This is a genomic window from Streptomyces sp. TRM68367, assembly GCF_014495685.1.
GTDB lineage: Bacteria > Actinomycetota > Actinomycetes > Streptomycetales > Streptomycetaceae > Streptomyces.
Window position 1 is genome coordinate 1 of record NZ_JACTVI010000011.1, and the last position, 57,286, is coordinate 57,286.

Annotated in this window: 45 protein-coding genes and 5 pseudogenes; 26 read left to right on the plus strand and 24 right to left on the minus strand. The window is 72.8% G+C overall.

Features of this window, described 5'->3' with window-relative positions; all coding sequences use genetic code 11:
* Positions 1–269, plus strand: a pseudogene (locus tag H8R17_RS10525) (bifunctional methylenetetrahydrofolate dehydrogenase/methenyltetrahydrofolate cyclohydrolase); the annotation flags it as partial.
* Positions 270–498: 229 nt separating this feature from the next.
* Here H8R17_RS10525 and mshA read toward each other — a convergent pair.
* The 4 genes and pseudogenes from mshA to purU form a co-directional block, all read right to left on the minus strand.
* Positions 499–1,762 (minus strand): annotated as a pseudogene (mshA, locus tag H8R17_RS10530) (D-inositol-3-phosphate glycosyltransferase).
* Between the two features lie 145 nt (positions 1,763–1,907).
* A complete protein-coding gene (locus H8R17_RS10535) occupies positions 1,908–3,290 on the minus strand; it encodes an L-serine ammonia-lyase (RefSeq protein ID WP_187822888.1) in 1,383 nt (460 codons plus the stop codon).
* Between the two features lie 26 nt (positions 3,291–3,316).
* Positions 3,317–4,582 carry a serine hydroxymethyltransferase gene (gene glyA / locus H8R17_RS10540; RefSeq protein ID WP_223124871.1) on the minus strand — a complete coding sequence of 422 codons (1,266 nt, stop codon included), beginning with the start codon at positions 4,580–4,582 and terminating at the stop codon, positions 3,317–3,319.
* 74 nt (positions 4,583–4,656) lie between these two features.
* Positions 4,657–5,529, minus strand: a complete 873-nt coding sequence (purU, locus tag H8R17_RS10545; RefSeq protein WP_187822889.1) for a formyltetrahydrofolate deformylase — start codon at positions 5,527–5,529, stop codon at positions 4,657–4,659.
* Between the two features lie 193 nt (positions 5,530–5,722).
* Here purU and H8R17_RS10550 point away from each other — a divergent pair, with 193 nt between their 5' ends.
* Positions 5,723–8,023, plus strand: a complete 2,301-nt coding sequence (locus H8R17_RS10550; RefSeq protein ID WP_187822890.1) for an FdhF/YdeP family oxidoreductase — start codon at positions 5,723–5,725, stop codon at positions 8,021–8,023.
* A gap of 255 nt (positions 8,024–8,278) precedes the next feature.
* Here the strand turns inward: H8R17_RS10550 and H8R17_RS10555 are convergent, their stop codons facing one another.
* Both H8R17_RS10555 and H8R17_RS10560 read right to left on the minus strand, forming a co-directional pair.
* Positions 8,279–9,997: a BCCT family transporter gene (locus H8R17_RS10555; protein WP_262505174.1), complete on the minus strand. Its 1,719-nt coding sequence runs from the start codon at positions 9,995–9,997 to the stop codon at positions 8,279–8,281.
* A gap of 262 nt (positions 9,998–10,259) precedes the next feature.
* A pseudogene (locus H8R17_RS10560) lies at positions 10,260–10,535 on the minus strand (cytosine permease); the annotation flags it as partial.
* Positions 10,536–10,616: 81 nt separating this feature from the next.
* On the opposite strand from H8R17_RS10560, the gene H8R17_RS10565 reads away from it, so the two are divergent.
* From H8R17_RS10565 to H8R17_RS46575, 7 genes are all read left to right on the plus strand, one after another.
* On the plus strand, positions 10,617–10,751 hold the full coding sequence (locus H8R17_RS10565; protein WP_262505175.1) for a hypothetical protein: 135 nt from the start codon (positions 10,617–10,619) through the stop codon (positions 10,749–10,751).
* A 68-nt stretch (positions 10,752–10,819) separates the two neighbouring features.
* Positions 10,820–11,254 carry a hypothetical protein gene (locus H8R17_RS10570; protein WP_262505176.1) on the plus strand — a complete coding sequence of 145 codons (435 nt, stop codon included), beginning with the start codon at positions 10,820–10,822 and terminating at the stop codon, positions 11,252–11,254.
* A 294-nt stretch (positions 11,255–11,548) separates the two neighbouring features.
* Positions 11,549–12,685: an MFS transporter gene (locus H8R17_RS10575; RefSeq protein ID WP_399476562.1), complete on the plus strand. Its 1,137-nt coding sequence runs from the start codon at positions 11,549–11,551 to the stop codon at positions 12,683–12,685.
* A 175-nt stretch (positions 12,686–12,860) separates the two neighbouring features.
* Positions 12,861–14,627: a beta-galactosidase gene (locus H8R17_RS10580; RefSeq protein ID WP_187822891.1), complete on the plus strand. Its 1,767-nt coding sequence runs from the start codon at positions 12,861–12,863 to the stop codon at positions 14,625–14,627.
* Entirely contained in the window at positions 14,627–17,002 is a 2,376-nt protein-coding gene (locus H8R17_RS10585; RefSeq protein ID WP_187822892.1) for a beta-galactosidase, read from the plus strand. The genes H8R17_RS10580 and H8R17_RS10585 overlap by 1 nt, the downstream gene beginning before the upstream one ends.
* A 141-nt stretch (positions 17,003–17,143) precedes the next feature.
* The gene (locus H8R17_RS10590; RefSeq protein WP_187822893.1) at positions 17,144–18,211 is read left to right on the plus strand and encodes a LacI family DNA-binding transcriptional regulator; all 1,068 of its coding nucleotides are present in this window, start codon (positions 17,144–17,146) and stop codon (positions 18,209–18,211) included.
* 68 nt (positions 18,212–18,279) lie between these two features.
* The gene (locus H8R17_RS46575; RefSeq protein WP_262505177.1) at positions 18,280–18,666 is read left to right on the plus strand and encodes a hypothetical protein; all 387 of its coding nucleotides are present in this window, start codon (positions 18,280–18,282) and stop codon (positions 18,664–18,666) included.
* Between the two features lie 108 nt (positions 18,667–18,774).
* Here the strand turns inward: H8R17_RS46575 and H8R17_RS10600 are convergent, their stop codons facing one another.
* A complete protein-coding gene (locus tag H8R17_RS10600; protein WP_187822894.1) occupies positions 18,775–20,487 on the minus strand; it encodes an IlvD/Edd family dehydratase in 1,713 nt (570 codons plus the stop codon).
* A 64-nt stretch (positions 20,488–20,551) separates the two neighbouring features.
* Here H8R17_RS10600 and H8R17_RS10605 point away from each other — a divergent pair, with 64 nt between their 5' ends.
* Positions 20,552–21,358, plus strand: coding sequence for an IclR family transcriptional regulator (locus tag H8R17_RS10605; protein WP_187822895.1), 807 nt, complete (start codon positions 20,552–20,554; stop codon positions 21,356–21,358).
* Positions 21,359–21,539: 181 nt separating this feature from the next.
* Positions 21,540–23,447 carry a serine/threonine-protein kinase gene (locus tag H8R17_RS10610; RefSeq protein ID WP_187822896.1) on the plus strand — a complete coding sequence of 636 codons (1,908 nt, stop codon included), beginning with the start codon at positions 21,540–21,542 and terminating at the stop codon, positions 23,445–23,447.
* A 21-nt stretch (positions 23,448–23,468) separates the two neighbouring features.
* Here H8R17_RS10610 and H8R17_RS10615 read toward each other — a convergent pair whose 3' ends face one another.
* The 4 genes from H8R17_RS10615 to lnt all read right to left on the minus strand — a co-directional run bounded on the left by H8R17_RS10615 (position 23,469) and on the right by lnt (position 27,420).
* Positions 23,469–24,269: an FHA domain-containing protein gene (locus tag H8R17_RS10615; RefSeq protein WP_187822897.1), complete on the minus strand. Its 801-nt coding sequence runs from the start codon at positions 24,267–24,269 to the stop codon at positions 23,469–23,471.
* A gap of 264 nt (positions 24,270–24,533) precedes the next feature.
* The gene (locus H8R17_RS10620) at positions 24,534–25,115 is read right to left on the minus strand and encodes a hypothetical protein (RefSeq protein WP_187822898.1); all 582 of its coding nucleotides are present in this window, start codon (positions 25,113–25,115) and stop codon (positions 24,534–24,536) included.
* A gap of 143 nt (positions 25,116–25,258) precedes the next feature.
* Positions 25,259–25,738: an NUDIX domain-containing protein gene (locus H8R17_RS10625; RefSeq protein ID WP_187822899.1), complete on the minus strand. Its 480-nt coding sequence runs from the start codon at positions 25,736–25,738 to the stop codon at positions 25,259–25,261.
* Positions 25,739–25,806: 68 nt separating this feature from the next.
* Positions 25,807–27,420 (minus strand): apolipoprotein N-acyltransferase, encoded by a 1,614-nt coding sequence (gene lnt / locus H8R17_RS10630; RefSeq protein ID WP_187822900.1) that lies wholly within the window; start codon positions 27,418–27,420, stop codon positions 25,807–25,809.
* Between the two features lie 400 nt (positions 27,421–27,820).
* On the opposite strand from lnt, the gene H8R17_RS10635 reads away from it, so the two are divergent.
* Complete coding sequence (locus tag H8R17_RS10635; protein WP_187822901.1) at positions 27,821–28,888, plus strand: O-antigen ligase; 1,068 nt, start codon at positions 27,821–27,823, stop codon at positions 28,886–28,888.
* 20 nt (positions 28,889–28,908) lie between these two features.
* Here the strand turns inward: H8R17_RS10635 and H8R17_RS10640 are convergent, their stop codons facing one another.
* Positions 28,909–29,454, minus strand: a complete 546-nt coding sequence (locus tag H8R17_RS10640) for a hypothetical protein (RefSeq protein ID WP_187822902.1) — start codon at positions 29,452–29,454, stop codon at positions 28,909–28,911.
* A 106-nt stretch (positions 29,455–29,560) separates the two neighbouring features.
* Entirely contained in the window at positions 29,561–30,352 is a 792-nt protein-coding gene (locus tag H8R17_RS10645; protein ID WP_187822903.1) for a glutamate racemase, read from the minus strand.
* 39 nt (positions 30,353–30,391) lie between these two features.
* Between H8R17_RS10645 and H8R17_RS10650 the strand changes: the two genes are divergently transcribed.
* The gene (locus H8R17_RS10650) at positions 30,392–31,582 is read left to right on the plus strand and encodes a glycosyltransferase (RefSeq protein WP_187822904.1); all 1,191 of its coding nucleotides are present in this window, start codon (positions 30,392–30,394) and stop codon (positions 31,580–31,582) included.
* Positions 31,583–31,601: 19 nt separating this feature from the next.
* Here H8R17_RS10650 and H8R17_RS10655 read toward each other — a convergent pair whose 3' ends face one another.
* Positions 31,602–32,891, minus strand: coding sequence for a TerD family protein (locus H8R17_RS10655; RefSeq protein WP_187822905.1), 1,290 nt, complete (start codon positions 32,889–32,891; stop codon positions 31,602–31,604).
* A gap of 297 nt (positions 32,892–33,188) precedes the next feature.
* Here H8R17_RS10655 and H8R17_RS10660 point away from each other — a divergent pair, with 297 nt between their 5' ends.
* The 4 genes from H8R17_RS10660 (at position 33,189) to H8R17_RS10675 (ending at position 37,829) form a co-directional block, all read left to right on the plus strand.
* The gene (locus H8R17_RS10660) at positions 33,189–33,626 is read left to right on the plus strand and encodes a DUF6643 family protein (RefSeq protein ID WP_187822906.1); all 438 of its coding nucleotides are present in this window, start codon (positions 33,189–33,191) and stop codon (positions 33,624–33,626) included.
* Positions 33,627–33,671: 45 nt separating this feature from the next.
* On the plus strand, positions 33,672–34,514 hold the full coding sequence (locus H8R17_RS10665) for an MOSC domain-containing protein (protein WP_187822907.1): 843 nt from the start codon (positions 33,672–33,674) through the stop codon (positions 34,512–34,514).
* 159 nt (positions 34,515–34,673) lie between these two features.
* Entirely contained in the window at positions 34,674–35,279 is a 606-nt protein-coding gene (locus H8R17_RS10670) for a hypothetical protein (protein ID WP_187822908.1), read from the plus strand.
* A gap of 111 nt (positions 35,280–35,390) precedes the next feature.
* Positions 35,391–37,829 carry a right-handed parallel beta-helix repeat-containing protein gene (locus H8R17_RS10675; protein ID WP_187822909.1) on the plus strand — a complete coding sequence of 813 codons (2,439 nt, stop codon included), beginning with the start codon at positions 35,391–35,393 and terminating at the stop codon, positions 37,827–37,829.
* Here H8R17_RS10675 and H8R17_RS10680 read toward each other — a convergent pair.
* Positions 37,799–40,309 carry a hypothetical protein gene (locus H8R17_RS10680; protein WP_399476544.1) on the minus strand — a complete coding sequence of 837 codons (2,511 nt, stop codon included), beginning with the start codon at positions 40,307–40,309 and terminating at the stop codon, positions 37,799–37,801. The two genes, H8R17_RS10675 and H8R17_RS10680, sit on opposite strands and share 31 nt — an antisense overlap.
* Before the next feature lie 326 nt (positions 40,310–40,635).
* On the opposite strand from H8R17_RS10680, the gene H8R17_RS10685 reads away from it, so the two are divergent.
* Together H8R17_RS10685 and H8R17_RS10690 are read left to right on the plus strand one after the other, a co-directional pair.
* Positions 40,636–41,466, plus strand: a complete 831-nt coding sequence (locus H8R17_RS10685; RefSeq protein WP_187822910.1) for a DeoR/GlpR family DNA-binding transcription regulator — start codon at positions 40,636–40,638, stop codon at positions 41,464–41,466.
* Positions 41,467–41,589: 123 nt separating this feature from the next.
* Positions 41,590–42,060 carry an SRPBCC family protein gene (locus tag H8R17_RS10690; RefSeq protein ID WP_187822911.1) on the plus strand — a complete coding sequence of 157 codons (471 nt, stop codon included), beginning with the start codon at positions 41,590–41,592 and terminating at the stop codon, positions 42,058–42,060.
* Positions 42,061–42,079: 19 nt separating this feature from the next.
* On the opposite strand, the gene H8R17_RS10695 is transcribed toward H8R17_RS10690, so the two are convergent.
* Complete coding sequence (locus H8R17_RS10695) at positions 42,080–43,204, minus strand: PLP-dependent cysteine synthase family protein (protein ID WP_187822912.1); 1,125 nt, start codon at positions 43,202–43,204, stop codon at positions 42,080–42,082.
* A gap of 342 nt (positions 43,205–43,546) precedes the next feature.
* On the opposite strand from H8R17_RS10695, the gene H8R17_RS10700 reads away from it, so the two are divergent.
* Entirely contained in the window at positions 43,547–43,870 is a 324-nt protein-coding gene (locus H8R17_RS10700) for a hypothetical protein (RefSeq protein WP_187822913.1), read from the plus strand.
* A 194-nt stretch (positions 43,871–44,064) separates the two neighbouring features.
* Positions 44,065–44,631, plus strand: coding sequence for an anti-sigma regulatory factor (locus tag H8R17_RS10705; RefSeq protein WP_187822914.1), 567 nt, complete (start codon positions 44,065–44,067; stop codon positions 44,629–44,631).
* A 341-nt stretch (positions 44,632–44,972) separates the two neighbouring features.
* Here the strand turns inward: H8R17_RS10705 and H8R17_RS10710 are convergent, their stop codons facing one another.
* From H8R17_RS10710 to H8R17_RS10720, 3 genes are read right to left on the minus strand one after another with little or no spacing between them, the layout of a single operon-like run.
* Positions 44,973–47,534, minus strand: a complete 2,562-nt coding sequence (locus H8R17_RS10710; protein WP_187822915.1) for an ABC transporter permease — start codon at positions 47,532–47,534, stop codon at positions 44,973–44,975.
* Complete coding sequence (locus H8R17_RS10715) at positions 47,531–48,280, minus strand: ABC transporter ATP-binding protein (protein WP_187822916.1); 750 nt, start codon at positions 48,278–48,280, stop codon at positions 47,531–47,533. Before H8R17_RS10715 ends, H8R17_RS10710 begins: the two co-directional genes overlap by 4 nt.
* Positions 48,277–48,561: an SHOCT domain-containing protein gene (locus H8R17_RS10720; protein WP_187822917.1), complete on the minus strand. Its 285-nt coding sequence runs from the start codon at positions 48,559–48,561 to the stop codon at positions 48,277–48,279. The genes H8R17_RS10715 and H8R17_RS10720 overlap by 4 nt, the downstream gene beginning before the upstream one ends.
* 166 nt (positions 48,562–48,727) lie before the next feature.
* Here H8R17_RS10720 and H8R17_RS10725 point away from each other — a divergent pair, with 166 nt between their 5' ends.
* The 3 genes and pseudogenes from H8R17_RS10725 to H8R17_RS10735 all read left to right on the plus strand — a co-directional run.
* Positions 48,728–49,297, plus strand: a complete 570-nt coding sequence (locus H8R17_RS10725) for a TetR/AcrR family transcriptional regulator (RefSeq protein WP_187822918.1) — start codon at positions 48,728–48,730, stop codon at positions 49,295–49,297.
* A gap of 61 nt (positions 49,298–49,358) precedes the next feature.
* Positions 49,359–49,555: pseudogene (locus H8R17_RS10730) on the plus strand (hypothetical protein); the annotation flags it as partial.
* Positions 49,556–49,641: 86 nt separating this feature from the next.
* Positions 49,642–49,905 (plus strand): annotated as a pseudogene (locus tag H8R17_RS10735) (phosphotriesterase); the annotation flags it as partial.
* A gap of 178 nt (positions 49,906–50,083) precedes the next feature.
* On the opposite strand, the gene H8R17_RS10740 reads toward H8R17_RS10735, so the two are convergent.
* The 3 genes from H8R17_RS10740 to H8R17_RS10750 form a co-directional block, all read right to left on the minus strand.
* Complete coding sequence (locus H8R17_RS10740; RefSeq protein ID WP_262505188.1) at positions 50,084–50,470, minus strand: PPOX class F420-dependent oxidoreductase; 387 nt, start codon at positions 50,468–50,470, stop codon at positions 50,084–50,086.
* Positions 50,471–50,531: 61 nt separating this feature from the next.
* Complete coding sequence (locus H8R17_RS10745; RefSeq protein ID WP_187822920.1) at positions 50,532–51,425, minus strand: NAD(P)-dependent oxidoreductase; 894 nt, start codon at positions 51,423–51,425, stop codon at positions 50,532–50,534.
* Between the two features lie 136 nt (positions 51,426–51,561).
* On the minus strand, positions 51,562–53,034 hold the full coding sequence (locus tag H8R17_RS10750) for a ketol-acid reductoisomerase (RefSeq protein ID WP_187822921.1): 1,473 nt from the start codon (positions 53,032–53,034) through the stop codon (positions 51,562–51,564).
* A gap of 105 nt (positions 53,035–53,139) precedes the next feature.
* On the opposite strand from H8R17_RS10750, the gene ilvY reads away from it, so the two are divergent.
* A complete protein-coding gene (gene ilvY, locus H8R17_RS10755) occupies positions 53,140–54,003 on the plus strand; it encodes an HTH-type transcriptional activator IlvY (protein ID WP_187822922.1) in 864 nt (287 codons plus the stop codon).
* A gap of 128 nt (positions 54,004–54,131) precedes the next feature.
* On the opposite strand, the gene H8R17_RS10760 is transcribed toward ilvY, so the two are convergent.
* Together H8R17_RS10760 and H8R17_RS10765 are read right to left on the minus strand one after the other, a co-directional pair.
* Complete coding sequence (locus H8R17_RS10760) at positions 54,132–55,370, minus strand: ROK family protein (RefSeq protein WP_187822923.1); 1,239 nt, start codon at positions 55,368–55,370, stop codon at positions 54,132–54,134.
* Between the two features lie 36 nt (positions 55,371–55,406).
* Entirely contained in the window at positions 55,407–56,057 is a 651-nt protein-coding gene (locus H8R17_RS10765; RefSeq protein ID WP_187822924.1) for an alpha-ketoglutarate-dependent dioxygenase AlkB, read from the minus strand.
* Between the two features lie 85 nt (positions 56,058–56,142).
* Here H8R17_RS10765 and H8R17_RS10770 point away from each other — a divergent pair, with 85 nt between their 5' ends.
* Positions 56,143–57,276: a methyltransferase gene (locus H8R17_RS10770; RefSeq protein WP_187822981.1), complete on the plus strand. Its 1,134-nt coding sequence runs from the start codon at positions 56,143–56,145 to the stop codon at positions 57,274–57,276.
* Positions 57,277–57,286: the final 10 nt, after the last annotated feature.

Below are 57,286 nucleotides of genomic sequence, written 5' to 3' on the forward strand. Positions count from 1 at the left end.
TGGCCTGGCACGTACGCGAGGCGGACATCGTCGTCGCGGCCGCCGGCTCGCCCGGACTGATCACCAAGGACATGCTGCGCCCCGGCGCCGCGGTCCTGGACGTCGGCATCACCCGCACCGACCAGGGACTGCTCGGTGATGTGCACCCGGAGGCCGCCCAGGTCGCCGGCTGGCTCGCGCCCATGCCCGGAGGCGTGGGCCCCATGACCCGGGCCATGCTGCTCGCCAATGTCGTCGAGGCCGCGGGGAGGAACGCCGACACAGCATGAACGTGCCGGCCCGCGAGGTCGCCCTGTGCTCGGCGGGCCCCACCTCGCTGCCGGCGGCGACGGGTCGCTGACGCCCCTTCCTCGCGCGGAACACGGGAGGAAGGGGCCTTCGCTCCGCCGAGCCGGTCGCCGACTGGCCGCCGCCGATGGGCCGGTTGAGCGAGCAGGTGCCCGTGCCGAAGTCACACAACCCCGGAAAAAACACACAGACACCAGGGCTCAGCAGATCCTAGGAGAACAGCGGGTACAGGCCTGATCGTTGGCGTATCGCCGCTGTGTACACGTCCACGGTCGCGGACGCCGCCGTGTCCCAGCCGAAGGACCGGGCGTGCCGGGCCGCCGCCTCACCCATCCGGGTCGAAAGCGCCGGATCGTCGGCGAAGCGGCCCAGCGCCCGCGCGTACTCGGTCCGGGACGTGCCCCGGCACGAGCACACCGCTCGCCCCGCCCCGAACAGCCACCGGCAGACCGCCCACCTCGGCCGCGATCACCGGCGTGCCGCAGGCCTGAGCCTCCAGGGCCACCAGGCCGAAGGACTCGCTGTAGGACGGCATGACGAGCACCGACGCCGCCCGGTACCAGTCCGCGAGCCGGGCCTGTCCGAGGGCGGGTGGAACAGGACCACGTCGGAGACACCGAGCCGTGCCGCCAGCTTCTGCAGGCCCTCCGGCTCGGTCAGACCGGATCCGCTCGGCCCGCCCACCACCGGCATGACGAGCCGCTCGCGCAGCTGCGGCCGCTCCGCCAGCAGCCGGGCGACCGCGCGCAGCAGAACGTCCGGTGCCTTCAGGTGCTGAATACGCCCCGCGAACAGCGGGACCAGCGCGTCGGGGGCAGCCCGAGGCGCAGACGGGCCGCGGCCCGCCCGGCCAAGACGCCGGCGGCGTCCGGCCGGAAGCAGTCCAGATTCACGCCCGGGTGGACGACGGTGACCCGCTCGGCGTCGGCGTCGTAGTGACGGATCAGCTCGGCCGCCTCGCTGCCGGTGTTGGCGATAAGCCGATCCGCCGCCGCCACGATCTGCGTCTCGCCCGCCACACGGGCCGCGGGCTCGGGTGTGTCGCCCGCAGCGAGGGCGGCGTTCTTGACCTTGGCCATGGTGTGCATGGTGTGCACGAGCGGGACGCCCCAGCGTTCGGCGGCGAGCCGGCCGACGTGGCCGGAGAGCCCGTAGTGCGAGTGGAGCAGGCCGTAGTGCCCGGGACGCCGACCGGCCCACGCCCGCATCAGTCCGTGTGTGAAAGCGCACAGGTGTGTGGGCAGGTCTTCCTTGGCCGAGCCCTCGTAAGGCCCGCCTCCACGTGCCGGACGAGAACACCGGGCGCTAGCTCGACCACGGGCGGGACCGCGGCAGAGGTGTCCCGGGTGAAGATCTCCACCTCGACGCTCGCGGCCGCCAGGCGCCTGGCCAGCTCGACGACGTAGACGTTCATCCCGCCCGCGTCACCGGTGCCGGGCGGCGCGGACGGCGCCGCGTCACCGGGCGTCCGCATGGTGATGGCCAGCGGTCTGCCGCCGAGCCGGATCTCCAGCGGCTCGGCGGCGACCAGCGTGTCCGCCCGGGCGCCGACAGCGCGCGCCCTCCCGGATCCGCAGCACGCGTCGACGCTCGGTGCCTCGTCCATGCCGGGGCCCCGCTCAGCACTCGATGATGTTGACGGCGAGGCCGCCCCGGGCGGTCTCCTTGTACTTGACGGACATGTCGGCGCCGGTGTCCTTCATGGTCTTGATGACCTTGTCGAGGGAGACCTTGTGGGAGCCGTCGCCGCGCATGGCCATCCGCGCGGCGGTCACCGCCTTGACCGCGGCCATGCCGTTGCGCTCGATGCACGGGACCTGCACCAGCCCGCCGACCGGGTCGCAGGTCAGGCCCAGGTTGTGCTCCATGCCGATCTCGGCGGCGTTCTCCACCTGCTCCGGGGTGCCGCCGAGCACTTCGGCGAGCGCGCCGGCCGCCATGGAGCAGGCCGAGCCGACCTCGCCCTGGCAGCCGACCTCGGCGCCGGAGATGGAGGCGTTCTCCTTGAACAGCATGCCGATGGCGCCGGCGGCGAGCAGGAAGCGGACCACCCCCTCCTCGTCCGCGCCGGGCACGAAGTTCATGTAGTAGTGCAGGACGGCCGGGATGATGCCGGCCGCGCCGTTGGTCGGGGCCGTCACCACCCGGCCGCCGGCGGCGTTCTCCTCGTTCACGGCCATCGCGTAGAGGGTGATCCATTCCATCGCGCGGGCTGCCGGGTCGCCCTCGGCGCGCAGTTGGCGGGCCGTCATGGCGGCGCGGCGGCGCACCTTCAGCCCGCCGGGCAGCAGGCCTTCGCGGGACATGCCGCGGGCCACGCAGGCCTGCATCACCCGCCAGATCTCCAGCAGACCGGCGCGGATGTCGTCCTCGGTGCGCCAGGCCCGTTCGTTCTCCAGCATCAGCGCGGAGATGGACAGGCCCGTGTCGCGGGTCAGGCGCAGCAGTTCGTCGCCGGTGCGGAAGGGGTACTTCAGTACGGTGTCGTCGAGCTTGATGCGGTCCGCGCCGGCGGCGTCCTCGTCGACGACGAAGCCGCCGCCCACCGAGTAGTACGTCTTGGTCAGCAGCTCGGCGCCGGTGGCGTCGCGGGCCCACAGGGTCATGCCGTTCGCGTGGTACGGCAGCACCTTACGGCGGTGCAGGACCAGGTCCCCCTCGAAGGAGAAGGCGACCTCCTGGGCATCGCCGATCTCGACACCCAGCAGCCGCAGCCTTCCGGTCGACTTTATCCGCTCGACATCGCCCTCGGCCTGGAGGACATCGACGGTGTGCGGCTCGTTGCCCTCCAGCCCGAGCAGTACGGCCTTGGGCGTGCCGTGGCCGTGGCCGGTCGCGCCGAGGGAGCCGTACAACTCGGCGTGGACCGTGGCGGTCCGGGCGAGTACGCCGACCTCCTTCAGACGGACGACGAACATGCGGGCCGCCCGCATCGGGCCGACCGTGTGGGAGCTGGACGGGCCGATGCCGATCGAGAACAGGTCGAAGACCGAGATGGCCACGGTCACTCCTCAAGAAGGGGGCACACCTATTTGTTCAGGCCGGGGTACAGGGGGTGCTTGTCCGCCAGTGCCTTCACACGCGCCTTGAGCGCCTCCGCGTCGTACGACGGCTTGAGTGTCTCGGCTATGACGTCCGCGACCTCCGCGAAGTCCTCCGCCTGGAAGCCGCGGGTGGCCAGGGCCGGGGTGCCGATCCTGAGCCCCGACGTCACCATCGGCGGGCGCGGGTCGTTCGGGACCGCGTTGCGGTTGACCGTGATGCCGACCTCGTGCAGACGGTCCTCGGCCTGCTGCCCGTCCAGCTCGCTCTCGCGCAGATCGACCAGGATGAGGTGCACGTCCGTGCCGCCGGACAGGACGTCGACGCCGGCCGCGCGGGTGTCGGCGGCCGTCAGCCGCTCGGCGAGAATGCGAGCGCCGTCAACCGTGCGGCGCTGGCGCTCCTTGAACTCCTCGCCGGCGGCAACCTTGAAGGAGACCGCCTTGGCCGCGATCACATGCTCCAGCGGGCCGCCCTGGAAGCCCGGGAAGACGGAGGAGTTCAGCTTCTTCGCGAACTCCTTCCGGGCGAGGATGATGCCGCCGCGCGGCCCGCCCAGCGTCTTGTGGGTGGTGGAGGTGACCACGTCCGCGTACGGCACCGGGTTCTCGTGCAGCCCAGCCGCGACCAGACCGGCGAAGTGCGCCATGTCCACCCACAGATACGCCTCCACCTCGTCGGCGATCCGACGGAACTCCGCGAAGTCCAGCTGCCGCGGGTAGGCAGACCACCCGGCGATGATCACCTTCGGTCGGTGCTCCTTGGCCAGCCGTTCCAGCTCGGCCATGTCGACCAGGCCGGTGGCGGCGTCCACGTGGTAGGCGACCACGTCGAACTGCTTGCCGGAGAAGTTCAGCCGCATCCCGTGGGTCAGATGGCCGCCGTGGGCCAGGTCCAGGCCGAGGACGGTGTCGCCGGGCTGGGCCAGCGCGAACAGGGCGGCCTGGTTGGCGGAGGCGCCCGAGTGCGGCTGCACGTTGGCGTACTCGGCGCCGAACAGCTCCTTGACCCGGTCGATGGCGATCCGCTCGGCGACGTCGACATGCTCGCAGCCGCCGTAGTAGCGGCGGCCGGGGTAGCCCTCGGCGTACTTGTTGGTCAGGACCGAGCCCTGCGCCTGCATGACCGCGACCGGCGCGAAGTTCTCCGAGGCGATCATCTCCAGGGTGGACTGCTGGCGATGCAGTTCGGCGTCGACCGCGGCGGCGACTTCGGGGTCGAGCTCGTGCAGGGGTGTGTTCAGGGCGGACATACGGTCTCCTCAGTCGGCGATGTACGGGCGGTGCACGGGAACGCGGCACGGGGCCTCAGACGTGGGACGGGGCATCAGCGGAACACCACGGTGTGGTGGCCGTTGAGCAGGATGCGGCTCTCGCTGTGCCACTGCACCGCTCGCGCCAGTACTCGCGCCTCGACGTCCCGGCCCATGGTGACCAGCGCGTCGGGGTCGTGGGAGTGGTCCACGCGGACGACGTCCTGCTCGATGATGGGTCCCTCGTCCAGGTCGAGGGTGACGTAGTGGGCGGTGGCCCCGACGAGCTTGACTCCCCGTCGGTGGGCCTGGAGGTAGGGGCGGGCTCCCTTGAAGCTGGGGAGGAAGGAGTGGTGGATGTTGATGGCCCGGCCCTCCAGCCGCTTGCACAGGTCGTCCGAGAGGATCTGCATGTAGCGGGCGAGGACCACGAGGTCGATCTCGTAGCGCTCCACCAGCTCCAGCAGTTGTGCCTCCGCCTCCGCCTTGGTCTGCGGTGTGACGGGGATGTGGTGGAAGGGGATGCCGTGGCTCTGCGCGAGCGGCTCGAAGTCCCGGTGGTTGGAGACGATCACCGGGACCTCGATGTTGAGGGCACCGGTGCTCCTGCGGAACAGCAGGTCGTTCAGGCAGTGGCCGTACTTGGAGACCATGATCAGGGTGCGGGTGGGGGCGGCCGCGTCGTACAGCCGCCAGTCGATCCGGTAGGTCCCGGCCAACGGTGCGAAATCGGCCCGCAGGCGCACCAGTGACGTCTCCGGGTCGGAGACGTCGAAGTGCACACGCATGAAGAAGCGGCCCTGCAGACGGTCGTCGAACTGCTGGCTCTCCAGGATGTTCCCGGAGTGCTGGACGAGGAAGCCGCTGACGGCGTGGACCAGTCCTGCCTGGTCGGGACAGGAGAGGGTGAGGACGAACTCGCGGCCGGGGCGGGGGCGAGAGGGCACAGCATCCTCCGGTGGTGCGTATTGAGCAACGTGGCGAGCGATACGCAACATGGTCCAGGGAGGAGAGGGTCCGGTCAAGGGTGTGTCTTGACAGAAGTCCGCCGGGCGGGCTTTCTAGGGCGTGTTGTGTAATGAGAAATACACATCGCTATGAGAAACACACCACACGCCAACACACCGCGGAGCGCCATCGATGACCCGCAAGGCCCCTGCTGAGGATCCCGGCGACGCCCGACTGCGGGTGAGCCCACCGAAGGACTACGCCGCCGGCATTCCGGCGGTCACCTCGTCGCTGCGCCACGCGGGCACCCAGATGGGCCCGCGCCGTGGCCTGCTCACCCTGCTCCGGGTCAACCAGAAGGACGGCTTCGACTGTCCGGGCTGTGCCTGGCCCGAGCCGGAGCACCGGCACCGCGCGGAGTTCTGCGAGAACGGGGCCAAGGCCGTGGCGGAGGAGGCCACGCTGCGCCGGGTCACTCCGGAGTTCTTCGCCGAGCACGGCCTGGAGGAACTCGCCGGCCGCAGCGACTACTGGCTCGGACAGCAGGGGCGCCTCACCCACCCCATGTACCGTCCGGCGGGCAGTGACCACTACCGTCCGATTTCGTGGGAGGACGCGTTCGCCGTCGTCGCCCGGGAGCTCGCCGCCCTCGACCACCCCGACCAGGCCGCCTTCTACACCTCCGGCCGGGCGAGCAATGAGGCCGCCTTCGTCTATCAGCTGTTCGCCCGGCTGCTGGGCACCAACAACCTGCCGGACTGCTCCAACATGTGCCACGAGTCCAGCGGTTCGGCCCTCGTCGAGACGATCGGCATCGGCAAGGGGAGCGTCACCCTGGAGGACCTTCACGAGGCGGACCTGATCCTCGTCGTCGGCCAGAACCCCGGCACCAACCACCCGCGGATGCTCTCCGCCCTGGAGCGGGCCAAGCGGCGCGGCGCCCGCGTCATCGCGGTCAACCCGCTGCCCGAGGCCGGCCTGCTGCGGTTCAAGAACCCCCAGCGGCCGTCCGGCATCGTCGGTGGCGGCACCCAGCTGGCCGACCTCTTCCTGCAGATCAGGCTGGGCGGCGATCAAGCCCTGTTCCAGGCCTTCAACCGGCTGTTGCTGGAAGCGGAGGACGAGGCGCCGGGCACCGTCCTCGACACCTCCTTCATCGCCGCGCACACGCACGGTTTCGAGGCCTGCGCCGAGCATGTCCGCAAGACCTCATGGGAGGACGTCCTGGAGGCCACCGGCCTCTCCCGGGACGAGATCACGGGCGCGTTCTCGGAGATCCTCGCCGCCGAGAAGACCGTCGTCTGCTGGGCGATGGGCCTCACCCAGCACCGCCATTCCGTCCCCACCATCCGTGAGGTCGTCAACTTCCTCCTCATGCGCGGCAACATCGGCCGTCCCGGCGCCGGGCTGTGCCCGGTGCGCGGCCACTCCAACGTGCAGGGCGACCGGACGATGGGTATCCACGAGAAGCCGAGTGAGGCCTTCCTCGACGCGCTCGGCACCGAATTCGGTTTCGCACCGCCACGTCATCACGGTCACGACGTGGTCGAGACCATCCGGGCCATGCGCGACGGCCGGGTGAAGGTCTTCGTGGGGCTGGGCGGCAACCTCGTCGCTGCCGCCCCCGACACCGAGGTGACGGAACAGGCGCTGCGCCGCTGCCGGCTGACCGTGCAGATCTCCACCAAGCTCAACCGCTCCCACGCGGTCACCGGGGAGCAGGCGCTCATCCTGCCCTGCCTGGGCCGCACCGAGGCCGATCTGCGGCCCTCGGGGCCCCAAGTGGTGACCGTGGAGGACTCCATGGGCATGGTGCATCTCTCGCGGGGACGGCTCGCCCCCGCCTCCGATCACCTCCGCAGCGAGGTGGCGATCATCTGCGGGATGGCCCGGGCCGTCTTCTCTGACCGCAACCCCCAGATGCCCTGGGAGGCGTTCGAAGCCGACTACGACCGCGTCCGCGAGCGCATCGCACGCGTCATCCCAGGATTCGAGGAGTTCAACGACCGAGTGCGCCGACCCGGCGGCTTCGCCCTGCCCCACCCGCCCCGGGACGAGCGCCGCTTCACGACGGCCACCGGCCGGGCCAACTTCACCGTCAACCCACTGGAGTTCCCGCGCGTACCGGACGGTCGGCTGCTGCTGCAGACGGTGCGTTCGCACGACCAGTACAACACCACCATCTACGGACTGGACGACCGCTACCGCGGCATCCACCAGGGACGCCGCGTGCTGTTCGTGCACCGGGAGGACCTCGCCGCCCGCGGGCTGGCCGACGGCGACCTCGTCGACATCGTCGGTGAGTACGAGGACGGGGTGGAACGGCGGGCACCGGGTTTCCGCGCCGTCGCCTTCTCGACACCGCGCGGCTGCTGCGCGGCGTACTTCCCGGAGACCAACGTCCTGGTGCCCCTGGACTCGACGGCGACCATCAGCAACACCCCCACGTCCAAGTCCGTCGTGGTCCGGCTGGAGCCCGCCGCCGGGGTGTGAGGCCCCCTTGACAGCGCTTTTCCGGGGTTGAAGAGTGTTCCCAAGTGCGCCATGCGCAACGATCGGTGGGCTGGGTCGCTGAGCGCATCACCCTCGTTCACACGGAAGTCCCCCGAGGAGCTCGACGGTGAACGCGCCTGTGAAACCCGCCCCGGCCCGCGATGAACTCCCGGACCCGCGCCCCACAGAATCAGTGAGCCTCCTGGAGGGCTGCTCCAGGAGGCTCACTGACTCCTGATTCGCGGACGCCTGCCTCTACGTGGTGCGCGCCTCGACCGTGCTGTCCTCGGCCTCGTTCGACGAAGCCCCGTTCTCCAGGCCCTCCTCGAACGCCGTGACGGCCTGGTCGATGAGTCGCTGCTCCTGCTTCTTGCGCCGGGCGTCCAGATAGGCCTGACGTTCTTGGCGGAAGGACTTGAGCGTGGCGATGCTCATTCCGATCATCACCAGGCTGAAGGGCAGCGCGGTGATGATCGCCGCCGTCTGCAGCGTGCTCAGCGACGCGGTTCCGGTGCCGCTGGCCACCAGCAGCGCGATCGCCACGGCCCCTTCGGAAGCGGCCCAGAACACGCGGCTCCACACCGGCGGCTCGGGGTTGCCGCCGGAGGCCAGCATGTCGACGACGTAGCTTCCGGAGTCGGAGGAGGTGACGAAGAACAGCACGATCAGCAGGATTGCCGCCCCGGCGACGAAGGTACCGCCCGGCAGCGTGTCGAGCAGCTGGAAGAGCGCGCTGTTCGTACCGACCGTGCCGTCCTCGCCGACCAGTCCGCCGTCACCGACCGTCTCGCGGTGGAGTGCCGAGCCGCCGAGGACGGCGAACCAGACGAAGGTCAGCAGAGTCGGCACCAGCAGCACGCCCGTGACGAACTCGCGAACGGTCCGGCCGCGGGAGATACGGGCGATGAAGACGCCGACGAACGGAGCCCAGGAAATCCACCAGCCCCAGTAGAAGACCGTCCAGCCGCTGACCCAGGCGGTGCCCTCCTCGCCCTGGGAGGCGCCGGTGTCGAAGCTCAGTGCGAGGAGGTTCTGCAGATACGCGCCGATGTCCTGGACGAAGACGTTGAAGATGAACAGCGTCGGGCCCGCGACGGCCACGAACACCATCAGCAGGCCGGCCAGGGTCATATTGATGTTCGACAGCCACTTGATGCCCTTGCCGATGCCCGTGACCACGGAGATGGTGGCGATCAGGGTGATGCCGGCGATGAGGGCGATCTGAAGGGGCTTGCCGGGGTCGGTCGCCCATCCCTGGGACTCCAGTCCCGCGGAGATCTGCAGGACGCCGAAGCCGAGCGAGGTGGCCACGCCGAAGAGGGTGCCGACGACGGCGATCGCGTCTATGACGTCACCCCAGGCGCCCTTGATCCGCTCGCCGAGGAGCGGCTCCAGAGCCCAGCGGATCGAGACGGGACGGCCCTTGCGGTGCACGGCATAGGCGACGCCGAGGCCGACCACGACGTAGATGGCCCAGGGGTGGATTCCCCAGTGCAGGAACGTCTGGACCATGGCGAACTCGCTCCGCTCGGCCTGGCCCTCGCCGATGCCCGGCCTGGGCGAGACGAAGTGGTTCAGCGGCTCGGCGACACCCCAGAAGACCAGCCCGATGCCCATGCCGGCGGCGAACAACATCGCCAGCCACGAGCCCAGGCCGAACTCGGGATCCTCGTCGTCCTTGCCGAGCTTGATGTCTCCGTAGCGGCCGATGCCGACCCAGAGGACGAAGATCACGAAGAGTGAGACCAGGGCGGTGTAATACCAGCCGAGGTCGGCGATGATCTCCTCCTGCACCGTGCTGATGACGTCCTGCGCGGAGTTCCTGAAGATCGTGGCGTAGAGAACGAAGGCGAGAATGATGATCGCGGACGGCCAGAAGACGCGCGGTGCGATCGAGGCCGTGTGGGACCGGGGCTCCGCCTCTTCTTGATCCGAAGTGTCGGCTGGTGATTTCGACATCTGGGGAGCAGCCATGCTCACTTTCCTTCTGTCGTCGGGCTGGGGCATGGTGGGTCGGACGCTGTCGTCCGGCCCTGGTGGTCTCAGCGGCTTCCACCGACTCGGACCGCCTCACACTGGGCGGCACCGCGTGGGACTGTTGCGCAGTAAGAGATTCTCATCTGATTGCGCAACAGCGAACACTCCTTGCGTCTCGCCGTCAAGGCCCTTCGCACCAGTCGCCGGGCTCTCGACCAGCATCGAAATCGCCCTGTGACCCTCGGGGCGACTCGCTGCCGCCGGGCACCCCGTACACGGTCCGCCCGAGCACCATCGTCGGCGCGGAGCCGCGCTTGCCGGCGACCGCGACGCGACCGCACAGCAGGAACGAGAAGACGATGCCGGCCACCCCCGCGGTCAGCGCCTGCCAGAAGGAGATCCCGAAGCCGAGCGCGAACGCGCCGTAGCTCGGCCCGCGCCCGGAGACGTCGGCCCCGACCCAGGGCCGGAACAGCGCCCGCGGAGTGCCCTTGCGCTCGGCGTCCCCGATCACGTCCAGGCCGTGTGTCTCCACCCGGAGCCGCCGGGCCGCGGTGCGCTGTCGAGGGGGCCGTCATGGTCGACCTGCCTGTTCGAGAGGGCGGGCGGAAGCCGGGTGGACCCGGACTCCGACCTCGGCCTGACCGCCGCACAGCGCGCCGAGCAGGCCCGCGAGGGCGGCAGGCCCGGCCAGTCCCAGCACCTGCGCGAGGTGCCCAGAACTCCGGTGCAGGAGGAACTCGACCGCTGACGACGGCGGACACATCAGGGACGACGACGGACGACCGTGGACGACAGCGACGACGACAGGAGTGCCCCATGGTGCGCAGGAAGATGGAAGGCGACGAGCAGCAGCGCGCGGCGGCGGCCCGCGAGGCCCACAGGGCCGGCGAGGCGCCCAGCGCCCGCAGCGTGACGACCGGGGCGTCGAAGCAGCGCGCGCACCGCGGCTGCGCGCCGCACGAGGAACGGATCGCCGCCCGTCACCGCGGCAAGCAGCAGTGGCGTCCCGGTGACCCGGCCCAGCGGGAGGGAAGGGGCCGCACCGCGCCGGACACGGAACCGACCTTCGCCGGCCGTCAGCCGCCCGACTACACCGACCGGCACGAGCAGGTGTTCCGGTCACTGAGCGGGGCCCAGGAGCGCCACGGCGGCGAGGCCGTCCACCTGGACGAGATCGCCCGCGCGTCGGGGCTGCCCCCGGACGAGACCCGGACCCTGCTGCACGACTGGCCCAGGTCCACCGCCTGGTGACGGAGCTGGTGGGAAACGACGAGCCGGACCTCGGACCGCGGTACGAGGTGAAGCCCCGGCTGTGAGGCGGAGCGGTACCGCAACCGCTCCGCCGGGGCGGCCGGTTGACTGATCCGGCGAGGGCCGCACGGGATCTTGACGGCGTCGATGTTACCGGTAACATCGACGCCGTCGATGTACGACGCCATCCGTGCCCGTCCCCCACGCCGCCGTGGGCCGTCATCCGGAGTCCGCGTGAGAGACCAGACGACCGCACCGCGCGAGACCCGTGTCCAACAGGCTTCGCACGCCCCGGTGTTCAGCCCGGCCGCCGTGGTCGCGTCCTGCGTGGGCTTCGTGCTCATCGGCGCGCTCCAGGCCCTGTACGGGCCCGCGATCCCCGCCCTGCGCGAGGAGTTCGGCCTGAGTCCCTCGGCCGCGGGGCTGGGGCTGAGCGCGCACTTCGTCGGCGGAGTGGCCGGTGTGCTGCTCTTCGACCGGCTGTACGGCCGGATGAGCAACCGGCGGCTGCTCGGCGGCTCGTACCTGCTGATGGCCGTCGGCGCGGCGGGGTTCGCCCTCGCGCAGAACTGGCCCACGGCCCTGGCCATGGCGCTGCTGGCCGGGCTGGGCTTCGGCGGGATCGACTACGGCCTCAACCAGCTGTTCGCCGTCGGTTTCGGGCACCGTTCGACCGCCATGCTGAACATCCTCAACGCCCACTTCGGGGTGGGCGCGATCCTCGGCCCCGCGCTGATCGGCGCGGTCGGCGCGGAGCACCATCCGGCCGTCTTCCTGGGCTTCGCGCTGCTCAACCTGCCGCTGCTGCTGTGCCTGCGGGGCGTACGGGACGAGGCACCGCAGCCGGCCGGGGCGGGCCCGGCGTCCGTCGCGCGGCCGCTGGGCCGCAGCCTGGGCTCGGTCCTCGCCGTGTTCGTCGCGCTGTACGTCCTGCACGTCGGCATCGAGGCGGGCGTCGGCGGCTGGGAGCCCACGCACCTGGAGACCGTCGGCTACGGCGCGGGCGTCGCCGCCACCGCCACCTCCGTGTACTGGCTCATGATGACCGTCGGCCGTTTCCTCGTCGCGCCGGTCGCGCTGCGCTTCTCCGCGCAGGCCATCATCACCGTGTCCTGCGCGGGCATGACGGTGTGTCTGCTGCTGGCGACCGTGCCGGCTCTCGCCCCGTACGCCTACGCCGGTGTCGGTCTGTTCATCGCGCCGATCTTCCCCACCGGGCTGCCGTGGCTCCACCGGGCCGCGCCGCAGGCCCGCCGGGCGGGCGCGGTGGTCATCGCCGCCTCGATGGCCGGCGGGGTCGCGGCGGGCCCGGCGCTGGGCAAGGCCATCGAGTGGTCCGGGATCCGCGCGGTGCCGCTGCTGCTGTGCGGGGTGTCGGTGCTGTGTCTGGCCGCCACGGTCTGGCTGATCCGCGCGACCAGAACCCGCTGACCCTCGCGACCAGAACCCGCTGACCCTCGCGACCAGAACTCGCTGTCCCACGCCGCCTGAGTCCGCTGATCCCCGCCACCCCGACCGCGCTGATCCCCGCCACCGGAACTCGCTGAAATCCGCCACTCAAACTTGCCGACCCGACCCCGTACTTCGAAGCGAAGGGAAGCTCCGCATGCCCGCTCTGACGACGACGTCCGACGGTTTCCTGCTGCACGGCGAGCCGCTGAGGATCATCTCCGGCGCGCTGCACTACTTCCGCGTCCACCCCGACCAGTGGACCGACCGGCTGCGCAAGGCCCGGCTGATGGGCCTCAACTCGGTGGAGACGTACCTCCCGTGGAACCTCCACCAGCCGGATCCGGACGGCCCGCTCGTCCTCGACGGCTTCCTCGACCTGCCCCGCTTTCTCCAACTGGCGTGCGACGAGGGGCTGCACGTGCTGCTGCGTCCCGGCCCGTTCATCTGCGCCGAGTGGGACGAGGGCGGCCTGCCCGCCTGGCTCACCGCGGATCCGGACATCCGGCTGCGCTCCAGCGACCCGCGGTTCACCAAGTCCGTCGACCGCTACCTCGACCTGCTGCTGCCCCCGCTCCTGCCGTACATGGCGGCCTCCGGCGGCCCGGTCATCGCCGTGCAGCTGGAGAACGAGTACGGCGCCTACGGCGAGGACGCCCCGTACCTGAAGCACCTGGCCGACTCGCTGCGTTCACGCGGCGTCGAGGAGCTGCTGTTCACCTGCGACCAGGCCGACCCCGCGCACCTGGCCGCCGGCGGCCTGCCCGGCGTACTCGCCACCAGCACCTTCGGCAGCCGGGTCGAGCAGTGCCTCGGGCGACTGCGCGAGCATCAGCCCGAAGGCCCGCTGATGTGCGCCGAGTTCTGGATCGGCTGGTTCGACCGCTGGGGTGGTCCGCACCATGTACGGGACGCGGCGGACGCGGCCGCCGACCTGGACCGGCTGCTGTCCGCGGGGGCGTCCGTGAACATCTACATGTTCCACGGCGGCACCAACTTCGGCTTCACCAACGGCGCCAACCACAAGCACGCCTACGAGCCCACCGTCACGTCGTACGACTACGACGCCGCGCTCACCGAGTGCGGTGACCCGGGCCCGAAATACCACGCCTTCCGCGAGGTCATCGCCCGCCACGCGCCCGTCCCCGACGAGCCCGCCCCGGAACCCGGCCCCAAACTCCCGCCCGCCACCGTCCGGTTGGACCAGCGGGCGCCGCTGTTGCCCTACGCGGGCGCGGCCACCGACCCGGTGCGCGGCGACGACCCGCTGACCATGGACCGGCTCGGCCACCGCACCGGCTACGCCCTGTACCGCACCACGGTCGCCGCGTCCGGCGACGGCCTGCTGCACTTCGCAGGCGGGGCCGGCGACCGCGCGCAGGTCTTCCTCGACGGCGCCCCCGTCGGCGTACTGGAGCGCGAACGCCACGACGAGACGCTGCCCGTGCGCCTGCCGCGCCCCGGTGCCACGCTGGAGGTCCTCGTCGAGAACATGGGCGGCGTCAACTACGGGCCCCGTATCGGCGCCCCCAAGGGCCTGCTCGGGCCGGTCTCCTTCGACGGCACCGTCCTGCGCGGCTGGGAGTGCCGCCCGCTGCCCCTGGACGACCTCGCGGCGGTGCCGTTCGCCCCGGCCGACGAGGCGACAACGGCCGTACCGGCGTTCCACCGCGGCACGTTCGAGGTGGACGTCCCCGCCGACACGTTCCTCGCCCTGCCGGGCTGGACCAAGGGGCAGGCCTGGGTCAACGGCTTCCACCTGGGCCGCTACTGGAACCGCGGCCCGCAGCGCACCCTGTACGTCCCCTCCCCCGTGCTGCGCCCCGGCACCAACGAGGTGGTCCTGCTGGAGCTGCACGGCACCACAGCGGCCCGCGCCCTGCTGACCGACACCCCCGACCTCGGACCGGAGAACACCTGGTGATGCACGTGTTGCGCGTTCCCGCGCCCGCCGCTCCCCCACTGACCGGACACCTGCCCTTCGCGGACGCGCCGGGCGCGCCCGACCCGATCGAGGTCACCAGCCGCTGGCTGACCCGCGGCGGGCGCCCCTGGTTCCCGGTCTCCGGCGAGTTCCACTACTCCCGCTACCCTGCCCGGGACTGGGAGGAGGAGCTGCTGAAGATGAAGGCGGGCGGGGTGACCGCCGTGGCCTCCTACGTCATCTGGATCCACCACGAGGAGGTGGAGGGCCGGGTCCGTTTCGACGGCGACCGCGACCTGCGCCGTTTCGCCGGGCTGTGCGCCCGCCACGGCCTGGACTTCATTCCCCGCATCGGCCCCTGGTCCCACGCGGAGGTACGCAACGGCGGTCTGCCCGACTGGCTGCCGGCCCGCGGCTGCACGCCCCGCACCGACGACCCGGCCTACCTGGAGCCCGTACGCGCCTGGTTCGCGGCGATCGCCGGGCAGCTGCGCGGCCTGGACCGGGCGAGCGGCGGGCCGATCGTCGCGGTTCAGATCGAGAACGAGCTGTACGACCAGCCCGGCCACCTGCGCACGCTCAAGCGCATGGCCCAGGAGGCCGGGCTGAGCGCCCCGCTGTGGACGTCGACCGCCTGGGGCGGGGTCCAGTTGCCGGGCGAGGAGTTGCTTCCGCTGTACGGCGGCTATCCGGAGGCGTTCTGGACCGAGGCGGACGGCGGCTGGCCCGACACCTGCCGCAAGCACTTCTTCTTCACCCACCAGCGCGACGACGAGGGCATCGGCGCCGACCTGCGGCCCACGACCGTGCGCGGCGGCGCCCCCGACGCCCTCGCCGACCGGTTCCCGTGGGCCACCTGCGAGCTGGGCGGCGGCATGGCGGTGGCGTACCACCGCAGGCCGCGGGTGGAGGCGGCCGACATCGGCGCGCTGGGGCTGACCAAGATCGGCTGCGGTTCGGTGTGGCAGGGCTACTACATGTTCCACGGTGGCACCAATCCGCCCGGCGAGCTGACGACCCTCCAGGAGTCGCACGACACCGGCTACCCGAACGACCTGCCGGCCCTGACGTACGACTTCCAGGCGCCGCTCGGCGAGTACGGCCAGGTGCGGCCGTCGTACCATGAACTCCGTGTGCAGCACCTGCTGTTGGCCGACTTCGGGCAGCGCATCGCCCCCATGGAGTCGGTGCTGCCGAAGCGGCGGCCGGGCGGGCAGCACGACCGGGACACGCTGCGGTGGGCCGTGCGCTCCGACGGCGCCTCGGGCTTCCTGTTCGTCACCAACCACCAGCCGCACGAGCCGCTGCCGGACCACCCTGAGACGACGTTCACCGTCGAATTCCCCGACGCCCCCGCGCTGACGCTGCCCAGCAGCCCCGTCACGGTTCCCGCGGGCGCCTACTTCTGCTGGCCGCTGCGGCTCGACGTCGGCGGGCTGCGGCTGGAGTGGGCCACCGCCCAGCCGGTGTGCACGGTCGACGCGGACGGCCGTACGGTCCTGGTGCTGGCCGCCGCCGACGGCATCGCGCCCGAACTCGCGCTGGCCGAGGGCACGGTGGCGTCGGTCCGGGCGCCTTCGGGGGACATCGCTCCCGTCGGCGACCGGATCCTGGTCACCGGGCTGCGGCCCGGCACCGACGCCCTGGTCGAGGTGGACACCGCCGACGGCGGGCGGGTCGGCCTGCTCGTCCTGGACGCGGCGACGGCACGAACCGTCTACCGGGGCGTGGCCTGGGGTGCCGAGCGGCTGGTGCTGTGCCCGGACGGGGTGGTGTTCGACCCGGACCGGGGTGAGGTACGGCTGCACAGCTCCGCCGAGCGGCCGTCGTTCGCGGTGCTGCCCGCGCCGTCACAAGGCCTGGGGGTGCACGGGGCGGACGTGCGCGAGGCGGCGGACGGGGTGTTCACCCGGTACACGATCGACGCCGGCTCCGCGCCCCGTGACACTGCTGCTCCCGTCACCCTCGTACGGCCCGCACGTCCCGCCCCCGAGCCCGTCACCGGCGTGCTGGGCCGGGCGAGCGTGCCCGACGGCAGGTTCTTCGGCGCGGTGGCCGCCGAGTACCGCGTCGACGTGCCGGAGGACCTGCCCGAGGGCACGCTGCTGCGCGTGCGCTGGACCGGGGACGTGGCGCGGGCGTACGTGGGCGATGTCCTGGTCGCCGACCAGTTCTTCTCGGGCCGCGGGTGGGACATCGGCCTCGGCCGGCTGCCCGCCGGGGTGCGCTCCGACGGTCTGCGGCTGCGGGTGCTGCCGCTGGCCGCCGACGCCGCGGTGTACGTGCCGGGGCAGGCGGGCGAGGGGTGGCGTACCGCCGCCGTGGAAGGTGCCGAGTGGGTGTGCACGCGGTCGTGGCCGGTGCGGGCGGGCTGAGCACCGCCCGCTGCTCGGCCCTGGCGGCCGGGCGCCCAGGGCGCTGTCTCCCTCGGGCCCGCCCCGGCCCCGCCCGGCCTATGCTGTGATCCTGCCGGGCGGGACCGGACCGCCGTACCGACGTCGAGGAACACGACCGCCATGACACCGAGCGCCGCCGACGGCTCCGTCCCCAAGTGGCGCAGCAGGCGCAACTTCGCGGGGTCCCGACCCGTGATGGACGACGTGGCCCGGCTGGCCGGTGTCTCCAAGCAGACCGTCTCGCGCGTGCTCAACGACCATCCCGCGGTGCGCCCCGCGACCCGCGAGGCGGTCCTGGAGGCGATGCGGTCGCTCGGCTACCGGCCCAGCCGCAGCGCGCGGTCGCTGGCCAGCGGCCGGACCCGGATGCTCGGGGCCATCTCCTTCGACGCCGCCCGCTACGGCCCCGCCGCCATCCTGACCGCGATCAACGCCGCGGCCCAGGACGCCGGTTACCTGGTCAGCTCCATCGCGCTGGACACAGCTGATCACGCCACCGTGGTGGAGGCCGTCGACCGTCTGTCGGCGGAGGGCGCGGACGGCGTGATCGCGATCGCCCCGCAGCGGTGGGTGGGGCAGGCCCTGGCGGACACCCGCCTCGACACGCCGCTGGTGGTGCTGGAGAACGCCCTGGACGACGGCACGTGGCTGGTCACCGGCGACTCCCGGACCGGCGCCCGCAAGGCCACCGAGCATCTGCTGGGCCTCGGGCACGGCACCGTCCGGCACATCGCGGGCCCGTCCGGCTGGACGTCCGCCGACCACCGCCTGGAGAGCTGGCAGGCCACGCTGAAGGCGGCCGGTGCCGAGGTCCCCGCTCCCCTCGTCGGCGACTGGAGCGCGGACTCCGGGTACGCCCTGGGCCGCCTGCTGGCCCGGGACCCGGACGTGACGGCGATCTTCGCGTCCAACGACCAGATGGCCCTGGGCGTGCTGCACGCGCTGCACGAGACCGGGCGGCGCGTGCCCGATGACGTGAGTGTGGTCGGCTACGACGACATCCCCGAGGCCGCGCATCTGCTGCCGCCGCTGACCACGGTGCGCACGGACTTCGCCGAGATCGGCACCCGTTCCCTGCGGCTGCTGCTCAACCGCATCGACGGCACCGCCGAACCACCGCAGGCCGACTCGCTCGTCCCCGTCGACCTGGTGGTGCGCCACAGCAGCGGTCCGGCGCCCGGCCGCTGACGCGTGCGGCAGGGTGGGCCGGCAGGGTCAGGGCTGTTGTGAAGGTGGCGCCCGCGAGAGGAGCGCTCATGCCGTTGCCGTTGACGGCCGCCGCCCGGGAGCACGGTGGTCTGGTCGGTGACGGCACCGCATGCCGGTACGTGATGCTGGACGAGCCGACCGTCCGGCGCAGCGGCGTGTCCCTGATCGGCCTGTACGTGCACGACACCGCGGCGACCGGCCTCGGCTGCGACGTCCTGCAGGACACGCTCGTCGAGGGGGTGCTGACTGCCCGGTGCGGGCGGGCAGGACCCGGGCGAGAGGACGCGGTGCCGACGGCCTGCTGGTCACGTCCTCGACGATGCTCGGCAACAACGAGGCCGGGTGCGACGTGTCCTCGCAGGGCACCTCGGGCGTCGGCGGGCGCGGCGGCATCGGGCGGCGGAGACGGCCTGCGTCATGTGCTCTCCTCGTGACTGCGGCCGGATCCCGGCGGGGGTTCCCGCCGATGTGCCTGATCCTGCCGGGGGCGGCGAGAGCGGTCGATTACGCCGGGGGTAATGAGCGGGCGGCACCGTGCCCGGTCAGTGGGACTCACGGCTGACTTCGGAGCCACTGGAGCCGACGAGGAAGTCGAGGTCGGCGCCGGTGTCGGCCTGCAGGACGTGGTCGACGTAGAGGCGTTCCCAGCCGCGCCGGGGGTGGGCGAAGCCGGCGACGGTGGCCTGGTTGGGTGTGCGGCGGGCGAGTTCGTCGGCGGGGACCTCGACGTCGATACGACGCGCCTCGACGTCCAGACTGACCACGTCCCCCGTCCGCACGAGCGCGAGCGGACCGCCGGCCGCGGCCTCCGGCGCCACGTGCAACACGACCGTGCCGTACGCCGTACCGCTCATCCGGCCGTCGCACACGCGCACCATGTCCCGCACCCCTTGCTCCAGCAGCTTCTTGGGCAGCGGCATGTTGGCCACCTCGGGCATGCCCGGGTAACCCTTGGGACCGCAGCCGCGCAGCACCAGGACGCTGTCGGCGTCGACGTCCAGGTCGGGGTCGTCGATGCGGGCGTGGTAGTCCTCGATGCTGTCGAAGACGACCGCAGGGCCGCGGTGGCGCAGCAGATGCGGGGAGGCCGCGGCGGGTTTGATGACCGCCCCGTCGGGGGTCAGGTTGCCGCGCAGGACAGCGATGCCGCCCTCGGCCACCAGCGGTTCGGCACGGGTGCGGATGACCTCGGTGTCCCAGATCGCCGCTTCGTCGAGGTACGACACCAGCGGCCGGCCGGTGACCGTCGGCGCGTCGGGGTCGAGGAGGTCGCGGACCTCGCGCAGGACGGCGAGCAGACCGCCCGCGCGGTGGAAGTCCTCCATCAGGAACCGCCCCGCCGGCTGGAGGTCCACCAGGACCGGGACGCGGGAGCCGATGCGGTCGAAGTCGTCCAGGGACAGGTCGATCCCGAGGCGTCCGGCGACGGCGAGCAGGTGGACGACTGCGTTGGTGGATCCGCCGATGGCGGCCAGAGCGACGATCGCGTTGTGGAAGGACGCCTTGGTCAGGAAGGTGCCCGGGCGGCGGTCGGCGCCGACCATGTCCACCACCAGCCGTCCGGTCTCGTGGGCGGCCTGCAGCAGGCGGCTGTCGGGGGCGGGGGTGCCGGCCAGGCCGGGGACGATCGTGCCCAGGGCTTCGGCGACCAGTGCCATGGTCGAGGCGGTGCCCATGGTGTTGCAGTGCCCGCGGCTGCGGATCATCGCCGACTCGGAGCGGGTGAACTGCTCCTGGGAGAGCGTACCGGCCCGCACCTCCTCCGACAGCTTCCACACCCCGGTGCCGCAGCCCAGCAGGCCGCCTCGGAAGGTGCCGTTGAGCATCGGGCCACCGGGGATCACGGCTGCGGGCAGGTCCACCGAGGCGGCGGCCATCAGCAGCGACGGGATGGTCTTGTCACAGCCGCCCAGCAGCACGACGCCGTCGACGGGGTTGGCGCGCAGCATCTCCTCCGTGGCCATCGCCGCCATGTTGCGCCACAGCATGGCGGTGGGCCGCACCTGCGTCTCCCCCAGCGAGACCACGGGCAGGTCCAGCGGGATGCCGCCCGCCTCGTACACGCCGTTGCGCACCGAGGCGGCCACCTCGTTCAGATGCGCGTTGCAGGGGGTCAGGTCCGAGGCCGTGTTGGCGATGGCGATCTGTGGGCGGCCGGTGAAGGCGTCGCCCGGGACGCCGCGGCGCATCCAGGCCCGGTGGATGTAGGCGTTGCGGTCCTGACCTGCGTACCACTGTGCGCTGCGGAGCTTCACATCCGACTCTTTCCAGTAATCAGTACGGTGGTCTAATCTCTGGAACATCGTGGAGCGTACGCAGATGTCCGATGGGTCGACAGACCCCGGCGACGGCTCAGAACAAGCCAACGGCAGTCGTCTGGTGGGGTCCGACCGGGTGCTGGCCGTGCTGAAGAAGCTCGCACGGTATCCCGACGGCGTGGGGCTGGAGGAGCTGACCCGGGTGATCGGCAGCCCGAAGCCGACCGTGCACCGGGCGCTCGGCGCGCTGCGGCGGGCGGGGCTGGCCGACCAGGGCACCCGCGGACGGTACGTACTCGGCGATGAGTTCCTGCGGATGGCCTTCGCCCACCACGAGGCCCGCCCCGAAAACGTCCGCATCCGCCCCGCACTGGAGATCCTGGCCCACCGGTTCGGCGAGACCGCGCACTACGCCGTCCTCGACGACCGGGAGATCGTCTACCGCGCCAAGGTCGACCCGCCCACCGGCGCCGTACGGCTGACCTCCACGATCGGCGGCCGCAACCCGGCGCACGCCACCGCCGTGGGCAAGCTGCTGCTCGCCCACCAGTTGGACACCCTGGAAGCCGTCCACGGCTGGATCGGTGCCACACCGCTCGTACGGCGCACACCGCGGACCCTGTGCACCGCCGAGGACCTGCACAGCGACCTGCGGACCACCCGGCACCGGGGCTTCGCCCTCGACGACCAGGAGAACGAACCCGGCGTCAACTGCCTCGCCCTGCCTGTCCATGCCACCTCACCCACCGCCCCCTCCGGCGCGCTGAGCATCAGCGCCCTGACCTACCGCACACCCCTGCCCGAGCTGATCGACGCGGTGGACGAGATCCGCGCAGCCCTCGGTCCCCTGGGCAGGCCGCACCGATGACCACGACGTTCCGCCCCAGGGGCGTCATTGCGCCATCGGCCCCACAACCTCTACGCATGGGGACGTCTGATGCAGGGTCCGGGTAGACACTGCGTACTGATCGACACACGCAGTAGCTTTCTCGATACACGCGCGCGGGCACGCGAGCGTGCGCGTTGTGGACTCGGGTGAGGGGGGAACCGTGCGTTCCGGAGATGAGTTCGCCGACCGCTATGTCCTCAAGGAGGTCATCGGCACGGGGCGGAGCGGCGATGTGTGGCTGGCGCACGACAAGGTGGTGGGCCAGGACGTCGCGCTGAAGCCGGAGCAGGTGGAAGGCGAGGACGAGACCGCGGTACGGCGGTTACTGGGCGAGCCGCGGACCATGGCCAAGTTCCGCGACCATCCCCATGTCGTCACCCTGTTCGATGTGGTGACGATGACCCAGGACGACGCGCGGACGTACTGGTTCATCATGGAGTACGTGCCCGGCGGCGGCCTCGACAAGCACCCGCCGGTGTCCCCCGCGCGGGCGGCCCGCATCGGTGCCGAACTCGCGGACGCGCTCGCCGCCCTGCACGAGGCGGGCATCGTCCACTGCGACGTCAAGCCCGCCAACATCGGCCTCACCCGGCGGGGTGAGGCGAAGCTGCTGGACTTCGGCGCCGCGTACCGGGTCGGCGGCAGCGAGACCATCACGGCGAACGGCCCGTTCAGCTTCACGCCGGACTTCGCCGCGCCCGAGCTGGCGCGGGGGAACGTGCCCCGCCCGGCCTCGGACGTGTTCTGCCTGGCCACCACGCTGTACGCGCTGGTGACCGGCTCGCCGCCGCGGGGCGGTGGGTCCGCCGAGCCGGGACAGAACCCGGGCGAGGACACCGAGCGGCTGACGTACTGGAAGGCCGAGCAGGGCGTCGTGGAGATGGACGCCGACGCTGTGGGGCCGCTGTACCCCGTGCTCACCGCCATGCTCCAGCGCGATCCCCGGCAGCGGCCCGACGCGGCCGAGGCCGGGCGGCTGCTGGCGGGCGTCGCCGGAGCCCCGCCGGACTCTCCGTCGGGTCCCCCGACGGAGAAGACCCGGAAGAACGGTCTCCGGCGCCGTCCGGTGCTCGCCGCCCTCGGGGCCGGCGCCGCACTCGTCCTGGGCCTCATCCTCGCCCCTGGCGACGACGGCGACGCCACCCGGTCCGGCCGGGAGTCCGGCAGGGGCGGGATCGCGGACGGCACGCCGAGCGCCGCGCCTCAGGCCCTGATCGGCGATCCACACACCGCCGACCTGTGCGCCCTGGCGGACACCGACACGCTCGGCCGGTTCGGGAAGGCCGAAGTGGACGTGGACTACGGCAACTTCGACCGCTGCGACGTACTCGTCCACACCGACGACAAGTCCCGCATCGACGTGTCGATCCACCTCCGCCCGGGCTCACCGCCCGAGGGGTCGAAGCCCACCACAACCGTCGGAAGGATCGGCGTCACCGAAGAGGAACCGCCGGAGGACGACGAGTGCAGGCTGCTGCTGGTGCCCTCCGGCAGCACGGTCGACAAGGCCCTCGTCGGAGTCCGCGTCAACGAGGGCGAGGGCACCGTGGTCGGCGGCAGCGCGACGATGTGCACGGTCGCCGACGCGGCCGCCCGCAGCGCGGCCGAGGTGCTGAACCGGGGCCCGGTCCCCCGCCGTGACCCCGCCTATCCGCAGGCCTCGCTCGCCTGGGCGAACGCCTGCGAACTGCTCGACAACAAGGCGCTGTCGGCCGTTCCCGGCCTCAAGACCGACGTGCCGAGGGTCGGCGTCGCGAACTGGAGCTGCGAGTGGTCGAGCGACGTCGACGATCTGGAGGCCGAGGTGGGCTTCTACCGCGACCAGCCCAAGTCCGCGGAGGACGGCGAGTCCAGGAAGCTCAGCGGCTACAACACTGTCGTCATTCCGGAGAGCGAGGACGGGGCCTGCACGGCCTTCGTCGAGTACCGCCCGTACAGCGGCCAGAACGCCGAGACGTCCGCCGAGATGGTGCGCCTGCGGGTCGGCGGGCAGCGGCCCATGGACCAGCTCTGCGACATGACGACCCGCCTCGCCACCACCGCCGCCGCCAAGCTGCGCGCCCGCTGACGACGCGCTGGAGGGCACCGCTCAGCTGGTCACCGATGGCCCGAGGTCCGGCCAGGTGCTGTCGTCCTCCATCAGCTCGAGGTCCGGCGGTACGAGCGTGGTGGACTCCACCAGCCCCTTGAGCAGGTTCTGCAGCAGGGCGTTGTCGTTGGGGCGGCCCTGCGACTTGTCGTGCATCAGCGGGTACCGGAAGCCGGTGCGGTCGAGCCGTTTGCGTACCGCCTCGATCCGGTGCTCGATCCTGCGCTCGGTCCAGTTGTCGTCCGGGCGGAGGTAGCCGAGCTGTTTGGCGGCCATGGCGTACGTCAGGGGGCGTGGTTCCTCCTCGTAGAGCAGATACCGCTGGCCCAGTACGACGAGCAGCAGCCGTTCGTCGTCGTTGAGCGCCCAGGTCTCCGGGCGCAGGGTCTCGGCACGTCGGCGGGACACCGGCCCCTGGTCGTCGTGGCCCGCCACGTACAGCTCGACCAGGTGTTCCCGGTAGCCGGAGCCCTTCACGAACAGCGGGGTGTAGCCGGTGGCCAGCGGGATGGGCTCGGTGGTGGCGTGCATCATCCGGCCACGGGGCAGCCGGACCAACTGCTGCCCGGTGTTGCGCAGCCACCAGTGCCCCTGGCGGTACGTCAGCTCGCCGTGCCGGCGGCTCACCCGCAGGTCGTCCACGCCGACCCCCAGGTCCACGTCCGGCTTGTCGCCCCGCCCGAAGCGGAGCGTCAGGCCCGGCCGCGGCGGGGCGTTGAGGTCTCCGGTGACCGTGCGGGCGTGCAGTGTACCGGGCTTGGCGGGCGCGACACCGCGTGCGAGGCTGGTGGAGAGGGACATCGCTGGTCTCCCAGGTTCGTGAAGTGCTCGGCGGTTCATCGGATTCCGGGCACGCGGACGGGCGTACGCACAGGATTTCGCACCTTCTGCGGGACCCCTCCCCACCGCCGGGGGCGGAGCAACCCTCCACGAGGGCGGCGGGCGCGGTCCGCCCCACCGCGCGGGCGGACCGGTCCAGCACGTCGTGGCTGCGCTTGCCCTCGCGCAGCCAGTCGGTGACGGTGTCGCAGGGGTCCTTGGCAGGCAGGCCGCGGAGGAATCCGTTCAGGGTCGATTCGACCGTCTTGTCGTTGCCGGGTTCGGCGAGGACCTGGGCGGGGTGACGGCCTCGTCACCGCGGGCACTCGGCGGGGCGTCGGTGACGCGGTGCCCGGACCACACCCGGTCCTGCGCGCTGCGCACGCGCGCGCTGTTGCCGCTGTCCTGGGCCTCGGTGACGTCCCGCCCGGCCCGGCCGGCGTCGAACCGCAGCAGCCCCACGATCAGCAGCACCGGCAGCGTGACGCCGAGCGCGACCAGGCGCTGCCTGCGCCGGGCCCGGGGCCCTGGCCGGTTGGCCGCCCTGCCTGCCGCCAGGTACCACCCGTGCAGGACGGTGCCCGCCCACCACACGAGCACGGCGATCTCGTACGACTGCGACGCGGTCGACGCGAGCAGCCAGACGAGGACGACGGTGACGGCCACGTTGCCGACGGCGAGCCCTCGCCGGCGCAGGATCAGATAGCCGACTCCGAGTAGTGAGGCGTTGCCGAGGGCCACGGCGGGCGGATCGTACGCCCGGACGTCGCCGGGCGGGTGCTCCGGCTTGGCGGGAAAGACGGGCGCGGCGCGCGTCGGGTCATCCATCGCTCTCCCCCGGTCGCAGGACGGCTCTGGGTGCCCGCATTGTCGGGCCGGGCCTGCGGGAGGGGTCCCGGAAGCCCGGATCGGCCGGACACGCGCAGAGATGCTCCGGCGACCGGGGCGTGGTCGCGCCTTCGCGGAACGGTTCAGCCGGTGCCCGTGGGGTCGAACCACGTGGGGGCGTCCGACAGGGCCTGCTTGATCCGGAACAGCCCGTGCTCGTTCAGCTCGGGCAGGCGGTCCACGGCGAACCAGCCGACCTCCAGCGACTCGTCGTCGTTGACCAGGGCCTCGCCGCCGACGGCCCGGCAGCGGAAGGTGATGTCCATGTACTGGCAGGTGTCGCCGTTGTCGTACGTGACGGGGTCCAGTGCCTGGACGAGGACGACCCGCTCGGCGACGCAGCGCACGCCCGTCTCCTCGTAGGTCTCCCGCACGGCGCACGCCGCGGGCTGCTCCCCCGGCTCCGGAATGCCCCCGATGACCGACCATCTGCCGGAGTCGGAGCGGCGGTTCAGCAGCACCCTGCCCTCGTCGTCGAAGACGAGAGCGGTGACTCCGGGAAGCAAGAGGAGCTGGTGACCGGCAGTGGCACGCAGGTTCCGGATGAAGTCGGGAGTAGCCATGGTCACGACCCTAACCGGCCGGCCCCGGCGCCCAGGGGCGATTCAGACTGCGTGCGACGGTCGTACGGCTACGCGTCACCGGCGCGTCGCCGGCGCACCCCCGCGCCGATCGCCCAGCCGAGCCCGCCGGCGGCGACCAGCACCAAGGCGATCTCCGGCAGGACACCCAGGTCGGTGGCGGGCGTCGTCGAGGAGCGCAGCGGCACCTTCTGCACGAGGGAGTCGGCCACGAACATGCCGGTCCGCTGGGTGATCCGCCCGTCCGGCATGATGATCGCACTGACGCCGCTGGTCACCGGCACCGTGACGGTCCGGCTGTGCTCGACGGCGCGGACGCGGGACATGGCGAGCTGCTGGTAGGTCATCTCGCTGCGGTCGAAGGTCGCGTTGTTGCTCGGCACGGAGATCATCTGCGCGCCGTCGGTGACCTCGGAGCGCACCGTCCAGTCGAAGGCGGCCTCGTAGCAGGTGACGAGGCCGACCTTGGCGCCGTCCATGGTGAACACGCCCGGCTTGGTGCCCCGGCTGAAGTCCTGGCGGACCATCGCCGTCCAGTTGCTGTTGATCGCGCCGATGAGCGAGCGCAGCGGCAGGTACTCGCCGAACGGCTGGATCTGCCGCTTGTCGTAGGTGTCGACCGGGCCCTTCACCGGGTCCCACAGGATCTGCTCGTTGTACAGCTTGCCGTCCCGCTCGACGACGCTGCCGACCGAGATGGGCACGCCGATCGCCTTGGCCGCGGTGTCGATGACGGCGCGGGCGTCGGGGTTGGCGAAGGGGTCGATGTCGGAGGAGTTCTCCGGCCACAGCACGAAGTCGGGCCGGGCGACCTTGCCCGCCTTGACCTCGGCGGCCAGGCGCTCCGTCTCGCGCGCGTGGTAGTCGAGCACGGCCCGCCGCTGGGAGTTGAAGTCCAGGCCCGCGCGCGGCACGTTGCCCTGGATGACGCCGACGGTCACGCTGCCGTCCTCGGCCTTGTCACTGACCAGCGGGCGCGCGGCCACGGCCCCCACGACCGGCACCGCCACGCTCAACAGGGCCACGGCCGCGGCGGAGCGCCGTACGGCACGGGTGCGCCGGCCCTCCGCGGCCAGCCGTACGACCTCGTACAGCCCGAAGCCGCACAGGACGACCGCGAAGCCGAGCACCGGGGTGCCGCCGACCGCGGCGAGCGGCAGGAAGACGCCGTCCGCCTGCCCGAAGGCGATCTTGCCCCAGGGGAAGCCGTGGAACGGCACACGCGCGCGTGCCGCCTCGCCAGCGATCCACAGCGCCGCCGCCCACAGCGGCCAGCCGGGAAGCCTCGACACCGCGGCGATGCCCGCGCCGACCAGCGCGACGAAGACCGCCTCGACCGCGACCAGTGCGAGCCAGGGTCCGGGGCCGACCTCCACGCCCGTCCACACCAGCAGGGGCAGCAGGAAGCCCAGGCCGAAGAGGTATCCGAGGCCGAGGCCCGCCTTCCAGCTCCGGCCGCGCAGCACCCAGCCGAATCCGGCGAAGGCGGGCAGGGCCAGCCACCACAGGGTGCGGGGCGGGAAGCTGACGTAGAGCAGCACTCCGGAAAGCGCGGCTGCGGCGGCCGGGACGAGGCGCAGCAGCAGGCGCCGGCCGCGCGACGCGGGCGCGATCTGCGGTTCCAGCTGGTCCGACTCGCCGGCGGAACTTGCGGTGACGGTCACTCGGGGAGTGTACGGCGAGTCACTTTTCGGCCGACAGCGCGGTCCGCCTGCCGGAACCGCACCCAGGCGTCTACACGCGTGTGCCGCGCCTGCGCGCGGAGGCCGCCGGTCTCCGCTCACGCCGCTTCCGCCACCGATGCCGCCCCTTCCGCGCCCGCCAGCCGTCCCGCTTCCTCGCCGGGGTACCCGTTGGTCCTCGCCGGCGCGTGGACCGCCTCACCCACGCGGCTGCCGCACTTGCCCCGTATTCATCCGCCGCATCTCGTCGCTACTCATCCACAAGCCGGCCACCAGCCGCTACCGTGTGCCGGAGTCTTGTGGTGGCGGACCGGCCCGGGGGCTGGGGCTCGTCACAGGTCGGGGGCGATGTGGTGCAGGGGGCCGGGTGGGTTCCACGGGGATGACGTCTGCGGCCGATCGGGGGGCGGACGGCGAGAGACGAAACGTTTTGGACGCGGTGGGCGTGGTGGTGCTCGGGGCCTGCGCCACCTGGCCCCTGATCACGGCGGCGGCGCGCGGCGGCCGCCCCGAGGGCGTGCTGCTCGCGGTGCTGGCCGTGGCCGCCGGTTGTGCCGCGGGGCGGATCGGCGGGGCGATTCTGCCGGTCGCCGCGCCCTGCGCCGCGGCCCTGGCCGGGACCGCGCTGACGGTGACCGTCCCGCACCTCGCCCCGGGGCCGCATATCGACGCCCCGCTCGGACGCGTCGGCGCGACTGCGGCTGTGCTGACCCTGTCGGCCGGCGCCGCCTGCTGCGCGGCCTGGGCCAGTCCCGTGCCGTCCGTCCGGCTGGCCCTGCGCCTGCTGGCCGCCGGTACGGCGGTCACCGCAGCTGCGCTCGACTCGATCACCGGGTGCGTGGCCTGCGCCGCCGTACTGCTGTGCTCGCTCGCCGCCGGACGCATGCCCCACCGGGGTGCGGGCATCGCCGGACTGGCCGGGGCGGCGGCCCTGGTGACCGGACTGACCTGGGCGGTCGCCGCCAACGCCGTACCGGACGGGCTCGCCGCGTCCCTGGAGGGCCAGCTGACCCCGCACCGCGTCCTGCTGTGGCGGGACGCGGTGCACATGGTCGAGGGGGATCCCACCCTGGGCGTGGGGCCGGGGCGCTTCGGCGAGCTGAGCACGACGGCCACGCAGTCGCTGCTGTCGGACGGCAGGCCGCATTCGGCACCGCTGCAACAGGCGGCGGAACAGGGCCTGCCCGGCCTGATCCTGCTGGCGGCGGCCTTCGGCTGGGCGCTGCACGCGCTGTGGCGCACCGCGCGCCCCACCCCGGTGGCGCTCACCGCAGGCGCGGCCCTGACGGCCCTCGCGGCGATCGCCTGCGTCGGCAACGCGCTGAGCTTCACGGCGGTGACGGCGGGCGCGGGCCTCCTGGCGGGCATGGCCACGGCGCGCCCACTCGCCGAGGAGGTCCATGAACCGGCGACGGACGCGGATCCACGCGGCGACCGGCTGGCCCAGTGACCGGCGCTTCCTGACCGGCCTCAGTGCGACGCGCCGCGCGCGCTCGACCGCAGCCGGTCCTTGATGACCTGTACGGCGGCCTCCGCGTCGTCCACGGTGACCGTGAACGTGTGCCCGTCCCACAGCCGCAGCACGACGCCCTCACCACGGCGTACGACGACCGCGGTGCCCTTCTCGGGCCGCCAGCGGTAGCCCCAGCCGCCCCAGTGGCGCGGGGTGACGTGCGGCACGAACTCGGCGCCGACGACGTGGGATAGCGGGATGCGGCGGCGCGGCACGCCGATGTGGCCGCAGCGCACCTCCAGGCACTCCTTGTCGACCCGCAGGGCGACGTGCACGAAGGCGAGGGTGCCGAAGAGGACCAGCAGCCCCGCCGCGATGCAGCCGACGACGGCCATGACGAGCGGGGCGATGCCGTCGGTCCACGGGGCGTCCACGGCCAGCTCGATGCCGAGCGCCAGGCAGGCGGCACCGATGAGCGCCAGCAGCCACTGGACCCGGTTGGTCGCCCGTCCGGTCCAGACATCAGGGTGCCTGGCATGCTCACCGCGGGGGTGCTCCCTCATGCCATCGAGAGTACTCAGATTCCGCTGTGCTGGTACCGCGTCGCGGAGAGTGACGGCGCCGACCGGCCCTCAGGCAGGCGGAAAGCCTCCGCCCGGTGACCGTCGGTCACTGGACGGGGCTGGCCGCCGTCTGGAGGAGCCGGCCCTCGTCATAGGCGAGAGCGGGGGCGGGCAGCGGGCCGCTCTCGCGGCCGCTGAGGATCACCGTGAGGGTGCCGTCGGCGGGGGCCTCGGGGGCGGGCTGGGCGCCGATCCGGCGCAGGGCCTGGGCGGCCACCGCTCCGGCGGAGCCGTGCAGGACGAGCGGCGGGCGGCCGGGGCGCTGCACGGCGGCCCGGATGCGCTCGGCGACCAGCTCGTAGTGCGTGCAGCCGAGGACGACGGTCGTGACCTCGTCCGGGGTGAGCGCGGCGGCCGCGGCGACGGCGGCGTCGATGGCGGCCTCGTCCGCGTGCTCCACGGCCTCGGCGAGGCCCCAGCACGGCACCTCGGTGACGGGCACGCCGTCGGCGAAGTCACGGATCAGGCCCCGCTGGTAGGGGCTGCCGGTGGTGGCCGGTGTCGCCCAGATGGCGATGGGTCCGCCGCCGGCCGCGGCCGGCTTGATCGCCGGGACCGTGCCGATGACCGGCAGGCCGGGTTCGAGGCGGGCACGCAGGGCGTCCAGGGCGTGCACGGTGGCGGTGTTGCAGCCGACGATCAGGGCGGCGGGGCGGTGGGCGGCGGCGGCCTCGGCGACGGCGAGGGCGCGCCCGGTGAGGTCCTCCGGGGTCCTGGGTCCCCAGGGCATGCCGTCGGGGTCCAGGGAGAGCACGAGATCGGCGTCGGGGCGGAGACGCCGTACCGCGGCGGTGGCCGAGAGCAGACCGATTCCGGAGTCCATGAGCGCGATCTTCACCCGGCCACGATAGACGATGTGCCGTGTCCGGCCCGCCCCGTGGGGCAGACTGCGCGCGTGAGCGCCGTTGTGTGGACCGCCGCCGGATCACTCGCCGCATGGCTGTGGCTGCTGCTGTGCCAGGGCTTCTTCTGGCGTACGGACGTCAGGCTGCCGCCCCGGCGGGAACCGGACGTCTGGCCGCCGGTGTGCGTCGTCGTTCCGGCGCGCGACGAGGCGGCGGCGCTGCCCGCGAGCCTGCCGTCGCTGCTCGCCCAGGACTATCCGGGGCGCGCGGAGGTCTTCCTGGTCGACGACGGCAGCGGCGACGGCACCGGGCAGCTCGCGCGTGAGCTGGCGCGGCGGCACGGCGGGCTGCCGCTCACCGTCAACTCGCCCGGCGAGCCGCCCGCGGGCTGGACGGGCAAGCTGTGGGCGGTGCGCCACGGCATCGGCCTGGCACGCGCGCGGGACCCCGAGTATCTGCTGCTGACGGACGCCGACATCGCCCACGCCCCGGACAGCCTGCGCACGCTGGTGGCCGCGGCGCACGCCTCGGGCTTCGACGTGGTCTCGCAGATGGCCCGGCTGCGGGTGGAGAGCGCCTGGGAACGGCTCGTCGTCCCGGCCTTCGTCTACTTCTTCGCGCAGTTGTACCCCTTCCGTCGGATCGGGAGGAAGGGAACGCGGACGGCCGCCGCCGCAGGCGGGTGTGTGCTGCTCCGCACGGAGGCCGCCGAGCGGGCGCGGATCCCGGACGCCATCCGGCACGCCGTGATCGACGACGTGGCGCTCGCGCGGGCCGTCAAGAACAGCGGCGGCCGCGTCTGGCTGGGACTGGCCGACCGGGTGGACAGCGTCCGCCCGTATCCGCGGCTGCAAGACCTGTGGCGGATGGTGTCGCGCAGCGCCTACGCGCAACTGCGGCACAGCCTCCTGCTGCTGGCCGCGACGGTCGCGGGACTGGCGCTCGTGTATCTGGTGCCGCCCGTGGCGCTGGTGGCGGGACTTGCCGCGGGGAGTACGGCGGCGGTCGCCGGCGGGCTCGCGTGGCTGGTGATGGCGGCGACGTACGTCCCGATGCTCCGCTACTACCGGCAGCCGCTGTGGCTCGCTCCCCTGCTGCCGTTGACGGCGTTTCTGTATCTGCTGATGACGGTCGATTCGGCGGTGCAGCACTACCGGGGGCGTGGTGCGGCCTGGAAGGGCCGCACCTACGCGCGTCCGGACGCCGTTCCCGACGAGGGCTGACGTCCGCCGTGAAAGGGGATCACTTCCTGCCCGGTGTCCAGTTCATGCCCCACCCGTAGGCGTAGTCGACGGTCCGCTGCGGGCTCACACCGCGCTCCGGCACCAGGTAGCGGGCCTCGCGCTGGACGACGAGGTCGCTGCCGGTGTTGGTGATCAGGGCGAGCGCGCACACCGTCGAGGGGACCGTGCACTCGTCGAGGGAGAAGTCGATCGAGGCGCCGTGCTGCGGTGTGAGCGTGACGGTGGCGTGCAGGTCGGCGAAGGAGCGGGCCCCCTCGTAGATCGTGACGAAGACGAGGATGCGCCGGAAGGCCTGTTTGTGGTCGAGGTTGACGGTGAGGTTCTCGCCGGTCGACACGGCGCCGGTGCGGTCGTCTCCGTCGAGGTGGATGTACGGGGGCTGGTGCAGCGCCCCGAAGGCGTTGCCGAGGGCCTGGACGACCCCCTTGCTGCCGTCGGTGAGTTCGTACAGGGCGCACAGGTCGAGGTCGAGGTCCGCGGGCATGGCGGTCGGGCGGCCCAGCTTGGCGGCCCATCCGGAGAACTGCTTGCGCATCTGCCAGTTGAGGTTCACGCGCATGGCGCCCGAGGTGCCGCCCTGCTTGGTGAGCGACACCGAGGGGGCCGCCTTGGTGAGCGTCACCTTCGTCAGGCGGACCGGTTCCGCGGGCGGGGCGGGGGGCGCAGGCGGGGCCGCCGGTCGCGTCACTGGCGGCGCGGGGGGCCGCTGGGTCACGGGCGGGGGCGGCGGCGGTGCGGTCACCGGGGGTGCGGGGGCGGCGGCCTGCTGCGGCTCGTCGACCGTGATGCCGTAGTCGGTGGCGAGGCCTTCGAGTCCGCTGCTGTAGCCCTGGCCGACGGCACGGAACTTCCAGGCGCCCTGGCGGCGGTAGAACTCGCCGAGCACGAACGCCGTCTCGGTCGTCGCGCCGGGGCTGTCGAAGCGCGCGGCCACGGCGCCCTGCGCGGCGTCCCGGACCTCGATGTACAGGCCGGGGACTCGTCCGAAGGTGCCGCCGTCCGAGGAGGCGGCGAGGATCACCGTCTCGATCGCGGGCTCCACGCGCGCGAGGTCGACCAGGAGGGTGTCGGTGACCTGGCCGCCGCCGTCCCGCTTGCCCTCGTGCCGGATCGCGCCGGAGGAGTGCACCGGCTGGTTGTAGAAGACGAAGTCCGCGTCGGAACGGACCTTTCCGCCCACCAGGAGCAGCGCCGAGGCGTCCGCGTCGGGCACGCCCGGACCGGAGTGCCAGCCCAATTCCACCCGCAGTGCCGTGGTCGGCACCGGAGTATTTGAACCTTTCACCATTTGCATGTCCGCCCCCATCACGTCTCACCGCACCGGGCCGAGCCCCGGCTGTCCCTCGGAATCCGTCCGTCCAACCTATTCCCCACCGCGGCGAACTCCCACGAGGAGCGCATGACGATCCGTCGCCAACCCGTCGGTAACCCGCACGGAACTTGGCCTTTACCTGATCCGAACTCGGATTGCCGCCCTTTTTCGCCGAGTTCGCTCGCATTGGGGATCCGACGTCACCGCCCGCACGGAAAACAACCCTCTTATCGGTCTCCCCAACAACCACATCGTGGGCTTAACTTATGTGCCATGACCTCCCCCCGCTCCACTTATGGCGGCGGCTACTACTCCGCCTCCTTCCCGGACACTCCGATCTACGACTCGCTCGTGGCCGAGCGGGGCACCCCGCAGATCGCCCCGATCCGGGTCCCCGCGCAGTACGACACGCCCGGCAGCAATCTGCCCGCGCTCCCGTCGGCGTTGCCCGCCCTCCCGGCGGGCCAGTCCCAGTCCTCCTACGGCTATCCGCAGGCGCCACAGCCCGCCCCGCTGCAACAGGCGCCCGCGGCCTACATCCCGCCGCAGGCCACGGCGCCGCGCGGCTATCCCGGTCCGCAGCCGCCGCAGCCGCGCCCGGCGGCACCGGGTCCGACGGGCTACGAGGCGATGCGCCCCGCGGCTCCCCGGCCCGCCGCTCCGGCTCCGTACCAGGACCCGTACAACAACCAGCAGTACCGCGGCTACTGAGCCGTCCCCCGGGGAGTGGTCCGCGCCGGCTGGCACGATGGCCCCATGGGGAACGCGCGACTGCAGTCGATTCACGTCCATCCGGTCAAGGCGTTCCGGGGTCTCGCGCCCCGGGATGCCGTCGTGGAGCCCTGGGGGCTGGCCGGAGACCGACGCTGGGTGGTGATCGACGACGGGGGAAAGGTCGTCACGCAACGCCAGCAGCCGCGCCTCGCACTGGCCGCCGCCGAGCTGCTGCCCGGCGGCGGCGTTCGGCTGTCCGCGCCCGGCATGGACGCGCTGACCGTGCCCGTGCCGGAGGCGGCCGGCACGGTGCCGGTGGTGATGCCCCGCGACAAGGTCGAGGGAGTGCCCGCCGAGGATCCGGCCGCCCATGCCTGGTGCAGTGCCTATCTCGGGGCCGACGTGCGGCTCGTGCACATGGACGATCCCGCCACGCGCCGGCCCGTCGACCCCGAGTACGCCCGGCCCGGCGAGACCGTCAGCTTCGCCGACGGCTATCCCCTGCTGGTCACGACCGTCGCCTCGCTCGACGCCCTCAACTCCCTGATCGCGCGCGGCGATCACGCGCCCGAGGGCCCGCTGCCCATGAACCGTTTCCGGCCCAGCCTCGTCGTGGCGGGCACCGAAGCGTGGGCCGAGGACGGCTGGCCGGGCATCGCCGTCGGCGAGGTCGCCTTCCGCGTCGCCAAGCCGTGCGGCCGGTGCGTGGTGACCACGACCCACCAGGGCACGGCCGAGCGCGGCCGCGAGCCCCTGCACAGCCTCGGACGCCATCGGCGCATCGGCGGCAAGCTGGTGTTCGGGCAGAACCTGGTGCCCTTGTCCCGCGGCACGGTCCGGGTCGGCGATCCGGTCCGGATGCTCGAGCCGGACGGATCCCTGTAGCCCGGGAACCCGGTCCGAGGTCCGCGCGTTGGCCCTTCGTGAGAAGTTCATCAGAGACCCCCGGGCGAGCGGTGTGAGTGATGTCGCTCTCTCTTCGCGGGGTCCGCGCGTGGACGGCTTCGCCAGGGGTTATCACGGAGCGGGAAGGGGGTGCGGACGGTGCGATCGATCAGCGGACTCTGGCGCTGGCGGCACAATCCGCTGCGCCGTACGACCGACCTGGCCGAAGCCTGGGTCGCCCTGGCGGCCCTGCTGCTGATCCTCGTCGCCGCGCCGCTGATCGGCTCCCTCGTCGGCCGCGCCACCGGGGACATCCTGCAGAAGTCGGTCCAGGAGCAGCACCGCTCCCGGCACCTGGTGACGGCCACGGTGGTCCGCAAGCTGGACCGCTCCCCCCTGGAGGCCGACCCGGAGGCGTCCGCCGGCCGGGACATGCGCACCCGCGTGCTGGCCGACTGGCCCGCGCCGGACGGCACCACACAGCAGGGCCCGGTCCTGGCGAGCCTCAAGAACCCCGCGCCAGGGGACCACTTCCGGATATGGACGGACGGGCACGGTCGGATGGTGGCCCGCCCGCTGGACTCCGCGACGGCGGCCACGCACGCCATGCTCGCCGGATTCGGCGCGGCACTCGCCGCGGCCGGGCTCGTCGAGGGCGGCAGACGGCTGATCCTCTGGCGCATGGTCCGCCGCCGGTACGCCCGCCTGGACCAGGCCTGGGACAAGGCGGGCCCGGACTGGGGCAAGACCGGCACCGGCTGCTGACCGCCTTCCGCCTCTGGTCAACCCACCGCCCGCGCGCACGCTACGGTGGACCGGCCGAACGCAATCGGCGCGTCAGACCCGCGTACAACGAGGTGGGGGCACAGCAACGCCATGGCACAGGGCACGGTCCAGGTGACGCACACCGGTACTTCGCGGTGGCGGCGCCGCACAGGTGAGTATGCATCGCTCGCCGCCGCCCTGGAGGCCGCGGCGGACGGTGACGTCCTCACCATCGCCCCCGGCACCTACCGGGAGAACCTCGTGGTGCAGCGGGCGGTGACCCTGCGCGGCCCCGACGGCTCGCCCGGCTCGGTGCGCCTCGCGCCCATGGACGGGGTGCCGCTGACCGTGCGCGCCTCGGCCGTGGTGCAGGACCTGCACGTGGAGGGCCAGGACGCGGCCGCGCCGGCCCTGCTGGTCGAGGAGGGCACGCCGGAACTGCGGGACGTGCGGGTCGTGACCCGGTCCGCGGCCGGGATCGAGGTGCGCGGCAGCGCCCGGCCGACGGCCCGCCGCTGCACCGTGGACAATCCGGCGGGCATCGGCATCGCCGTACTCGACGGCGCGGGCGGGGTGTTCGAGGACTGCGAGGTCGTCGCGGCCGGGCAGGCGGGCGTCGCGGTACGCGGCGGCGCCCACCCCCGCCTGGAGCGCTGCCGGGTGCACCACGCCTCGGGTGTGGGCCTGTCGGCGACCGGGGAGAACTCCGCGCTGGAAGCGGTGGGTTGCGAGGTCTACGAGGTCCGGGGCAGCGGTGTGCAGATCACCGGCCGGGCCACCGCGCACCTCACCGACTGCGATGTGCACCGCACCACGACCGACGGCGTCACGCTCGACACGGACGCCGTCCTCACGCTCGCCGACTGCCGGATCCACGACATCCCGGAGAACGCGGTCGACCTGCGCTCCCGCTCCGTGCTCACCCTGACGCGCACCAGCGTGCGGCAGTTCGGGCGCAACGGCCTGTCCGTATGGGACCCGGGCACGCGCGTGGACGCCAACCAGTGCGAGATCTTCGACAGCACGGGCGACTACCCGGCCGTGTGGGTCAGCGACGGCGCCACCGCGGTGCTCGACTCCTGCCGGGTGCACGACGTGCCGGACGCGCTGTTCGTCCTGGACCGGGGCTCGCGCGCGGACGTCGTCGACAGTGACCTGTCCCAGGTGCGCAACACGGCCGTGTCGGTGAGCGACGGCGCCACCGCGCAGCTCGACGACTGCCGCATCCGGGACGCGGCGACGGGCGCCTGGTTCCGCGACCACGGCAGCGGCGGCACCCTCAACAACTGCACCCTGGACGGCACCCAGACCGGCGTGATCGTCACCAAGGGCGCCGACCCCACCGTCGAACGCTGCACCATCGACTCCCCCTCCGAGGCCGGGGTCTACGTGTCGGCCGGAGGCCGCGGCAGCTTCCTGAACTGCCGGGTGACGGGCAGCGGCGGCTACGGCTTCCACGTGATCGACGGCAGCCGTACGACACTGCGCAAGTGCCGTACGGAGCGCTGCGCGCGCGGTGGGTACGAGTTCGCGGACGGCGGGCCGGACACCGGGGCAGGCACCGGCCCGCTGGTCGAGGACTGCACCAGTGACGAGAGCGCCGGTCTGCGCCCGCCCGTGGCCCGCGAGACGGCCGTACAGACGGCGAGCCCCTCCCCCGGCCTGCTGGGCGCGATCCCCGGCCAGCGCACCACCGAGCAGGAGCCCCTGGTGGCCGCCGCGGAGCCGCAGGAGCCGGTGCGTACGTCCAAGGCCGTGCTCGGCGAACTGGACGCGCTGGTGGGCCTGGAGAGCGTCAAGCGCGAGGTGCGGGCGCTGACCGACATGATCGAAGTGGGCCGACGCCGGCGGCAGGCGGGTCTCAAGGCGGCATCCGTCAAGCGCCATCTGGTGTTCACCGGCTCCCCCGGCACCGGCAAGACGACGGTCGCCCGCCTCTACGGCGAGATCCTCGCCTCCCTCGGTGTGCTGGACAAGGGCCACCTGGTCGAGGTGTCCCGGGTCGACCTGGTCGGCGAGCACATCGGCTCGACGGCGATCCGCACGCAGGAGGCGTTCGAGAGGGCGCGCGGCGGCGTGCTCTTCATCGACGAGGCGTACGCGCTGTCGCCGGAGGACTCGGGCCGGGACTTCGGCCGGGAGGCCATCGACACGCTGGTGAAGCTGATGGAGGACCACCGGGACGCGGTCGTGGTGATCGTCGCGGGGTACACCGCGGAGATGGAGCGCTTCCTGTCGGTCAACCCGGGCGTGGCCTCCCGTTTCTCACGGACCATCACCTTCAGCGACTACGGCCCCGAGGAGCTGCTCAGGATCGTGGAGCAGCAGGCCGAGGAGCACGAGTACCGGCTCGCGACGGGCACCGGGGAGGCGCTGCTGAAGTACTTCACAGCGATCCCCAAGGGCCCCGCGTTCGGCAACGGCCGCACCTCCCGGCAGACCTTCGAGGCCATGGTGGAACGGCATGCGAGCCGGGTCGCCCAGGTCGACGAACCGAGCACGGACGACCTGACCCTGCTCTACGCCGAGGACCTGCCCGAGCTGCCCTGAGGCTCCGGCTCGGGACCGGACGGCTCAGGGGCCACCACCGAGACGGACGGCTCGTTCGCATCCGGGCCTGAGCGCTCCTTTGCTTCGGGGCCGGGCGGTTCGCTGACCTCCGGTCCGGGCCGTTCCGTCACGTCCGGCCCGGGCGCTTCCTCGCCGGGGTGCGGCTCGGTGTGGCGTGGCGCCGGTAGCCCAGGGCGCAGGCGGGCCAGCAGCCGCTGTCGTTCCTCGGCGAAGGCGGGGTCGGCCTGGTAGTCGGAGTGTCCGAGGATGGGTGCGGGCAGCGGATGCAGTTCGGTACGGCCGTACGCCAGTGGGTCTTTCAGGGCCGGGCGGTCGACTGCGGGGCCGCAGTCGCCGGGCAGGCGGACGGGGCCGCCGATGGGGTCGGTGTCCCGGTAGAGGTTGCGCCAGCAGTCGACTTCGTGGTGCAGGGAGCTGAGTGCGGCGGGGCCGAAGTGGGCCGGGAACCAGCGGCCGTACAGGCGCTCCAGTGGGGAGCCGTAGGTCAGCAGCGCGACCCGTTTACGGGCGGAGGGGGCCAGTTGCCAGGCCGCGGCGGCGGCCAGGACGCTGCCCTGCGAGTGTCCGGAGATGACCAGCCGCCCGCCGGTGACGCGGGTCCAGGTCACCATCCGCCAGGTCAGGTCGGGCACCGCGCGCTCGGCGTAGCAGGGCGGGGCGAAGGGGTGGGCGGCGCGTGGCCAGAAGGTGCCGACGTCCCACAGGATGCCGATGGTGCGTCGTGCGGAGGCGTCTTTGTAGGCGCGCCGGCCCCAGGTGACGAACAGGAGGAAGCCGAGTCCGATCAGCCAGGAGCCCAGCGCCTGGGCGGTCTGCGCGGCGCCGTGCACGATCGCGTAGGTGCCCCGCGCGGCCTCACCCGGCGTCCGGCCGGTCAGCTGGGCGCCGGCGAGCGCGCCGGTGCCCAGCAGCAGGGTGGTGGCGGAGGTGACGGCGAGCAGGAGGGGAGCCCGGTCGGTGAGAGTGGCCAGGGCGCGGGCCAGGGCGATGGCGCGGGTGCGTGCGCTGTCCGCGGGCTCGCCCGGGTAGTCGTGTTCCACGCTGGCGCGTGCGGCGCGGGCCAGCCGCCAGGCGCGCCGGGCCAGCCACCCGCCCAGTACCAGCAGGACGACGAGCAGCGGCGGGATCACGGAGGCCTGCCAGGTCAGCAGGACCGGCGGTCCGGGCATCGACGTGCCGGGGCCGTCCAGCCAGTCGGACACCCGCTGGGCCACCCCGCCGGACATCACCGCGCCCAGCGCGCAGGCCAGCATCGCGACCGCGGGCCCGCCCAGGCCGCGCACGGCCGCGCGCGGATCCGGCTGGGCGCGGTGCAGGACATGGGCGGCCCCGGCCAGGGCGATCACGATCAGGCCCTGGACCAGGGCGATGCCGCCGAAGGTCGCGTCTCCCGGCAGCCGGCCCGCCGACTCCCAGCCCGGCCGCTCCCACCCCGCGTACAGCAGCGTCAGGGCGAGCAGGACCAGGGCGGCGAGCGGCAGCCGTCGTACGAGGTGCCGGTCGAGTTCCTGATCCAGGTGCCTCTCGCTGCGGCCCCGGCGGCAGACCACCCACACCACGCCGACCGCGCCGGCCACCAGCGCGGCGATCAGGAGCCAGCCCAGGGCCTCGAGCACCCTCGGGCCGCCGGGCGCGCGGTCGAAGCGGGCGGCCGGGGTGCCCACCGCAGCGGCGACCGTGAGCAGCCCGGCGCCGGTGTGGGCGGCACGCAGCCGGGCCACCAGGCGGCGTCCGTACCAGAAGCCGGGCCGGCCCAGAGCGGTGTGACCGGTGTCCCCGTCGGGCTCGAGCTCGCGGGCCAGCGGCTGCTGGGACTCATACGCGCTCCAGGTGCGCAGGGACAGGTACCAGAGCAGCCCGGTCAGGGCCAGCGGCACCAGGGCGGCGAGGGCGAGCCGGCGGCCGGGCGCGCTCCACCAGCCGCCGTCCGAGACCACGGGGGAGAGGAAACCCAGCCAGGAGTGCTGCTCGGCACACGCGCGCGTGCCCGCACACTGCCAGGCCGCCAGATCCAGCGCCACCTCGCAGGCAGCCGCGACCAGCAACACGGTCAGGGTCAGCCCGGCCAGCCGCACCAGCAGCCCGTACAGGCGCACCGTACGTGTGCGGCCGCGCGCGGCGGGGCGCATCCAGTGGGCGAGGTTGACCACCATGAACGGCAGCAGTAACAGCCACAGGGCGCGGGTGCCGTTGCCGGAGGTGAGGTTGCACCACACATACGCCTCCGGCACCGGCCCGCCCCGGCGCTCCGCACGCGGCCCGCTCTCCGCGTCCACGTCGTCCGCCCGGCGGAAGACGGCCGCCGTGTCATCGCCGGTGACCCGCACCGTGCGCGGATCGCCCAGCATCTCCTGAGGCGTGGTCCCACCCACACCGTGGACGAGCAGTTCCAGGGCGGCTGCGGTTGGCCCGGGCCGCGTGACCGGGTTGTCCGGCTCACCTTTCAAGGCACTCTTCACTGTTTCGCACTCCCCCGTGACATGCCATCGGCTTTGTCCGTGCGCGCACCAAGGATCTCCCCTCCGGGCGCATCGCACACCCCTCGTCACGGAATCTCCCCGATCCGGGTGACAGGCGGGGCACGGATGAGGCGCAGGTGACGTGTGCGCGACGGGCGGGTAGTGGCGCGACCGGTGCCCGGGCGTGAAAGGATGGGACGACCGCGCGCCGGGGCGGGACAATGGACTTGTCGACCGGCGTCCCACCTGCCCGAGCGGAGTCGGGAGCGCGGAGACGGTGCGCAGGGCGTGTCGGACGGCTTTGAGGCGAAAGGACCGGAGCGTACGTGAGCGAGACTCAGAACCTCCTCGCGGAGCAGCGGCGCGCCCTGATCCTCGACGAGGTCCGGCGCCGGGGCGGGGTCCGCGTCAACGAGCTCACCCGCAAACTCGGCGTGTCGGACATGACGGTCCGCCGCGACCTCGACGCGCTCGCCCGGCAGGGCGTGCTGGAGAAGGTGCACGGCGGTGCGGTGCCGGTGGTCGAGGCGAGCACGCACGAACCCGGCTTCGAGGCCAAGTCGGGCCTGGAGCTGACCGCCAAGGAGGACATCGCGCGGGCGGCGGCCAAGCTGGTCGCGCCGGGCGCAGCGATCGCCCTGTCGGGCGGTACGACGACGTACGCACTGGCGCAGCAGCTGCTCGACGTGCCGGATCTGACGGTGGTCACGAACTCGGTGCGGGTGGCCGACGTCTTCCACGCGGCGCAGCGCACCTCGGGCCCGCGGCAGGGCGCGGCCACGGTCGTGCTGACCGGCGGGGTGCGCACGCCGTCGGACTCGCTGGTGGGCCCGGTTGCCGACCAGGCGATCGCGGCGCTCCACTTCGACGTGCTGTTCCTCGGCGTGCACGGCGTATCGGTGGAGGCCGGTCTGTCGACGCCGAACCTCGCGGAGGCCGAGACGAACCGGCGGCTGGTGCAGTCGGCCCGGCGGGTCGTGGTGGTCGCCGACCACACCAAGTGGGGCACCGTGGGCCTGAGTTCCTTCGCGGCGCTGGAACAGGTGGACACCTGGGTGACCGACGCCGGCCTGCCCGCCGAGGCCCGCGCCGAGAGCTCGGAGCATCTGCCGCAGCTGGTGGTGGCGGGCGAGCAGGAGAGCGAGGTCGTCGGCTGACCTCCGGGGCGGCTGACCTCCGCCTCATCTGATCTGCGCCCTCAGGAGGGGCAGACATCTGACGGGCCGCCAGCTAGGGTGACGCTGCCGGTCATCGGCGCCGCCGTGAAGGGGGCTTCGTCCATGGCTCACCGTCTGCGTCCGGAGGGGCTCGACTTCGTCGAGCGCGCGCCCGTGCGGTTCGTCTTCGCGCGGAAGATCTCCGCCCCGCCCGAGACCGTCTACCGTGCCCTGGCCGATGACGTGCCCGGCTGGGCAGAGTGGTTCTCCCAGGTGGCCTCCGCCCGGCCGCTCGACGGCGACGCGGGGCGCGAGGTCCGCCTCAAAGGTGGCGTCCGGTTCCAGGAGTCGATCATCGCTTCCAAGGAGCCCGAGGTGTACGCCTACCGCGTCGACGTCACCAACGCGCCGGGAGCCCGCGCGCTCGTCGAGGAGTGGCGGCTCGCCCCGGCCGGCACCGGCACCCGCGTGCAGTGGACCTTCGCCACCGACGGGACACCGGCGTTCCGGTTGATGATGAAGCCGTTCCGCGCGGCCCAGGCACGGGCCTTCCGGGACGCCGTCACGGCGCTGGACCGGCGCCTGGCCGCGTAAAGGCTAATGCTCTGTGCCCTCAGTCGGGCCAGACGCCCGTCGCGAGGAGCGTCTCGATCGCCGCCGTGTACGGCGTGATGTCCAGGCCCTGCCCGGCAAGCCACCCGTCCGAGTAGTACTTGTCGAGGTAACGGTCCCCCGGGTCGCACAGCAGTGTCACCACGCTCCCCTGCCGTCCCTCGGCCACCATCTCGGCGACGATCTTCAGCGCGCTCCACAGGCCGGTGCCGGTCGAGCCGCCCGCCTTGCGGCCGATGGCCTGCTCCAGGGCCCGTACGGCGGCGACGCTGGCCGCGTCCGGCACCTTCATCATCCGGTCGACGGCGCCGGGCACGAAGCTCGGTTCCATGCGGGGCCGGCCGATGCCCTCGATGCGGGAGCCGCAGTCGCAGGTGACGTCCGGGTCGCCGGTGGTCCAGCCCTCGAAGAAACACGAGTTCTCCGGGTCGGCCACGCAGATACGGGTGTCGTACTGCATGTAGTGGACGTAGCGTGCGAGGGTCGCCGAGGTACCGCCGGTGCCGGCCGTGGCGACGATCCACGCGGGCTCCGGGTACCGCTCCAACTTCAGCTGGCGGAAGATGGATTCGGCGATGTTGTTGTTGCCGCGCCAGTCCGTGGCCCGCTCGGCGTAGGTGAACTGGTCCATGTAGTGGCCGCCGGTCTCCACCGCGAGGCGGGCCGACTCCTCGTACATCTTCCGCGGGTCGTCCACGAAGTGACACCGGCCGCCGTGGAACTCGATGAGGCGGCACTTCTCGGCGCTCGTCGTGCGCGGCATGACGGCAATGAAGGGGACGCCGGTCAGTTTCGCGAAGTACGCCTCGGAGACGGCCGTGGAGCCGCTGGATGCCTCGATGACCGGGCGGCCCGGCCGGATCCAGCCGTTGCACAGGCCGTAGAGGAAGAGGGAGCGGGCGAGGCGGTGTTTGAGGCTGCCGGTCGGGTGCGTCGACTCGTCCTTCAGGTACAGGTCGATGCCCCACTTCTCCGGCAGTGGGAAGCGGAGCATGTGCGTGTCGGCCGAGCGGTTGGCGTCGGCCTGGACCCTGCGGACGGCTTCTTTCAGCCAGGCCCGGTAGGCGGGATCGGTGCGGTCGACGTCGAGGGTGACGCCGGGCCGGGTCTGCTGTGGGGTGGTCACGACGGGCTCCTTAGGCTGCGCGCCGACGGCGCGTCGCGCGGCCGACACCCCCGATAATAAGCACCTTTCGCACGCTTCTCACCTGCATAAACGTACCTTTGAGCCCCCCAAAGCGCCCCCTGGGGCAGGCCTGGCGCAAGGGGGCGCGCAGCCTGGGGGGCGCATTCACGGGCGTGCACCGGGCGCCCCCGGTGAGGGGGTCGCGCTCGCTGTCGGGTGGGGGCAGACTGCACGGGGCGAGAACAAAGCCTCCACGCGGGGCACACTGGACCAGGACACGAACCGGTACGGCCCCACGCGGAGCCGGCCGGTACACCGAGGCGCACAAGGGGGCGGGGTGGCATGGCCGAGCCGGAGTTCAGGGCCACGGGCGTGCGGATCGGGAAGCGGCTGCGCTCGCTCACCCGGGCCGGGCAGGTCCGGATCAGCGGCGGCAGGCTGGAGTTGCTGACCAGTTACGGCAGTGAGATAGACAGCGCGCCGGTGCAGGCGGTGCGCGCGTCCAAGCCCTGGTTCGGTACCGAGGACCGGGCGCTGGCCGACCTCAACGGCAAGCGGTACCTGCTGACCCTCGGCGAGCACGACCCCGCGCCGGGCGAGCCCGGGCCGCCGGCGGCTCGCCGGTTCATCGAGGCCGTACGCAAAGCGGCGGGCCGCGGCGGCTGAACGGACGCGAGTTGCGGTGCCGCACCCCCTGCGTCACTCTGGTCTCACGTCACTGAGGGTTTACCGGCGATAACGCTGCGAACCAGCCCGCCGGCCACGACAGCAGGCGGCAGTATCACGCAGGCGCCCTGCTGGATCCGAACTCCGTGTTCTTCCGGACGTCCTTCGGGACCTCACGTCGGGGAGTCGCAGCCGTGATCAGTAACCCGAGCAGGCACTGCACGGTGGAGCTCCAAGCCCTGCCGTCGCGGATCGGCCAGGTCCGCAGAATCGTCTCTGCGCAGTTGCGCTACTGGCATCTGGAGTCCCTGATAGACCGGGCCATGCTCGGTGTGACGGAGCTGTTGTCGAACGTCCACCGGCATGCCCAGCCCGACAAGACGTGCACCGTGGAGATCGAGTGGCTGCTCGACCGGCTCATGGTCTCGGTGCGCGACCACGATCCCCGGTTGCCGGTGGTGGGGGAGATCGAGGACATCGCGCCGCTGGCGACCTGCGGGCGGGGCCTTGCGATGGTGGCCGCGGTGAGCGAGACCTGGGGCGCGCGGCCGGACGGCGATTCCGGCAAGGTCGTGTGGTTCACGCTCCCCACACCCGCGGCGCCGCGGGCGAGTGCCGCCCGTCCTCCGCGGCGCGTGGCCGGTTTCGCCGAGGTCGGCCTCGCGGCCGACGGGCGCAGGCCCGAACCCGTTCCCGCCCGGTCCGCCGCCGACGGCCACCGGCCCGAACACGCTCCCGCCCGGTCCGCCGTAGCAGGCTGACCGGGCGGTGACCCGCTTGGATGGCTCGGCCGCCTACGGGGCGCCTCAGCCGGTGTCGAGACGGCGATCGTGCTCAGCGCTTCGTGCCGTTCAATGGCTCGGTCGCCTACGGGCGCTTTCTGCCGGTGCCGAGAGCCCGATCGTGCTCAGTGCTTCGTGCCTCCGCGCTCCCCCACTCTCGACTTCGCTCGAGCGGGAGGTGCCCCCATGGGCTCTCGGCACCGGCGCGCCCTTCGGCTCCCTCGCGGCCGGTGTCGTCGGGACAGTTGACCTTGGTGGGCCCGTGCCCTTGGGCCTGCCGGGGGGTCGGTCACCTTGGCCTTGGTGGAGCTGCGGCCTTGTCACTCGGTGGCGATGGCCCGCAGGACGTCCAGGCGGGCCGCGCGGCGGGCCGGGCGCAGGCCCGCGAGGGCTCCGGCGGTGAGGCCCACCAGGGCTACCAGGGCGAGCTGGGCCGGGGGCAGTGCGAAGGCGAAGGCGCTGTCGCCGGCCCCGTCGGAAGCCTTCACCAGGACCCAGCCGAGGAAGCCGCCGAGGGCGAGTCCGCCGACGGTACCGAAGGCGGCGACCAGGACGGACTCCCAGCGGACCATGGCCCGCAGCTGGGGCCGGGTCTGACCGACGGCCCTGAGCAGGCCCAGTTCGCGGGTGCGTTCGTGGATCGCCAGCGTGAGGGTGTTGGCGATGCCGAGGAGCGCGATGAGGACGGCCAGGGCGAGCAGCGCGTAGACGAGCGTCAGCATCATGTCGATGCCGCCGGCCGAGGACTGCGCGTACTCGTCGCGGGTCTGCACCTCCGGGTTGCCGTACGGTGCGGCGGCCTTCTCCACCGCCGCCTTGCCCGCATCCGTGCTGACGCCGTCCTTGAAGGAGACGGCGAGGAGGGTGTCGGAGTCCTGGGTGCGGTGCGGGGCCCAGGCGGCGCGGGTGATGACGTAGTCGCCGGCCAGCTCGGACTGGCCGTAGACTGCGCGGACGGTGAAGGTCTCCTTCTTGCGGTCGGTGAAGGTGAGTTGGGCCTTGTCGCCGGGCTTCAGGCCCTGCTTGCGGGCCTCTTTCTCGGTGATGGCGATGCCGTCGGTGCCCAGGTCGCGCAGGGAGCCCTGGATCTTGCCCAGGTCGAAGGTGCGCTCGAGGGCGACCGGGTCGGTGACGGTCAGCGCCCGCCCCTCGCCGTCGACTTGGGCGACACCGCGGCCGAGTCCGACGGCCGTGTCCACCTCGGGCAGTTCGCCGATCGCCCCGGCGAGACGAGGGCTCAGTCCGCTGCCGCCCGCGCCGAAGGACGGGGTGCTGACGGCGACGTCGCCGGCGAAGGACCGGGAGACGGTCTGGTCCATGGTGGCCTTCAGGGAGGCGCCGAACACGGTGAACAGCGACACGACGGCCACGCCGATCATCAGGGCGCTCGCGGTGGCGGCGGTCCGCTTGGGGCTGCGCAGCGCGTTGCGCCGGGCGAGTCCGCCGGTGACGCCGCGCAGCCGGTCGAGCGGGCCGCCGAGGACGCGTACGGCGGTGGAGGAGGCGACCGGGCCGAGGACCACGAAGGAGACCAGGGCCAGGACGGCACCGGTTCCCGCCAGCCAGATCGACGGCGACACCAGCACGCCGGTGAGCGTCACCGCGATCGCCAGGGCAGCCAGGCCCGTGCCGGTGATGGCGCGCAGCCGGGAGGCGTCGGAGGTGTCGACGGCCGTCTCGCGCAGCGCGGCCAGCGGGGCGGTACGCCCGGCGCGGACGGCGGGCAGCAGGGCGGAGCCCAGGCAGACCACGATGCCGACCGCCAGCGGCAGCGCCATCGACAGGGCCTTGACGACCAGGCCGCCCTCGGGGAACGGGAAACCGATCGCCGGGAACAGCGCCTGGAGCCCGGCCGCGATCCCGATGCCGCCCACGAGGCCCGCGCCCGAGGCGGCCACGGCCACGACGGTCGCCTCCACGAGCGTGGCCGCGGTGACCTGGCGGCGTGCGGCACCCAGGGCACGCAGCAGGGCGTTCTCGCGGGTGCGCTGGGCCACGACGATCGCGAAGGTGTTGTGGATGGAGAAGGTCGCGACCAGCAGGGCGATGCCGGAGAACACCAGCAGGAAGGTGGTGAAGATGCTCAGGAACTGGCTGGAGATCATGTCGTTGTTCTCCTGGGCCGACTCCTGACCGGTGATCGCCTCGACCCCCTTGGGCAGCACGGACGTCAGCTCGTCCACCAGCTCCCGCTGGCTCACGCCCGGCCCGGCCCGCACCTGGATGCTCGCGGCCTCACCGGGCTTGGCCGTGAGGTACTTCTCGGCGTCGGCCTGCGTCATCCCGGTGAAGGTCACCTGCGCCATGCCGTCCTCGCCCCCGAAGGTCGCGAGTCCCACGACGGTCACCCTGACCGGGTCGGGCGTGCGCAGGGTGGTGGTGTCGCCGATCTTCAGGTCGCCCGTCTTGGCGGCGCCGCGGTTGACGACGACCTCGCCGGACTTCTCGGGGGCGCGGCCCTCGGCGAGCCGGTACGGGTTGAGCTTCGGGTCGGAGATCCAGTTGCCGGCGAGGGTGGGCGGGCCCTGCCCGCCGATCGGGTCGCCGCTGGCGCCGATCAGCTGACCGGCGCCCTGGATGCTGGGCACGGCGGCGGCCACGCCCGGGGACCGCTCGACCGTCCTGACCAGATCCGTGGCAACCGGCTGCCGCACGCCCTGGCTCTCGCCCGGTGTGGTGATGGCGTCGGCGCTGCGGACCACGGCGTCCGTGCCGCTGGTCGCGTTGCCGAACATGGAGACGAAGCTGGCGCGCAGCGTGTCGCCCATGACGAGCGTCCCGGCCAGGAAGGCCACGCCGAGGAACACGGCGAGGAACGTCCCGGCGAAACGCCGCTTGTGGGAGCGCAGGGAGGACACGCTCAGGCGTACGGAGGCGTTCATGAGGGCACCTCGAAGGCTTTCAGCCGGTCCAGGATCTTGTCGGCGGTCGGGGATTCCAGGCGGTCGACCAGGCGTCCGTCGGCAAGGAAGACGACCTCGTCGGCGTGGGCGGCGGCGACCGGGTCGTGGGTGACCATGACGACCGTGCGGGCCGTCTGGCGCACCGCGCGGCCGAGCAGGCCCAGCACCTCCTCGCCGGAGCGGGAGTCGAGGTTGCCGGTCGGCTCGTCGGCGAACACGACGTCCGGCCGCCCGGCGAACGCCCTCGCCACGGCGACGCGTTGCTGCTGGCCGCCGGACAGCTCGGACGGCCGGTGGTGCAGCCGGTCGCGCAGGCCGACCACGTCGATCAGCGCGTCGAGCCACTCCTGGTCGCCCTTGCCGCCCGCGAGGTCGAGCGGCAGCGTGATGTTCTCCTCGACGGTGAGCGTCGGCACCAGGTTGAACGCCTGGAACACGAAGCCCACCCGGTCGCGCCGCAGCAGGGTGAGGCGCCGGTCGTCGAGGCCGCCCAGTTCGGTGTCGCCGATGTAGGCGGCGCCGGAGGTGAGCGTGTCCAGGCCGGCCGCGCAGTGCATCAGGGTGGACTTGCCGGAGCCCGAGGGCCCCATGATCGCGGTGAAGCGGCCGGCCGGGAAGGTCACGCTCACGCCGTCCAGGGCGTGTACGGCGGTGTCGCCACCGCCGTACACCTTGACGGCGTCCACGACCTGGGCGGCCACGCGCGTGGCGGTCGTCGTGGTCATGCCGCACCGCCCTTGCCCGTGCGGCCGAACTGCTCGTCCAGGACGGACAGCCGGCGCCAGTACTCGTCCTCGTCGATCTCGCCGGAGGCGAAGCGGTGGCCGAGCACGGTGATGGGCGAGTTGTCCTCGGCGGCGACCGGCCGCCACGGGCCGCGGCGTCCGCGCCACACCGTGCGGCGCAGCAGGGCGATGCCGCCGCCGATGACGAGCGCCCAGATCACCGGGAAGAACAGGATCCACGGGCCGGGCCCGCCGTCGCCGAAGTGCGCCAGGGTCTGCATCGTCGTTCAACTCCTCGGTAGCGATGTCGTTGTGTGTCGCTTCCGAGAGTCGTCGCGCAGGGGGTCCCAGGTCGTCGTACGGCCAGCGGCAGTGTGTGTACCTCCCCGGGAGTACGCGGGCCGTGCGTCGCTGCTCCCCCAGAGCTGGACCCTTGTAACTACTAGTATGTACAGTGGCGGCGTGAGCACCGCGGAACGACTGATCGAGTCCACCCGGGCGCTGCTGTGGGAGCGCGGTTACGTGGGCACCAGCCCCAAGGCGATCCTGGAGCGCGCGGGCGCCGGGCAGGGCAGCATGTACCACCACTTCAAGGGCAAGCCCGACCTCGCCCTGGCCGCGATCCGGCGGACCGCCGAGGAGATGCGGGCTACCGCCGAGGGAGTACTGGGCGGCCCGGGGACGCCGTACGAGCGCATCGCGGCATATCTGCGGCGCGAGCGCGATGTGCTGCGCGGCTGCCCGGTCGGCCGGCTGACGATGGACCCGGGCGTGAGCGCCAGCGACGAGCTGCGCGCCCCGGTCGACGAGACGCTCGACTGGCTGCGCGGCCGGATCGCCGGGATCGTCGAGGAGGGTCAGCGGCAGGGCGAGTTCGCGCCCGGCCTCGACGCCGCGGAGGTCGCGGCGGCCGTCGTGGCGACCGTGCAGGGCGGGTACGTCCTGGCCCGCGCCTCCGGCTCCCCCGCCGCCTTCGACGCGGGCGTGCGGGGACTGCTCGCGCTGCTCGCTCCGTGACCGTCCGAACCCTGTCCCGGGAGGCAGCCCGTGCACGCCGTGCAGTACGAACTCACCGCCGTCGTTGGAGGGCATGAACTCCTTCCTCTGGGGCGGCGGTTTCCAGGGGCTCAGCGACGACTTCGGGCGGCCGTGGACACCAGCCGGTGGGAGCTGGTGCACTTCTCGCTGTGGGAGCACGAGGCACCCAAGGTGGACGGTGACGTGTGCCAGGTGCTGCACCTGTCGGCGCCGGGCCTCGGCCGACTGCCCCGGGGGGCGCCGGTGGTGAGCCTCGTCCGTACGGTGCTCGGGGACGTGGAACCGAGCCAGTTGGGGGTGTGCGACGCGCACGACCACCTGTAGACGGGCCGTCACGGGCCAACCACGGCACGGACTGGCGGATGCCGGATGCCGTACGGGCGCTCGCCGACGCCGGGTTCGGCGACCGGCTGCTCCTCGGCGCCGACACGACGACGGCCGCGGCCCGCTCGGTGGACCGCGGGCCGGGGATGCCGTACCTGCTGCGCCGGGTGCGGCCGCGGCTCGCGGTCGCGGTGGGCGAGGAGCTGGTGGGGCGGATCCTGACGGAGAACCCCGGCCGGGCCTTCGCCGTGGAGTGGCGGTGAGCCGGGCCGGGGCGGTCTGCCGGCGGGGCGGACTCGGCCTCATCCTCCGCGGAAGGCGTGGCCGGGTCCGGTCTCAGCGGAACGTCCGCAGTCGACGACCTCGTCCGCGCCCAGTTTCCGTACGTGACCGGCGTTGTGCGCGGACGCCGTTCGTAGTCGGGTGAACTCGGTGACGTCCTCAGGTGGCAGCCTGGTCGCTGTCCCTCATCGCGCCCCAGCCGTGCCAGCGCTCGATCTCGATCCAGGCGCTGACCCGAGCGCGGGTGCGGTCCGGGTACGGGTCGCCGGTGTAGTGCGTGGCGAGGCGGTCGATGTCGGCGAGGCCCTCGTCGTCGCGCAGTTCGGTGACGCGGCCGATCAGGGTGACGTGCGTGTACCAGTCGTCCCCGGCGAAGGCGGTGAGGGTCACGCGCGGGTCGCGGCGCAGGTGCTTCAGGCGCACCCGGCCTTCGTCCATGTTGATCAGGACCTGGCCGTCGTCCCACACGTACCAGGTGGCGGTGGACACGGGCGTTCCGTCCGCGCACAGGGTGCCCATCACGCAGGGGTTGGCGCGGCGCAGCAGGAGGTCGGCGTCGGGGGCTTGGACACGGGAACTCCTTTCGCCCTCAGTCGGTTTCTCGTCCTCAGGCGGTCGGCGGCTCGTCGAAGCTGGCGAAGTACGCGGCGACCATGTCCTCGTCGCCGTGGCCCTGTGCGGCGGCGCGTTCCATGCGGGCCGCGCCGGCGGCGGCCACGTCGAGGCGGACGCCGCTGCGCTCGCCCGCCTCGACGATCAGCCGGGCGTCCTTGGCGGCGGTGGTCACCGCGAACTGGGCCGGGGTCAGCCGGTCCTCCAGGACCAGCGCGGACTTGGCGCGCAGATAGCCCATGTCGAGCGGGCCGCCGGCGACGAGGTCGAGGAAGCCGTGCGGGTCCACGCCGAGCGCCTTGGCCAGGGACAGCGCCTCGCCGGCCGCGGCGGTGACCGCGAGCACCCAGCTGTTGGCGACCAGCTTCAGCCGGGTCGCGGAGCCCTCCGCGCCGTCCTCGCCGGTCCACACCGTGCGGGCGCCGACCGCGTCGAAGACCGGCTCGACCGTCCCCCGGCGCGCCTGCGGGCCGGCGGCGAGGACGGTCAGCTGCCCGGCCTCGGCGGGCTGCCGGGTGCCCAGCACGGGGGCGTCGTAGAAGACCAGCCCGTGCTCGCGGGCGAAGGCGGCCAGGTCGCCTAAGGCCTCGACGCCGGCGGTGCTGGACTGTACCCATGCGGTGCCGGGGCGCAGGGCGGTGGCGGCCTGGCGCATGACCTCCAGCGCGGCGGGGCCGTCGTACAGCATGGTCAGGACGACGTCGGCGCCCTCGACCGCCCCGGCGGGCGTGTCGGCGACGGACACTCCCCCACCGGCGGCCAGGGGTTCGGCCTTGGCCCGGGTGCGGTTCCAGACGCGGACGGGGTGCCCGGCGCGGGCGATGTTGCGGGCCATTGCGGCCCCCATGATCCCGGTGCCCAGGACGCTTACGGTCGGCTTCTCGGTCATGACGTCGGAGCCCTCTGTTCTGTACGGGTGTTCCAGTGCACGTGGTTGCCAGCCTGCCACTTCGGACCCGGGCGGCGAGTACCAGGGCGTCGCGCGTGTCCGTGACCGTTTTTCGCACGCGGCTGGTGACCGTCGCTCACGCCATCGCGATGTCCACCGACGGCCGCAGCTGCGCCGCCGCGGCCAGTGCCGCGTGGACGGGGTGGGTTTCGAAGGCCGTCAGCAGGGCCGTGTCGGCGGGGCGGTCGGCGGCGGGGAAGGCGATCTGCTCGTAGGCGGCCTGGAAGCGCGGGCCCCAGCGGCGGGCGCCGAGGCGGGCCGTGCGGGAGCAGTTGTCGACCATGTACGCCACGTCCCGGGCGTGCATGTACGGCAGCAGGGAGTCGACGGCCTCGATGACGGACTCGTTGACGATCTCCGACCAGGGGTGGCCGCGCTCGGCGAACTCGTCGATCTGGGCGGTCATGGTGGCGACGAGGACTCCGGCGGTGAACGGGTCGACGGGCAGGTCGCGTTCGGTCCGCCGGGCGCGCACCGCGTCTCCGGCGGACCACATCGGGGAGCCGCCGATCCGGCTGGGCGGCCGTGTGCCGAGCCGCTGTTCGGCCAGGACGACGCTGCGCAGCTCGGTACCGTCGGCGACCTCGTCGTAGATCTCGGCGACGATCTCGCGCGCGGGTGCGTACGTCGCCGTGTACGCGCGGTCGAACACGTCCCGCCCGGCCGGGTCGAGGCCCTCGCGCACCGCGCGCAGCCCGGCGCGGGAGATGGTGCGGGCGATGGGTCCGGTGACGTTCTCGCAGGAGCGCTCGTACGCCGTCACCGGGTCGTCGCCGGCCAGGCGGCAGCGGGTGTACAGGCTCTCGACGATGCCGTGGACCGCGCCGAGCAGGATGGCGCGTTCGCCGACGATGTCGGAGAGGTACTCGCTGTCGAGCGTCGTGCGGAAGGTGTACGGCGAACCGAGCGCCACCGACCAGCCGAGCGCGAGGTCGACGGCCCGCCCGTCGGAGTCGGCGTGCACGGCGAAACTGCTGTTGATCCCGGCGCCGTTGACCTCGACGCCCTGCTCGTACAGCCGCCGGACCGAGTCGCCCATGCCCTTGGGGCACACGGCGATCACGGCGTGCCCCGGCGGGAACTGCCCGCCGCTTTCCTTCAGATGGCCGAGCAGGAAGCCGTGCGACAGGCCGATGACGGCGTCCGGCTTCAGCGCCGCGAAGATCTCCAGGTGGTGGGCGGCGAGCGCGGCGTCGGCGATCAGCAGGATCACCAGGTCACTGTCCGCGGCGACGGCGAGCCAGTCGCCGAGTGCGCCGTCCTCCTCGGTGAAGCCGTGGGCGCGGGCGTCGGCGGCCGAGCGGGAGCCGGGGCGCAGTCCGACCGCCACCCGGATGTCCGTACCGGCGAGGGAGTCCCGGAGGTTCAGGGCCTGGGCGCGGCCCTGCGGGCCCCAGCCGAGGACGCCGACGCGGCGGACACCGGCGAAGGCCTTCGGCAACAGCGGGAAGAGGTGCCGGCCGCCGCGCAGGACGGTCTCCGTGCCGCCGGGCACGGCCGTGGTTTCGAGCGGGAAGACGCGGGAGGTGTATGTGGTCGTCGAGGTCATGGTCGAGTTGTAGGCTCCGCCCGAGTGTTGCAGCAAGCGCAACTTGTGCACCGGCACGTTGCATGAGATGAAAGGACTAGGTCACAGAGGGGAAGGGCCTGGCGTATGGACGATCATCGGGAGCTGCGGCTGTTCCTGCATCTCGCGCAGACGCTGAATTTCGGCCGGACGAGCCTGGACTGCCATGTCAGCCCGGCGACGCTGACCCGGACCGTGCAGCGGCTGGAGGCGGAGCTGGGGCACCGGCTGTTCGACCGGGGGCCGCGCGGGGTGTCGCTGACCGCGCAGGGCCGCCGGTTCCGGGAATACGCCGTCCAGGCACTGGAGTTGTGGCGCGCCTACCGTGAGGAGCATCCCGACCCGGCCCAACTCACCGGCCGGCTGGCCCTGTTCGCCACGGTGACGGCCTGCCAGGCGCTGCTGCCCGGCCTGCTGGCCCCGTTCCGGGCCGCCCACCCGCAGGTGCGGCTCGATCTGCGCACCGGTGACGCGGCGGCGGCGCTGGCCCGGCTGGACGAGGGCGAGGTCGACGCGGCCGTGGCAGGGATCCCGGCGCGGCTGCCGGGGGCGCTGGTGAGCCGGACGGTCGCGGTGACCGAACTGGTCCTCGTCACCGCCCGGGACCGTCCCGGCCCCGGCCTCGACGGGCCGTTCGTCCTCCCGCACCGCGGGCTGGTCCGCGAGGCCGCCGACCGCTGGTTCCGGGCGCGCGGCACCGTACCCGACGTGGCGTGCGAGCCCGACGGCCACGAGGGGCTGCTGACCCTGGTCGCCCTGGGCTGCGGCACGGGCGTCGTGCCGCGGCTCGTCCTGGAGCACAGCGCGGTACGCGACCGGCTGACGGCGCTGCCGGCCGATCCGGCGCCGGAGCCGTTCCCGATCGGGCTGTGCGTACGGCGGGCGGATCTGCGGCGGCCGTTGGTGGCGGCGCTGTGGAGCAGCGCGCTCTCCTCCACGGCCACCAGCTGATCGGCGACGTGGCCGGGTCCGGCGGATCAGCCGGGGCGGCTCAGGCGGGCAGGGCGCGTCGGCGATCGGGGCGCAGTCGGACGCGGATCCTGGAAGCCGCCGACGAGGGGTGACCGGCTAGGGCAGCCCTAGGTGAGCGCTCCCAGCGGATCGTCCAGCACCGGCTGCCAGGCCAGTTCCGCCGCGCCGACCAGGCTGTTGTGGTCGAGGGTGCAGGCCAGGATGGCGATGCCGCCGCTCTGGCCCCACAGGCTGCGGTCGGCGACGACCGCGCGCAGCCGGTCGGGGTCGGCGTCCAGGAGGGTGCTGTGGAGGCCCCCCAGGATGATGCGGTCCGGGTTGAGGATGTTGACCAGTCCGGCCAGGCCCAGGCCGAGGCGGTCGATGAGCGTCTCGGTGGCGGTGCGGACGGCCGGGTCGTCGTAGTGGTGGCGGATCAGGTCGTCGGCCTGGCGCAGCAGCGACACCTCGGGGCCGGGCTCGCGGCCCGCCGCCGTGAGGAGGGCCAGCGGGTCGGCCTCGACGTCGAGGCAGCCGCGGCTGCCGCAGTGGCAGGGGCGGCCCTCGGGGTTGACGGTGAGGTGGCCGACCTCCAGGGCGAGGCCCGAGCTGCCGGTGTGCAGGCGGCCGTCGAGGACGAGCGCGCCGCCGACGCCGCGGTGCCCGGTGGCCACGCACAGCAGGTCGCGGGCGCCGCGCCCGGCACCGTGCCGGTGCTCGGCGAGGGCGACGAGGTTGACGTCGTTCGCGGCGAAGACGGGGCCGTCGAGGCCGGCCGCGCGCACCTGCTCGGCGAAGATCGCCCGCACCGGCGCGCCCGCGGGCCAGGCCAGGTGCAGCGGATTCAGGGCCAGGCCCTCGGGTTCCGCCACCGCGGACGGTACGGCGAGTCCGGCGCCCACGCACCGCCGCCCGGTTTCCCGCAGCAGCGCGGCGCCGGCCTCGACGACGGAGCGAAGCACCTTCGCCGGGTCCGGGTCGACGATCTCGCAGCCCGGCGTGGTGGCGACGATCCGCCCGCCGAGCCCGACCAGCGCCGCCCGGAAACCGTCGGCGTGCACCTGCGCGGCGAGCGCGACGGGCCCGTCCTCGGCGACCGCGAGCCGGTGCGAGGGGCGGCCCTGTACGCCGGCCCCGGCACCGGGCCGGGCGTCGACGCGGATCAGGTCGAGCGCCTCCAGTTCGGCGGCGACCGCACCGGCGGTGGCGCGGGTGACCCCGAGTTCGGCGGTGAGCACGGCCCGGGTGGGCGCGCGCCCGGTGTGCACGAGTTCCAGCGCGGGGCCGAGCGCGCCGCGCCCGCGGTCGAGCCGCGTCCGTGAGGTGGTCCCTTCCCCCGCCGTCCGGGGGTCCGCCTTGCCACTCATGCCGGGAAGTCTCCCATGTCCGCGGGGACGGCGGCCCTACAGGCCGCTGACCCTCAGCGTGATGTTCAGCCGCCCCTTCAGCCCCAACCGCGCTGGTGCCGTGCCCGCGTGCACGCGCGGCACCCCGTGGTGGGCGAGCCGGGACTCGCCGCCGAAGACGAACAGGTCGCCGCTGCGCAGCTCGACGTCCGTGTAGGGGCGGGTGCGGGTCTCGGGATTGCCGAAGCGGAAGACGCAGGTGTCACCGAGGCTCAGCGACACCACGGGCGCGTCGGACTTCTCGTCGCTGTCGCGGTGCATGCCCATGCGGGCGTCGCCGTCGTAGAAGTTGATCAGTGCGATGTCGTACGCCGCTCCCCGCGCCGCCGCCGGCCCGAGCGCGTCGGTCACCGCGCCGCGGCCCAGCTCGCCCAGCCAGGCCGGGAACGGTTTGACCGGGGCACCGTCGCCGTCGACGACGGTGCGGGCGTAGGCGTACGGGTACCAGTGCCAGCCGAGGCACACCTGCCGGGCGGTCATGGTGCCGCCGCCGGGGGTGTGCACCGTGCGCAGTCCGGCCGGCGGGCGCGCCCACTCCCGGCAGGCCGCCAGCAGCTCGCGCTGGCGGTCCGCGGCCAGCCAGTCCGGCACATGGACGGCGCCGGGGGCGACCTCGGTGCGGGACCTGGGAAACAGCTCGGCGTCCATGCCTCCCATCCTGCCCGACCCCGGTTCCCGACCTGCCCGACGTGAGCTGCGGCTCCGCTAGCCTGGTCGCACGATGAACGACCGTATGACGACGCCGTGGGGCGACGTGGCGCCGGCCCGCTTCCCCGCGGACCCGCGTGACCGGCTGCGCGCCTGGGACGCCTCCGACGAGTACCTCCTGGCCCATCTCGCGGCCGAGGGGGTGGCGCTGTCCGGCACGGTCGTGGTGCTCGGCGACCGCTGGGGCGCGCTGGTCACGGCGCTGGCGGCGCACCGGCCGGTGCAGATCACCGACTCCCACCTCGCGCAGGAGGCGACCTGCGCCAATCTCGCCCGGCACGGTGTCGGGCCCGGCGCGGTGCGGCTGCTCACCACGCAGGATCCGCCGCCCGACCGGATCGACGTCCTGCTGGTGCGGGTGCCGAAGAGCCTGGCGCTGCTGGAGGACCAGTTGCTGCGGCTCGCGCCCGCAGTGCACGCGGGGACGGTGATCGTCGGCACCGGCATGGTGAAGGAGATCCACACCTCGACGCTCCAGCTGTTCGAGCGGATCCTCGGACCGACGCGGACCTCGCTCGCCCGCAAGAAGGCCCGGCTGATCCTCTGCACCCCGGACCCGTCGCCGGCGCGGCCCGCCAACCCCTGGCCGTACGAGTACCCCCTGCCCGACGGCATCGGCCCGGTCTCGGGGCGGACCGTCGTCAACCACGCGGGCGTCTTCTGCGCCGACCGTCTCGACATCGGCACCCGCTTCTTCCTCCAGCACCTGCCCGCCACGCGCGCGGGTCAGCGGGTGGTGGACCTCGGCTGCGGCAACGGTGTCGTGGGGACGGCGGTGGCGCTGGCCTCCGCCGAGGCCGAGGTGCTGTTCGTCGACGAGTCGTTCCAGGCCGTGGCCTCGGCGGAGGCGACGTACAAGGCGAACGGCGTGCCGGGGCATGCCGAGTTCCGGGTCGGGGACGGGCTCGCGGGGGTGCCGGACGGCAGTGTCGACGTCGTGCTGAACAATCCGCCGTTCCATTCGCATCAGGCGACCACCGACGCCACGGCCTGGCGGATGTTCACCGGGGCGCGGCGGGCGCTGCGGCCGGGCGGCGAGCTGTGGGTGATCGGCAACCGGCATCTCGGCTACCACGTGAAGCTGCGGCGGCTGTTCGGCAACAGTCGCGTGGTCGCCAGCGACCCGAAGTTCGTGGTGCTGAGGGCCGTCAAGCGGTAGCCCCCGGGGC

What these genes read in the sequence shown, in the direction of transcription:
- glyA (WP_223124871.1), bottom strand. Translation starts at nt 4,582, where the DNA reads ATGTCCGCCCTGAACACACCCCTGCACGAGCTCGACCCCGAAGTCGCC.
- H8R17_RS10550 (WP_187822890.1), top strand. Translation starts at nt 5,723, where the DNA reads ATGACCCGCAAGGCCCCTGCTGAGGATCCCGGCGACGCCCGACTGCGG.
- H8R17_RS10555 (WP_262505174.1), bottom strand. Translation starts at nt 9,997, where the DNA reads ATGGCTGCTCCCCAGATGTCGAAATCACCAGCCGACACTTCGGATCAA.
- H8R17_RS10570 (WP_262505176.1), top strand. Translation starts at nt 10,820, where the DNA reads ATGGTGCGCAGGAAGATGGAAGGCGACGAGCAGCAGCGCGCGGCGGCG.
- H8R17_RS10580 (WP_187822891.1), top strand. Translation starts at nt 12,861, where the DNA reads ATGCCCGCTCTGACGACGACGTCCGACGGTTTCCTGCTGCACGGCGAG.
- H8R17_RS10585 (WP_187822892.1), top strand. Translation starts at nt 14,627, where the DNA reads ATGCACGTGTTGCGCGTTCCCGCGCCCGCCGCTCCCCCACTGACCGGA.
- H8R17_RS10590 (WP_187822893.1), top strand. Translation starts at nt 17,144, where the DNA reads ATGACACCGAGCGCCGCCGACGGCTCCGTCCCCAAGTGGCGCAGCAGG.
- H8R17_RS46575 (WP_262505177.1), top strand. Translation starts at nt 18,280, where the DNA reads ATGCCGTTGCCGTTGACGGCCGCCGCCCGGGAGCACGGTGGTCTGGTC.
- H8R17_RS10605 (WP_187822895.1), top strand. Translation starts at nt 20,552, where the DNA reads ATGTCCGATGGGTCGACAGACCCCGGCGACGGCTCAGAACAAGCCAAC.
- H8R17_RS10615 (WP_187822897.1), bottom strand. Translation starts at nt 24,269, where the DNA reads ATGTCCCTCTCCACCAGCCTCGCACGCGGTGTCGCGCCCGCCAAGCCC.
- H8R17_RS10620 (WP_187822898.1), bottom strand. Translation starts at nt 25,115, where the DNA reads ATGGATGACCCGACGCGCGCCGCGCCCGTCTTTCCCGCCAAGCCGGAG.
- H8R17_RS10625 (WP_187822899.1), bottom strand. Translation starts at nt 25,738, where the DNA reads ATGGCTACTCCCGACTTCATCCGGAACCTGCGTGCCACTGCCGGTCAC.
- H8R17_RS10635 (WP_187822901.1), top strand. Translation starts at nt 27,821, where the DNA reads ATGACGTCTGCGGCCGATCGGGGGGCGGACGGCGAGAGACGAAACGTT.
- H8R17_RS10640 (WP_187822902.1), bottom strand. Translation starts at nt 29,454, where the DNA reads ATGAGGGAGCACCCCCGCGGTGAGCATGCCAGGCACCCTGATGTCTGG.
- H8R17_RS10655 (WP_187822905.1), bottom strand. Translation starts at nt 32,891, where the DNA reads ATGGTGAAAGGTTCAAATACTCCGGTGCCGACCACGGCACTGCGGGTG.
- H8R17_RS10660 (WP_187822906.1), top strand. Translation starts at nt 33,189, where the DNA reads ATGACCTCCCCCCGCTCCACTTATGGCGGCGGCTACTACTCCGCCTCC.
- H8R17_RS10665 (WP_187822907.1), top strand. Translation starts at nt 33,672, where the DNA reads ATGGGGAACGCGCGACTGCAGTCGATTCACGTCCATCCGGTCAAGGCG.
- H8R17_RS10675 (WP_187822909.1), top strand. Translation starts at nt 35,391, where the DNA reads ATGGCACAGGGCACGGTCCAGGTGACGCACACCGGTACTTCGCGGTGG.
- H8R17_RS10690 (WP_187822911.1), top strand. Translation starts at nt 41,590, where the DNA reads ATGGCTCACCGTCTGCGTCCGGAGGGGCTCGACTTCGTCGAGCGCGCG.
- H8R17_RS10700 (WP_187822913.1), top strand. Translation starts at nt 43,547, where the DNA reads ATGGCCGAGCCGGAGTTCAGGGCCACGGGCGTGCGGATCGGGAAGCGG.
- H8R17_RS10710 (WP_187822915.1), bottom strand. Translation starts at nt 47,534, where the DNA reads ATGAACGCCTCCGTACGCCTGAGCGTGTCCTCCCTGCGCTCCCACAAG.
- H8R17_RS10715 (WP_187822916.1), bottom strand. Translation starts at nt 48,280, where the DNA reads ATGACCACGACGACCGCCACGCGCGTGGCCGCCCAGGTCGTGGACGCC.
- H8R17_RS10720 (WP_187822917.1), bottom strand. Translation starts at nt 48,561, where the DNA reads ATGCAGACCCTGGCGCACTTCGGCGACGGCGGGCCCGGCCCGTGGATC.
- H8R17_RS10725 (WP_187822918.1), top strand. Translation starts at nt 48,728, where the DNA reads ATGTACAGTGGCGGCGTGAGCACCGCGGAACGACTGATCGAGTCCACC.
- H8R17_RS10745 (WP_187822920.1), bottom strand. Translation starts at nt 51,425, where the DNA reads ATGACCGAGAAGCCGACCGTAAGCGTCCTGGGCACCGGGATCATGGGG.
- H8R17_RS10750 (WP_187822921.1), bottom strand. Translation starts at nt 53,034, where the DNA reads ATGACCTCGACGACCACATACACCTCCCGCGTCTTCCCGCTCGAAACC.
- ilvY (WP_187822922.1), top strand. Translation starts at nt 53,140, where the DNA reads ATGGACGATCATCGGGAGCTGCGGCTGTTCCTGCATCTCGCGCAGACG.
- H8R17_RS10760 (WP_187822923.1), bottom strand. Translation starts at nt 55,370, where the DNA reads ATGAGTGGCAAGGCGGACCCCCGGACGGCGGGGGAAGGGACCACCTCA.
- H8R17_RS10765 (WP_187822924.1), bottom strand. Translation starts at nt 56,057, where the DNA reads ATGGACGCCGAGCTGTTTCCCAGGTCCCGCACCGAGGTCGCCCCCGGC.
- H8R17_RS10770 (WP_187822981.1), top strand. Translation starts at nt 56,143, where the DNA reads ATGACGACGCCGTGGGGCGACGTGGCGCCGGCCCGCTTCCCCGCGGAC.